The following is a 57,671-nucleotide window of genomic DNA, read 5'->3' as shown; positions in this document are numbered from 1 at the left end:
TTTGTTTCTCTTGAATTCGGTTAACAAATACACGTACTAGCATGCGGTCAAACAACGCTTCCAAACCACTGTCTTCTTCAGGCAGCTCATTGGATGCAGTAACCAATAGGCGCATTGGTACAGGAAGAACATCCTGGCCATTTTTAAATGTGCGTTCATTGACGACTGTCAGCAAGGTATTAAGAATAGCAGGACCGGCTTTCCAGATTTCATCAAGAAAAACCACCTGGGCGGTCGGTAAATAGCCGTCCACCAGCCTGACATATTTGCCGTTGTCTTTAAGCTCCTGAATCGATAGCGGGCCGAACACTTCTTCCGGAGTAGAAAAACGGGTCATAAGGTAATCAAAGAACTGGCTATTATCAAAAGCTTGAATCAAGCGCTTGGCAATAAGGCTTTTAGCTATGCCGGGAGGGCCCAGCAAAAATACACTCTCACCCGCTAAGGCTGCAAGTAAGCACAGCTTAATCGTTTCTTCACGTTCATAGACACCATTAGACAGAGCCTTAACAAGCTTTTGGATCCTTTCAGACACCAACGCCTTATTTGGCTGTGTTTGTCTTGCCATTGTTAGCATATTACGACCTCTCTAATTGTTATGTCCATGTGCCTGTAGCACAACAATTCTAGTCTTCTATAGAATAGACATAAAACACGTCATGTTACAATAATGTTAACTGAAATAATTTGTTACATTCATTGTATATCAGACACTTCGTTCTACAGCCAGAAGTGAAACTATGATTTCATTATTGAGATCTTGCTTAGTAAGTGTGATTCAGTTATATAAAACAATCAGTCTAGGAATAATCATTTAATATTCATGTAGTTAATAGTAATACCGCTTTTGCTGTTGTTTTTTTGCACGATGTCGGATAAATGATATATTTCACAGTTTTTAAATGAGCTCTCTATCAAAATAGTTATTTCATCTCCGAAACCATTGTTTGTTTTTGGACTAAGGTTTTAAGTTTGTGATCAAAATAACAAATTCGAGTCAATAGCAACTCAAATAGCAACCCCCTATTTCACCTAAAAAGATCAGCGTTGGATTTCATTTGTTCATCCAGCAAATAGCTTGTGTGTGGTTTCATACTCTGACACTATATTTAGCTCTTAACCTCATACGATTACTTCGCCTTTTCTTTGGTAATAAATGAACAGCCTATCTCAACTCCCTAAGCGGTTAGCCATTGTCGTTACCGCTGGTATCTGCCTATCTGTATTAGTTCCGTCAGGAGGTGCGCTAGACGTCATATTGTCTATTTTCTCTCTTGTATTGATTATTATTTTATTACGTGAAGACTTCGGCAACGAAATGCGTGGTTGGCTATTCCTCGCGTTAGGGACATACGGGCTTGGCGTACTGGCTGATTTACTTGATGAAATTCCTGAATTAAGGAAACATTGGCTGCTTGATAGTACCGATGACATTTTCATGCATATTGGCGTTTTCTTAATCTGTTTTTGCTTTAATAAAATGCTTCGCCAACGATTTAACCTTATCGGTAAACTCAATATTCAAATAGCCAAAGCACGTACCCTGGAGGGACAACTGAGCCGATTAGCCCTTCAAGATGACCTAACCGGACTGAATAATCGGCGCGCGTTATTTCGTCGCTTCGACAACATGGCGATTCACCTGGAACGAGGTATTCTTGCCTATATCGATCTCGACAACTTCAAGCAGGTCAACGACCGTTTAGGCCACAACCATGGCGATCAGCTACTAATTAACATCGCCTCGTATTTACTAAAAACCGTCCCGACTGGTAGCCAAATATACCGCATCGGGGGAGATGAGTTTGTCGTTTTGCTCCCTGACGAAGATCAGAAAAAATGTTATCAATGGATTGATACTTTGTATGAAGTTACGGCTGAAACTCGAGAGCATTACAATATCGATATCAGTATTGGACTGGCACCATACTATCCCGGAAACCTGAGCGAACCTGACGCTATTTTAGCGAAAGCGGATCGGGCAATGTACAAAAACAAACTCAACAAGGAGCGGACAAACCAGTCTTTATCCGTTGTTTCTTAACCCCAGCTCTTCACATTACTGTCATATACCCGTAATAAGATGTCCGGCGATATTATTCTGGTTTATTTTGGAGAAATGTAATGTTATCCAGGGCTACTACCCTATGCGCCATTTTCGCCGGCCTTGCCTTCAATGTACAAGCTAAAGAGACTGTTACGGTTACAGGCTCCACATCCGTTAGCCATGTCGTTGAGGTGCTAGCAGAAACCTACTCCCAAGCCAATAAGGAAACATTTATTGCCGTTCAGGGAGTTGGCTCATCAGCCGGGATTAACGCAGTCAAACAAGATGCTGCTGATATAGGTATGAGCTCTCGATATTTGAAGGTCGCTGAAATTAACCCTGATGTGCAGACTGTCGCCATTGCCCATGACGGTATTGCCCTAGTTGTAAACAAAAGCAATCCGGTTACAAACCTCACCAAAGAACAAGTATCCAAAATCTACCACGGTGAAATTACCAACTGGAAACAAGTGGGTGGCCCTGATCTAAAAATGGCAGTAGTGAGCCGTGAAAATGCATCAGGGTCACGATTTTCTTTCGAAGATTTCATGGGTTTGACGCAGCAAGTTGCTGGTCAAACCGTCTCTGATATCAACCCACAAGTGTTGGTTGTTAATACTAATGGCACAGTGAAAAGCCTGGTCTCGCGCAATACCCACGCGATTGGCTATATTTCCCTCGGTTCAGTTGATGACTCTGTAAAAGCACTGGCATTCGACGGTGTTGAGCCTAATTTGGCTAACCTGGAATCCGGTCAATACAAAATATCGCGTCCATTTCTGATGCTTTATAAAGAAAAGAAAATTGCTGATAACGCCAAAGCATTTATCGATTATGTTATCTCCGACAATGGCCAAACAATTATCGAGAAACGCGGTTATCTTGCAGCCAATCCGCAGTAACGCCAGTTCACAGTAACAATGACAAGGCCAACACATGCTGGCCTTTGACTCTCAACGCTTTATTGAACAACGGGATATTTCATAACCCGTCCCCATTCTGTCCATGAGCCATCATACACTGTCAACTTATTGCGACCTGCTAGTTCAGCGGCCAGAGCCAATACGCAAGCTGTTACCCCGGAGCCGCAACTAAATACCAAGCGTTGTTCTGGATCACTTACCGCATCAAAGCGCTTCACTAGCTGTTCAACACTAATAAAGTGGCCATCTTTCACCAACTGTGAAAAAGGCAGGCTTTTGGCGTTTGGCATATGCCCACTACGAACGCCTTTACGCGGCTCGGGCTGGGTGCCATAGAAACGTGCGGCTGGCCGGGCATCAATTACTACAGTATCCAATGCATCTAACTGAGTACTTAAAGTATCAGCATCAATTACCCACTCAGGCTGAAAATCACTGTTATATTCGGTCTTCGCCACTTGCTCGGGAGTGTCAGTATCAATTGGCAGTCCTGCCTCTTCCCAGGCTGGCAAACCTCCATCAAGCACAGACACAGATTGATGCCCCATCGCCCTGAACATCCACCAAACTCTCGGGGCAGAGAACAGCCCCTGACTATCGTAAACAACAATGTTATCACTCGTCTTTATCCCAAGCTCGGAGCACGCCAGAGAAAACAACGTTGATGACGGTAACATATGCGGTAATTCGGTATCCGGCGCGGCTATTTTCTTATCAAAATCAAAAAAACGGGCACCAGGTATACGCTTTTCCAACCATTCCTGTTCTGGATTGCGCTCTACTCCAGGTAAAAACCAACTGGCATCAAGTACCACGATGTCAGATCTTTCGATTTGCTCTGCCAGCCATTGGACTGACACAAGCGGGGACGGGAACATTTTTTCCGACATATTGCATTCCTTTCGCTAGGTACTTCTATCTTTATATAGCGCCAACATCTGATCGTTCTTAACTGCAAAAGCCCGATCACCTACTTATTCGATTGGCATAAACACATTTTCTTACGGTTATAACAATAATACTAATAGCTATAAGTCATTGTCGTTAGGTATGATTATTTTGTTGTTATCCAGAAAGCTTAGTTTTCTCGAGGGCTATCGATGAAACACTTTTTCACCGGGCTTATTGCCTTCTCTACGTTTTTATCACCTGATGCCGTGGCTTACAACTCAGGAAGTGTTTCTTTTACTATTGATAATGATGGTATTGTTGGCACCGATAAAAACTATACCAATGGTATTTTTCTGGCCTATCATTCAGCCTCCTCACCGTTACTGAGCAACGTAGCTCCCGGGCCGATTTACCAAATTGCAAAATATCTGCCTTTGGATAAAGAGAGCGCCAAAGGCTGGAATGTCGTCTTTGGCCAACAAATTTGGACCCCGGAAGATATAGAAAGTACCGAGCCCGTCGAAGACGAACGACCTTATGCCGGATTGCTATTTCTCGAAACAGGTGTCTATCAATACTCATCCAGCCGAACTGATCAATACAACTTTATGTTCGGCACAGTAGGACCCAACTCTCTTGCCGAGCAAGGACAAAAGTTTATCCATGACATTATCGGTTCGGATGAACCGATGGGCTGGGACTATCAGATCGAGAACCAAATCGTATTTAATCTTGGCTATCAGGGCCATCGATTAATAAGCCGGCATAATACCGAACCATCAAACAGCGGCTTGTCACAATATGACTTTAGTGGTGTTGGCCGTCTCAACGTAGGCAACTATCAAAGCGAACTGGCCATTGGCTCGGTTGCACGCTGGGGAAACAATCTTGCCCATAACTTTGGCACCACTGGATTCAGCCCGGGGAAATTTGTCGATATCGGCATGCTCTCTTCCAGCCCGACAGGTTATTTCCTGTTTACCGGCATCGAGGGCCGATATCGGATAAATGACATAACCATAGAGGGCGATCGCCCGAGTGAGGTTCCTGATAGTAATGTAGAACACTTGCAGGCAACGGCGGTCATCGGCGGCATATATTACCAGCACAAGTGGGGAGTTAGCCTAAGCTTTGCAATCACGACACCTGAATTTAAAGAAGATAAGCATTCTTCAAGTTCAATTGGCTCACTGGAAGTGTTCTGGCGCCTGTAATCACACACTAGAAACCAATAGCCAAACAAAAGTAGATAACGACGATATCGCCGCTATCTAGTATCAGTTTATGGTTGGTCAAGTATTTGCAGCTCCGGCCAGAGTGTTAACCACTGCTTTTCATCTACACGCTGCTGGAAAGTGGCAAACCTTGGGTTGTTAGGGTTCACCCGTACCTTAAGTGACCAGTTTTCCTCAAGACCAAAAGGTGCGGTAAAGGTAAAGCTTTGATCTGACTCTAGCCTCACCCCGACACAGGTCGGCACCTCTATCCACTGCGCTATCCCGTCTGTTGTACTGGAATAAGGCTGGTGCCCATGGCGAACATGCATTCGGGCCTGATTTCGAACCTCCCATTCAACATCGGGAAGCAATTTTCTGAGCCTTGCTTCGATTTCCCTCTCTGTCTCGAGGGAGGTATCCCCCGCATCAAAATAGACGACATCCACATCGTTAAGGGGTGTCATACTTTTTTTGGCATGCAGGTGATCCCAGATAGCATTTCTCAGAAAACCGGCCCCTAGATACCAGTCAGGCAAATTTAGCGTACGCGCCGCCTGTAAACAGGCCACCCGTAGCTCATCCTTAATCAATAGCTGGCTGGTCTGTTCTTCAACACTCATCTTTTCCGAACACCATTACTTTCATACACCATTCATTTCAACACGGCTAACACACCGGCGCGCAGAGAAATACGAGACTAAATGACTTTCTGCACTAGCGACGAAATACCCTCATGCGGGAATTCTGCCTTTTCAGCCATTGCCGCAATATCTCGTGATGAGTATTTCTGTCCATCATACACAACGACCATGCTTGTATCACCGGACTGCAAAAACGTGGTTTCACCGTACTCGGTATATCGGGTTGCACCAATACTGATCAATGCCTGCTCGGGATAGCTTGCGTTCGCCAGGTGTTCCGCGATGTTTTCAGTCGGACCGACATCCAGCTGGTTGTTCATACGATCGACAATCCAGTTCAACAGCTTTTCATGAAAATAGCTATACCCGATCACCGGGCTGTCTTCACCGTATCGTTCAACCTGATCAGCTCGCTGATGAAAACTTGCAATTCGGTAGCGATCAAGCTCGCCGCCCTCCGTCAACCCGTCCAGCTCGAACATCTGGCTGGCGATCCCTTTTGTACTCGCTCCCCAATTTTTCTTTTCACTGATTTTGTTGGCATTAGGTTTACGAATTGAACAATCGTTATACGCTGCAAACTTAACCGGTTTTAACCCAACCACTTTGTTGTCCTGATATTGAATATCACAAAGCAACGCAACTTCTGGCTCAATCTGTAAGTTATCCGCTTCATTCGGCGGGGTAATTGTGTCCGAGGATAATGGGTAAGTCGCCAAGAACCCAGCTTTGTCCGAAGGAACATAAAATGGAAAAATTGCTTTTGGCTGAACAGCTTCTTTCACCTCAACCGTCAAAAAGTCATTTGCTTCGCCCGCTTGCTCAAGGTGACCAGCAAAATTACCGGCAACACCGAAACCAATTACATGTCTAAATACCATAACTGCCTAATTCATAGTGAAAAAATTGGAACATAATAACGATATAACCTACTAGGTTCACCCTACATTGACTCACTCTTTGTTCCAGTTCAAGGATTGCATTTCCCTTTGAACACAAATAATACAGTTATTGATATCATCTTCCTGTCACCGATTTTATCCATGCAACAACATACAGCACATAACGAGCCAATCCATATGGACATATTCGCTTTGGCTATATATAGTTAGCTGCAATAAAAAACGACGTTCACTAGGTAACAGGATGTATAAAACAACAATTGGGGCGACAGCTATTCTTCTTGCGATAGCTTCAACACCAAGTAGTGCTGCCACCCCGGAAACCAAAGTCATCAACGGCAACGATGCCTCCTCCTACGGCAGTTTATTACTGCCTTGGCAAGCCGCTATTCAACAAAGGCTTAGTGACAATACCGGCTGTGGCGCTGTTGTTATCAGTGAAAACTGGGTCGTGACAGCTGCCCACTGTGACGTTCTCCTGATTGGTAATACTGTCATTGCCGGAACCTCGAATATTCCGCAGGGCGATTTCAGCAAACTGGATGACAAATATAAATTCAATGTCGTCAAACGTATACCGCATCCGAACTATGACGATACTAACATCAACCATGATGTGGCCCTGTTCCGTGTTGATCGCTCGCTATATAGTGTCGCCCAGCCAATTAAGATTGCTACCGCAGCCGAGCAAGTAGCAGCAGATCAGGACTTTGCCAACACCTGGGTGGCAGGAGCTGACTCAAGAGCGAATCTGATCGCTTCAGGATGGGGTGACACTGTCACAAAAGGAACTTATCCGTCAGAGCTTCAGGTAGTCAAGCTTGGCGGTATTCCAGATGACCAGTGTAATAACACGATAACGGACAACGACAGTTTTGTCTGTGCTGACACCAATATTGCAGGCTTGATCAAGGATGTATGTGCAGGGGATTCTGGCGGGCCAATCATTTGGCAGAACCCAAGTTCGATCGCAGATACTGACAAGGGCTTACGCCTTGTCGGTGTGACGAGTAATGGTGCTAAATGCAGCGACAAAAATGACAATGCAGATAATCCGGCTTTCCAGCTTAACGGGCAGTACTCGCAGTTGGCCTCGTACCGTAGCTGGATAGAAACGACGATTCAGGCAGAAGACAGCAATCCATCTTTCAGTCTTTCGGCAATTGCTACCCCAACCTTCAGCCAGGACCCATTTGCTGTTGTTGATGATCGGCCGAAAAGTTCAAGCTCTTCAGGCGGCTCATCTGGCGGCTCTATGCCACTATGGGGACTAGGAATGCTATCGCTGATTGGCTTTATGCGCCGTTATCGCTAACAACACAGCTCCCAACAAATAAAGAAAGGGCTCCGTTTGGAGCCCTTTTGCTTTATAAGTTTATAAGAAATTATGCATCTTCAAGTACAACAATTTTTGTTGAACCGCCATGGAATTTCTCTCGGCGACGCTGTACCAGCGCGAAGAAACCAGGGATCAGGAAGGTACCTGCCAGCAATACGCATAACAACCCGCCTGTTAGTGAAATACCCAAAGAGTTCTGGCTAATATGACCAGCGCCCGAAGCAAATATCAATGGTGTGATGCCGAGAATAAATGACCAGGATGTCATATTAACCGCACGGAATCGTAACTTACCTCCACGGACCGACGCCTGCTCAATGTCCAGCTCTTTTTCCTCTCGCTCGATTTTCGCAAATTCGACAATCAATATTGCATTCTTTGCGGCCAGCGCAATCAAGAGTACAAGACCAATCTGCGCATACAGATTAAGCGGTGTCCCTGTCGCTGCCAATGCGAGGAAAGAACCCAGCGTCGCAACCGGCACCACCAAGATAATCGCTAGTGGAATACTCCAGCTTTCATATTGCGCAACCATGAACAAGTAAATAAAGATCAAGGCCAACGCAAAAGCATAGATAGCCTGGTTACCGGCCTTAACTTCTTGATAGGCCATCCCCGTCCACTCGTACTGATAGCCTTGCGGCAATACTTCGGCAGCAACACGCTCCATAGCAGCAATTGCATCACCACTCGAGTAACCAGCAGCAGCACTGCCCTGTATTACAGCAGAGCGGTACATGTTATAGCGCCATGCCACATCCGGCTCAAAGACCTGTTCAATTGTCGCCAAAGTACTAAGTGGGATCATCTCGCCACTCGATGAGCGAACGTGGAAACGTTCAAGCGAATCAAGATCGTTTCGATATTCGCTATCCGCCTGAACAGTCACACGGAAGTTCTTGCCATACAGTGTGAAGTCATTGATGTACATTGAACCGAGGTTACCCTGTAGCGTCTGGAACACCTCCGTCAACGGAATACCCAGTTGCTTGGCTTTAACCCGATCAACATCCACATAGTAATGCGGCACGTTGGCGCGGAATGTACTGAAGGTAAACTGAATTTCAGGCTGGGCATTGGCTTTTTGGATTAGCTCACCCATCACATTGGCCAAATCAGTTCGATTTCGACCAAGCGTATCTTCCAGAACAAACTCAAATCCCGATGCTGCACCCATCCCCGGAACAGCTGGTGGGCCCATAGCAAATACAATCGCTTCCGGCAATTCGGCTGCTGCGCGTGCGTTGATACGGTTGGTAATGGCAAATGACGAATGATCACCTTCCATCGCATTGCGCTCGTCCCACTCTTTCAGCTTGATAAACAGTGACGCACCATTGGAGGCCGCTGCACCTGTCAGGAACGCATAACCATTGGCAACGGTGATCCCTTCGATACCTGGCTCTTGCTCGACAATCTCCTGAAGCTTAATGGTTGTTTCTTCTGTACGTGAGAGCGAAGCTGCATCTGGCAACTGGACATTTACCAGCAATATCCCTTTATCCTCCTGAGGTACAAATGCTGTCGATGTGGTCTTCGACAAGTAGCTAACGGCCAGCACAGCAACAATAAAGAAGCTAACCAGCATACCAACTTTTCGTACCAGAAAACCGGCGATGGCACCGTACTTCAATGTGATCTTGTCTAGCCCTCGGTTAAACGTCTGGAACCAGCGAGAGGTATTCTCCCCGCCTTGCTTAAGTACAAGCGAACATAATGCCGGTGATAATGTCAGTGCATTAATCGACGAAATAACAACAGAAATACAGATTGTCAGCGCGAACTGGCGATACATGATCCCGGTAATACCCGGCAACATAGCAACAGGCAGGAATACTGCCAGCAAAACCAGTGTCGAGGTGATAATCGGCCCCGTGACCTCCTTCATCGCAATAAGTGTGGCTTGACGAGGCGTCAGGCTTGGATCCCGCTTCATGTTGGTATCGACGTTTTCAATAACCAAAATCGCATCATCCACAACAATACCAATCGCCAGTATCAAGCCGAACAAGGTTACCGTATTGATGGTAAAACCTGTTGCCAGCATGATGGCAAAAGTACCAATAAGAGACACAGGAATGGCAACAACCGGGATCAAGGTCGAACGCATGCTACCCAGGAACATATACGTTACGGCAATAACCAGTATGATGGCTTCAATCAGCGTTTTAACGACCCCTTTGATGGACTCCGCAACAAATAAGGTAGTGTCATAACTGGTTTCATACGCCATACCTTCCGGCATGTTGGCTTTCAGATTGTCGAGAAGAGCCATCACCGCCTTGCCACTTTCCAGCGCGTTGGCATCAGATTGAAGTGACAACGTCACAATGGAGGCAGGTTGTCCCCTAAAGGTACCATTTCCGTCATAGAACTTTTTACCCAGTTCTACACGGGCAATATCTTTCAGGTAAACAACCGAGCCATCCGGGTTGGCACGAAGCACTACATTTTCAAACTCACTAACCGACTCCAAGCGGCCTTTAGTCACCAGGTTAAACTGTACTTCCTGGGCATTGTTGAATGGCGGTGCCCCCACCTTACCAGCTGCTACCTGAACGTTCTGTTCTGCGAGAGCAGCGTTGACATCAGAGGTCGTCAATCCCAGGTTGGCCATCTTCTCGGGGTTCAGCCAAACACGCATCGCATATTCGCCGCCGCCAAGAACATTTACCTCACTGATACCCTGTACCCGTGCAAGCTGATCTTTAACATTCAGGTTAATGTAGTTAATCAGAAACTGATCATCATATTTACCATCCGGCGAATAGAAGTTCAGTACCATCAACAGATCCGGCGAGCGTTTCTTCACCGTCACACCAACCATGCGGACTTCCGCCGGCAGCTTCGACTCAATTTGAGAAACTCGGTTCTGAACGTTAACCTGCGCCATATCCGGATCCGTTCCGACATCAAACGTCACGTTGAGGTTATAGGAACCGTCGTTGGCACTTTTGGAGGACATGTAAATCATGTTCTCAACGCCGTTTACCGACGCTTCAATGGGATCGGCAATGGCCTCTTCGACCACTTCGGCGCTTGCCCCCGAGTAATAAGCAGTCACGCTTACCGAAGGCGGGCTGATTTTTGGGTATTCAGCAATCGGCAGGTTCATCAGAGCGATGGCCCCGGCCAAGGTCAATATTATGGAAATCACCAACGCAAATTTAGGGCGTTGGATAAAAAAGCGACTAAGCATGATTATTCCTTACGCATCCGACTGTTCGAGACGAACAGACATACCATTTCGAACACGCTGAAGGCCCTTGGTCAGCACGACGTCTTTTGAGTCCAGGCCCTTGCGAATAATGACGCCCTGTTCTGTTTGCGCACCTAACACAACGTTCCGGCGCTCAGCCACATTGCCGTCTTTCAATACCATGACAAAGTCCCCCTCAAGGTCGCTCTGTACCGCGCGGCGCGGGATCACCGTCATTTTGACCGGCTCTTTTTCTCGCAGAAAGACTTGTACATGCTGCCCCGGCAACAATCGCTGATCAGGATTGTCAAACTTGGCTCGCATCGCAATTGTGCCTGTGTTCAGATCAATTCGATTGCCAATGAAGTCAACTTCACCAAGGTGCTCATAATCTTTACCGTTATTTAGCGTCAGAAGAACCTCGACGTCACCTTGCCCTTCACCACTTCCGTCAAGCCCGTCAATACCCAAATCGAGTCGCTGACGTTCGCTGATATTAAATGAAGTCTGAATGGGGTCGAGACTCACCAAAGTCGTTAATACCCCAGAGTTAGGAGAAACAAGATCGCCAATGCTGACTTTGCTATCGCTAATCCGACCGGTAAAAGGCGCAACAATCCGGGTAAATGACAAATCGACCTCAGCTGAYRTCAGCTGAGCTTTCGCGGATTTCAACTGGGCTTCGGCATTCATTTTGTCTGCGGTCGCTTTATCAAAATCAGATTGGCTAATACTGCCCTTAGGTAACAGGTTTTTACTCCTTTCCCAGTCAAGATTGGCACGTTTCAATGTCGCTTCGGCCTGCGCTATTGAAGCTTTGGCACTCGCTACCTTTGCTTCATAGGCAGCAGGTTCCACTTGAAATAGCAGCTGTCCTTTCTCAACGACTTCCCCCTCATCAAAAAATCGCTCTTTGAGGTACCCGGATACCTGTGCGGTAATTGCAACATCTTCTATTGCTTCGGTCCTGCCAACAAACTGCTTCCCTTGCTGATAATCAATAAGTGAAACAGGCTGCGCGGTTACCAAAGGGCTGACCGGTGCAGATTTGCCCGATACCTTATCGCCACACCCAGCCAACAAGCTGGCAGCTATCAGTGTTGCAATAATATGTTTTCTATTCATTTGCCGACCATATGTAATATGTATATAACAAGAAATTGCCGAAGCAATTACCGAAAAATTGATAAATTATTCAGATATTTTTGTAGTCTGATRAACTTAGCACTGTGCCTTTAATGAAAGCTGAACAATTAAAATTAGTAACGGATTTTTGCTACTTAAGTGTTTCAAAATATTTCTAGCCTTTATTTGATTAAACTATCAATAAAGGCAGAGTAATTTGTTATTTAAATACAAATGATTATAAAGAACACCAAAGCCGAGGAATATTATCTATATGGACTTTTTCCCTGTTTTTTTAAAACTAAGCAACAAGAAAGTACTGGTTATTGGCGGAGGGGAAGTTGCATGTAGAAAAGTCGATCTTTTGCTGCGAGCAGGTGCCTCGATCACATTGATCTCACCTCAGCTACACCCTTACCTTACCGGTCTTACCGATAGCAGCCAGCTAACCTGGATAGAGAAAGAATATGAATCCGATGATGTAACAGGATTTCATCAAGTATGGGCAACGACCGATATACCATCGTTAAACCATCAAATATTCAAAGATGCAGACGCGCAGCGCATTTGGACCAATGTCGTCGATGATCCCGGTCACTGCGACTTTATTACGCCATCAATGATTGACCGTACCCCGATTCAAGTCGCAGTATCCAGTGGTGGAGCCTCTCCAGTTCTGGTTCGCTTTATCAGGGAAAAGCTGGAGACCCAGCTCCCGCAAAACCTTAGCCTGCTAGCAGGCTATTCAGGCAAACAGCGCCAGCGAATCAAGCAACATTTCTCTACGGTCGACGAGCGCCGCAAGTTCTGGGAACGATACTTCCGTCTGCCTGAAGTTGAGAATGCCACCTCAGAAGAGCAACTTGAGCTAGCATTCCAACGGCTGCTAAATCAACCTGATACTTCATCAGGAAGCCTATACGTTATCGAAACCGGTGGTGATCCGGAACTCCTCACACTGAAAGCATTACGGTTGATGCAACAAGCTGAATACGTACTTTATCCCAAAGGAAACAATGATATTTTTGTTGATTTGTGCCGACGAGATGCAGAACGAGAAATGTACGAGGAATCAAGTCTTAAGCCGCAGATATCCACACTATTGGCTAAGGACTTACGAGTTTGCCTACTGGTTCCCAAACAAGCAGCCCCATGCGGTCTAGACGCTATATGTGACGAATATAACTGCTCGCTTATTCCTTGTTTAGGCTAAGCGAGTTTGAATACAAAAATGCCGCGCAATTGCGCGGCATTTTTTAAATGATATAGAATAATTTTATCAGTCAAGTTCCGCGACAGCGAAATCTTCTTTTGGTTGACTCAGCTTCTTCTGTAGCCATACACCAGACGCTTTCATGCTATAACCGAACAGTACGCCAACGATAAGTGATGGGATCACCAACTGCCAGTCACCATTTGCTGCAAACGTCGCACATGAACCGATAAACGTTCCTGGAATAAAACTCAGCCAAGACTTCTTGGCTTGTACACACATCAGAAACGCAACAACGGCTGTTACAACGTAGCCAAGAATCTCAATGCCAACCATAGTTGAGAGGTGAATAATCACCATTGCCCAAAAGACGCCGCTAAGGTTTGTCGCAATACTTAAACCCAAACCTTTAATCCCGTCTTTCGGAGAGGCAAAGTACGTTGTGCAACCTAAAAACCCTGCCCAACTTAGCAAGCCGAGCGAAACGGCAACCCATCCCCAGATACCAGAAAGAATTCCCGTTGTGATAGCAATGGCGACAAGAACTGACATGTGAAATCTCTTATTAATACGCTTAAGGAAACAGTCTAATTGAGTTCTCGCCTCATTTGAGTGACAAAGATCACACAAAGGATGAAACTTACATACACCAAAATCAACAAATAAGATCCACATCACTATAATAACGATTTCATCAACACTTTACGGCTTTCAGTTCTGTTTACGCTAGTTAGTAGCAAACCAAGAGTAAACTCACTGTTTACCACTGTAAACAAATAACATTTCGTATTAGTGATATGTCTCCAATACTATGAATCCGGTCTATTAGTCATGTTTGTCTTGAATTGACTGTGGTAACGTATCTACCCTCGCTTCCAGTCTGTTCATTGTTTTCTTCGGAGTTTTCATGGGACCTTTAATGCTTGACGTATCTGGCTACGAGCTAGATGCTGAAGAACGCGAAATCATTCAACACCCTACCGTTGGCGGAATTATCTTTTTTGCCCGAAACTATCATGACCGTCAGCAGCTCAGGGCGCTAACCGAAGATATCCGAAAAACAGCCAACCGCCCTTTACTTATCGCTGTTGACCAAGAAGGTGGAAGAGTACAGCGATTCCGTGAAGGCTTTACCTTATTACCGCCAGCCAAAGCTTTTGCAAGCCAGCAAAACGGGCTTGAGCTTGCCAAGCAAGGCGGGTGGCTCATGGCCGCCGAGTTGCTGGCTATGGATATCGATTTAAGCCTGGCACCGGTGCTGGATCTCGGCTTCGATTGCAAAGCCATTGGAGATCGTGCCTTTTCTGATGATCCCAAGCAGATTATTAAATATGCCAGTCAATTCATTCTTGGAATGAAACAAGCCGGTATGGCGACAACAGGTAAGCACTTTCCTGGTCATGGCGGCGTCATTGAAGACTCACACCTCGAAACACCAGTAGATCCACGCAGTAACATTAAACAGCATGATATGACAGTATTTAGCCAGCTAATTAATGATGGCTTGCTCGATGCTATGATGCCAGCACATGTCGTCTTTGATGCTTACGACAACCAACCTGCCAGCGGTTCTGAATATTGGTTAAAGAACGTGTTGCGTGACGATCTCAACTTCAAAGGGGTTATTTTCTCAGATGACCTGAATATGAAAGGGGCCGATGTACTTGGGAGTTATAGCGAGCGAACCATTGCCGCCCAGCAAGCCGGTTGTGATATGGTCATGCTCTGTAACAACCGAGCCGGTGCTATTCAGGCACTTGATGGTCTTCCCCAAACACAGGTTGCTTGCTTAGAAGCACTATGTAAGAAACCGACTGGTGAGTACAAAGATTTGGTCAAAACCAGGATGTGGCAGGACAATCAACAAGCAATTAGCAAGCTTGCTCAATCTTGGCGGGAACAGCAATCTTAATTCTTCTCGTCGGCGGGATAAGAACGATCCCGCCGGCAGTGGTAACTATACCCTAGCTACCTCAAGCCACACAGGCCATCTTTTGTTCCTGAGGTTGAGAAGCCATACTCTTGCAGAAGTACGCAAAATCACGAAATATCATTGGCTTACCAAAGAAGTACCCCTGCTGTAAGTAGACCCCCTGCTCTGCAAGGTACTTTGATTGCTCTTCAGTCTCGACACCTTCGGCTATCATCTCCATCCCTGCCTCCTTGCCAAAGGCAATTATCGAATCAAGCAAAGATAATTTGATATCGGCAGTGCCAATATTCTCTACAAACATCTTATCAATTTTTAAGCTTCTGATATTAAGCTGCTGGATGTAGCTAAAACCGCCATAACCGGTCCCGGCATCATCAAGTTTGACACCAATACCCCGCATTCTCAGCTGTTCAATAACATCTGAAGCCATGGTTAAGTCTGTAAACTGTTTTCTCTCGGTTACTTCAAAGGCTATTTGTTCGGGTGTTATTTCTGAGTGTTGTAGCAACTTGAGTGATTTTTCCAGCACATCCAGACTCTCTAGCTGATCAGGAACCACATTGATGCTGATAACCTGTTTCGTCATCTGCCAATTTAACTTGCTGATCTCATAGATTGCTTTTTCTATAAGCTGCTCGGTAATAGGTAAGATCTGGCCACTCTTCTCAACGTAGGGGATAAACTCCATCGGTGAAATAACATCTTGTCCTGGTCGCTGCCAGCGAGCAAGCATTTCGCAGCCATAAAGAGAATTGCTGGATACATCAACAATGGGTTGGTAATAAGGAACAAACTCTTGCTTCGCCAAGCCCTGTTCAACCAGTGAGTGGAGAGACATTTTTCTACGGATAAACATACGATATAAGGAAAGACAGATAGCCCCAAGCCCACCGCCAAACAAAAACAATGGCAACCATAGCTCTTCCTTATACTGAGTAAGTAGCTCTTGCTTAACAAACGTATTGATCATGAGCCCTTCAGAAAATTCAGAGGTAAACAGCGGCTCATTAACAAGTAATGCTGCGTCTCCACGCCAATAAGAGACGGTTGGACTATCAATAGAAGAAATCGAGCTTAATACACAGTCATCACAGTACTTGTTTCTTAGAGTCTCTGATACAAGTGGCTCCATATGAACCAATAATCTCCCCTTCTCGCCCTTCCATTCTGCTACCAGAAGATTCTGTTCACTTCTCGACTCTGATGCTACCCACAATGAAACGTCAGGCGTCATGTTGTTGAGCAAAGGAACCAAGTGTGATTCTGAGTCAGCGCCCTGAAAACTAGAGCACTGTGCGCCACTCTTCGTTTTAATAGTAATCCGCCGAATAACATAATCGTTATACGCAATGTGCTGAAGCTGATGCTGATCAAGGGGGCCGCAATCAAACTGAAAATTCCGGCTTAGCGAACTGAGCACTTCAGGGAAACGTTCCACCTTCATTGAATAGGTATTCAATAGCTCTTTTGAGTCTGAGCTAATAATGTATGACAGTTGAAGCTGTGAAAAAAAGCCACTTAGCAATGAAAAAAGAAACGATAAGCCTAGAACAAATGCAATAGATGATAAGTTATGCTTTTTTAGAACCCCACACTTGAATACACTCGCCTCTGTATTCCGAGCTCGATTATCGAATAACATAACCTGAAAAAGAACCTTTCCCTAGTAGCAGTCCATGGATTGCAACAGTATATGTCACAATAAAAACAACGATATTGAGTTACAACAATATACAACAATATTCATTAATGAGATGATTCTCAAGCATTACATTTTTATCTCTTACGACTGAGATCACGACTTGATAAAAAACGAAAAAAATGTATTACAAGATCGAGATTAAACCTGATCTTGATCAAAATTGAATGCAGAGGAAATGAGGATATAAAGAAAAGACAGCAGGAGTTTGCTTAGACAGGAATAGTCAAACAATAGTAATTACTATTCACATTGAATAGATAAATAAAACAAAAGCGCCATATGGCGCCCGAGTTTTATAGCGAGTCTCGTGAATAGTCTATACCCTTCGTGCATTTCTTCTCTTTTACGATAATGAATGCAGCGCCGAATATGAAGGCAATGACTAGCAGAGTTTCCATAATAACCTGTAAACCTTTGATTTAAGCCATGGTGCTTAATCCGAGAATAAAGACACCAAAAAAAGGGTTAAACTACGGTCTAAAGATTGCCTCTTGGCAAAAGCAATTTTTAGACTAAAAATAAGATACCTTATTTACGTTTAATTTGCACTAACTAGTTACAAAAATGTGATGAATAATCATATCCATCAGACAGGCATTATATCGTAGATTAATTTATTAACCCATAATCAATAAGCTAATCTACACAGCAGCCAGAATAGCAATCCAAATCGCTATTCCTTATAAATAATCGGTTTCTTATTTGTAGCCCGTATATTTTGCGCTCAATTGGACAAGATCGCCAGTACTTTACTGCTGAAATTTATTGGCTTTCAAAATTAGAAAAACTAATAGCAAAAGAACGACTGGTGCCGTTCTTCTGTGTTTGTTATAACCAACGCTTCTGACCAGTAAAGGTAACAGAAAGCCAGGTATCACCTAGCTCATCGGATAACTCATCCCAAAGTAACTGTCGGATATAATCTTGCCGAGTAGTTGTCCAATAGGCATCGTCTGTAACCAGAATATTTACTTCAAGATCGTACTGACGCCCTGTTTTGGCAAAGTGATGGGTGTAATCAGCAAAACGATATTGTCGCGACAACCTCGCAATCACCCGATCAACTTGCCTTTGTACATTATCTTGAGGAGCAACAAGCAGCACCTCACGGATGTTACGTCGCAATACTTTAATCGGAAGTACTGAGGCAGCAATAGCCAGTGTCGAGACCAAGATTGGGTCAACATAAGCATTCCAGCGTGAATAACCTAACTGATCCAATAAGACCACAATAATAAAGCCAACCAATATTGCGGCACTCAGAATACCGTCAACAAGCCATTCCTGGGAGTCAACGCGTACCAACTCGGACTCCACACTGCGCGCGATATACGTTTCAATACAATAAATGGCAAAACAGCACACGGTGGAAATGATCGCATAAACAATCGCATGTTCCAGAACTATATCATGTCCACCTTTGACAATGGTTTGCACACCACTGAGAAATGCAAATAAGCAAGTTATAAGGATGAGCAAGCCATTGACGACATTGATAAGAGGTTCGATGTGCGCATAACCAAACTGAAACTGCTTGTCATCAGGCTTTGAAACGAGGTAGGCGGTATAAAGGCTTAAGCCTGTCATACCCATGCTGAGAAACGAAAACATGCCGTCAAGCAAAATGGCATTGGATCCGACATACAACCCATAGCCAATCCCCAAGCCAGCCAATACGACAGTTCCAGCCAGGGATAGTTTTAATGCCAAACGTTCTTTACTGATTTTACGGCAAATAGCCATACAATCCTCCTTATTTGAAAGTTGCTACATTCACCTTAGCACTAATTATAAACCAATGAAAAGAAATATATTTTCACTCAACATGCTGCAAGGAGCAGCCATTTAACGACTGCTAAATCATTACCCGAGATTATGAATTTATTGTGTCATTGAGCCAACCAACAAACTCTTTTTTACGCAAAGCGCTATTCAACACAGATTGCTGTTTGCCTTTTTTGAAAACCATTAAGGTTGGAACACCACGTATACGATACCTGCTCGCCAGAGCTTTATTCCGTTGGACATTTACACGCAAGAAGCGAAGCTGCTTTTTTTTCTCAGAGGCCACCTTTTCAAATATCGGCTTGAAAGAGTTGCATGGCGAGCAATTAGCTCCCCAAAAAGTCACAACGACAGGCTTAGGGCCTTTGATTAACATATCAAAGTTACCGGCATCAGCCTCTATCGGTTTGCCATCTAATACGGGTTTATTGCAATGTTCACACAGGACCGTATTCGACAAGGACTGGAGAGAAATGGACACCGACTTTTGACAATGAGGACATAAAACACTGATTAACTTCATGGGGCTTCCGGATGACTTATAGCACAGACTTTATGTGCACAAGGATACCAGAACCCCAATCATAGGATCACCTGTAAGACCGGAAATCATTACTGCTGAGCCGAACGCTGTAATTGCAACCGCTCTATATCATTGAAAAAATGAATCATTTTGGCACGGCTAACATTGTACTCGAAGTCTGTACCGTCACAGAATTCTCGGTTGTAAGCCTGCAAATCATAGTTTTTCAGCCTGATAAATTCACAGGTCGCATGCTCTTCACAAGCCTGATCACGCTCCTGCCTGAGTTGCGTCCAGTAAGTTGTAAAATGCCTCAGAGCATAATCCAACTGTTCATAGTTTTCCGCGGTGAGTTCCGGGCGCAAGATTTTCAGTTCTTGCTGTCGCTCATCGATGAACTCATCAAACGTTTCAGTCAGGCTATAGGTTGAGGAGTCATAGCACTCCCCTTGTATGTAGGTTGTTTTCTGTCCGGCCACATCTGTCACTGCTTCCTGCGACGTACAGGCGGAAACAAAGAATGTAAAGAATAAACTACTGTATAACTTCATAGCGCACCACAAGGAGTCAAGAACAGCATCAAAGTCCACACCTAATTATGAGCGAATTCTCTCAAAGCAAACGGCAGATCCCCAGTTAGTCTCAACACTGAGACTTTCTGGCCTGTACAAGTAAAACATAAACGAGATGAAATACCACACTAAAACCAAACACCCATATTTTTTTCTAACTTCTGGAAACGCACTTACGGAAAATCGACATTTTAGTCTGTATTGTATTCTTTACTGACTAATAACTCATTGATGGAGGCGGTATTTTAACATTTTGCTTACACTTATATTTATCTGGTTATACCAAGACTTATCTTGAGATAAGCCATTGTTTAGGTAAAGCAGCGCAACACCCATTTGTCGGTATAGCCATTTTTTGATTTGCTGTCCGCCTCTTCCGAGGCAGCAACAGAAGGAGCTTGAGATGAATGTTCAGGCCTTACCAATGCATCGCTTCATTGACCATCATGGTAATCTCGTCGATCAACTTCCCGCATGGGCCGATCAACCTACGTTGAAAGGGTTTTACTGCGATATGGTACTAACCCGCATCTATGATAACAAAGCAATTGCGCTACAACGTACCGGCAAGCTCGGTACCTACCCTTCACATTTGGGCTCCGAGGCCATCGGCATTGCCATCGGTCGGGCACTGAAAGCTGAAGATGTGTTTATTCCATACTATCGTGACATGCCTGCTATGTGGGCCCGTGGGATCAGTATGGAGAAAAACCTCCAATACTGGGGCGGTGACGAACGAGGCAGCGATTTTTCACCCGACGACAGTCATTGTCGTGATTTACCATTTTGTGTCCCAATTGCCACCCAGTGTACTCACGCTGTCGGTGTCGCTGCTGCATTAAAAATCCAGGGCAATCATCAGGCAGCACTGGTTACTTGCGGTGACGGCGCCACCTCCAAAGGCGACTTCCTCGAATCGTTAAACTGTGCCGGGGCCTGGAACATTCCGTTAGTCTTTGTGATCAACAACAACCAGTGGGCAATATCCGTCCCAAGATCAATTCAATGTGGGGCCGAGTTCCTCTCGGACAAAGCCAAAGGCGCCGGTCTTGAAGGACTAACGGTGGACGGTAACGATATTGTTGCTATGTACGACGCCGCCATTTCCAGCCTGGATAAAGCCAGAAAAGGCAAAGGCGCGACACTCATTGAGGCAATCAGCTATCGACTGAGCGATCATACAACCGCGGATGATGCCAGCCGCTACCGAAGCGAAGACGAATTGCAACAAGCCTGGGAGTTTGAACCCATCATTCGTTTGAAAAAATTCCTAATAAGCCAGAATTGGTGGTCTGAAGCGGATGACAAGCAATGGCAGGAACACTGCCGGGAACTGGTCGAAAAAGCGGTTGAGAAATACCGGTCATTAACGCCTCAGCCACCAGAATCTGCTTTTGACTTCCTCTATGAGTCTTTAGACAGCGATCTTCATAAGCAACGTGACTTAATTATCAACAAAGCTATGCGAATGCAGGGAGGTGATCGTGGCTGAATTATCACTACTAGAATCGGTCAATCTTGCCCTTCACCATGAGATGACCGAAGACTCCAATGTCATCGTATTAGGCGAAGATGTCGGTGACAACGGTGGCGTTTTCCGAGCAACCGTCGGATTAAAAGAGAAATTTGGTTGTAAACGCGTTATTGATTCTCCGTTGGCCGAGGCCCTGATTGGCGGTGTTACTGTCGGTATGGCCAGTCAGGGATTACGTCCAGTCGCCGAGTTCCAGTTCCAGGGCTTTGTTTTTCCGGCCATGGAACATCTCGTCTGCCATGCTGCCCGTATGCGCAATCGCACCAGGGGACGGCTCACCTGCCCTGCCGTTTTCAGGGCGCCATTTGGCGGTGGTATTCATGCGCCAGAGCATCACTCTGAAAGTGTAGAAGCGCTATTTGCCCATATACCTGGGCTAAAGGTTGTCATTCCGTCATCACCGCAACGCGCCTATGGTTTATTGCTAGCTTCCATTAGAAGCAATGACCCTGTGATGTTCTTTGAGCCTAAACGAATATACCGAACTGTAAAATCCGAAGTTACTGACGATGGCAAGGCATTACCTCTGGACACTTGCTTCACCCTAAGAAAAGGACGGGACATAACTTTGGTCACATGGGGAGCCTGCGTGGTTGAATCACTTCAGGCTGCCACAGAACTGTCACATCAGGGTATCGAAGTGGAAGTCATCGATGTCGCCTCAATCAAGCCTTTAGATATGGCAACCATCTATTCCTCCTTAGAAAAAACCGGCCGCTTGTTGGTTGTCCATGAAGCCGCCCAAACCTGTGGCGTCGGTGCCGAAATACTTGCCAGAACCGCCGAACATGCCATGTGTTTGCTTAAAGCGCCACCCAGACGTATTACCGGTATGGATACTGTGATGCCCTATTACCGCAACGAAGAGTACTTCATGGTTCAGGAAGAAGACATCATCAGGGCAGCGAAAGAGCTTACGGAGGGATGGAAATGAAGTCATTTACCTTGCCAGATCTGGGGGAAGGCCTCGCTGAGTCAGAAATCATTGAGTGGCATGTCGAGATAGGCGACACCGTTGAGCTTGATCAGGTTGTTCTGACAGTTGAAACAGCCAAAGCAACCGTGGAGGTACCGGCCCCATATAGCGGAACAATAATTAAACGGTTCGGCAATCCGGGAGATGTCGTCAGTATAGGTAGCCTGTTATTGGAAATAGAGGAATCATCCACTACAGCTCCTAAACCAAAGGAAACGAATCAAACAGAAGCCAAGCAAAAGAATGTCTCAACGAATGATGCCGCAACCGTTGTAGGTACAGTATCCAACCATGATCATGATGTGAATGTCGACGAATTTTGGATCGGCCAACACCAGCCAATCAAGCCAGCTGATAGCCTAACCGCCATGCCGTCAGCACGCTTACTGGCTAAAAAACTAGGAGTTGATTTGAATGATGTTACCGGCAGCGGACCTAGCGGTGTTATTCTCGACACCGATGTCTACAATGCCTGTGACAAGCAACTCCCCGGTACAGAGGTGCTAAAGGGAGCTCGAAGAACCATGGTACGTACCATGGCAGAATCACACCACAACGTTGCCTCAGTGACGATCACTGAAGAGGCCATGCTTGAAAATTGGAGCCCTGGTGAAGACATCACCAGCCGCTTGGTCTTGGCAATCATAGAAGCTTGCCATCAGGAACCCGCTCTCAATGCTTGGTTTGATGCCGAGACAATGACCCGTTGTGTTCACAGTACCGTGAACATCGGTATCGCCGTTGATAGCCCCCATGGCCTGTATGTCCCCGTTCTTCGCAATGCCGATGAATACAGCGCGCGTGGGATCCGGCAATGGGTCGATCGAACCGTTACGGGAATTAAGGAGAGAAAGATTGGCCGTGAACAGCTTCAGCATGCCACTATCACATTGACTAATTTCGGGGCGATCGCCGGTATTTTTGCCACTCCTGTTGTTTCCCCTCCTCAAGTAGCTATCGTCGGGGCCGGCCGTATTATCGAAAAACTCATTCTACGTGATGATCAGCCCGTTTCAATAAAGATAATGCCACTTTCAATGACCTTCGATCACCGGGCCTGTACCGGTGGCGAAGCTGCTCGATTTATGAAGATCCTTGTCAACCACTTACAGCAAGGGAGCAGTTAACCTAATCAATGGTAGCTTCTCCAATAACAAAAGTGCCAGCTCGAAAGCTGGCACTTTTTGACTAACCGTTATAACAGTACAGAGGTCGATTAATCTTCCTTCGCTGGGTCAACCGGCTTTTTCTTTTTAGGAACGAATACGTTATCACCCACCGCCATGTTATCGTAGAAGCGTTTATCCATTTTCTTCTTCGGTTTGGCAGAATCTGTTTTCTTCGCAACAGGTTTCTTGCTGGTAGGCTTCTTCTTAACAAACTTTTTCTTCGGTGCCGGTTTCAAACCTTTAAATTTACCTTCCAGGCCTTCGATGGTACTGAAGCTGATCTCTTGCTTGAGGAAAGCTTCAACATTCTTAAAGCTCTTCCAGTCTTTAGGACCGACCAGTGAAATCGCATCACCTTTGTTACCCGCACGACCAGTACGGCCAATACGGTGAACATATTCCTCGGCATGCTTTGGCATATCAAAGTTAATTACATGGGATACTTTGTCGATATCGAGGCCACGAGAGGCAACATCTGTCGTCACAAGGATCTTATGGCAGTCACGCTCAAACTGACTCATGATGCTGTTTCGCTGAGTCTGATTCAGGTTACCGCTCAATGCGACAGCTTTCATCTTGCGTTCATTCAGCTCTTTGGTCAGGCGATCAGTGTCCGCACGTGTTGCGGTAAAGATAATCACCTGATTGTAGTCTTCTGTTTCCAGCACTTTATCAAGCAACGCCTGCTTGTGATCTAAATGATCGCACAAGATAAAGCGCTGAGTAATATCTGTATGCTCTTCAGCTGAGTGACCAATAGAAATGCGCTTCGGAGCATTCAGCATATCCGAGGCAATATCAATAACATCAGCGTGATCCAGTGTAGCCGAGAACATCAAAGTTTGACGGCGGCGATGGCTGGCAGCTTCATGAATTCGGCGTAGCTGCGCTTCAAAACCCAGGTCCAGCATACGATCCGCTTCATCAAGGATCAGCATTTCAAGTCCATCAAGATGAGTACTGCGGTGTTCCAGATGATCAGCCAATCGACCGGGAGTCGCGATCACAAACATTGGGTCATTACGAAGTGCTTTTACCTGATCGTTGAAGTTCTCACCGCCTACAATCAGCGTACCATCATAGGGTGTACCCGCATTCAGTGTACGTAATTGAGCAAATACCTGCTTGGCAAGCTCACGCGTCGGGGTCAGTACCAAAACGCGCGGATCGCGTCTTGTGAAAGGCTTGCTGCGGTACATACGCTGCATAGCCGGAAGCAAGAAAGCCAGTGTTTTACCGGAGCCCGTCTTCGACGAAGCCAACACATCCTTACCCAGGATGCCAACAGGAATAGCCGTTTGTTGAATTTCAGTTGGTTTATTGAACGCCAGGTGATTCAGTTTCTTAAGTAGGCGCTGGTCTAATCCAAGGTCTTTAAAATGCAAAATGGTGCTCCGGTAAAATGCTCAGTGCTGAGCAGATAATTATTACAGCTCTACTTTACGTGAGCCAACTCACACTAAGGTAGAAAATGTTAGCCGAGGATTATATCACAATTATTGATGCTGACATCTACTTAAAACGCTGTATTTTTTGTTATTCAAGAACGGGATACTGATACTAAGACTTCCTTGGATATTGCTGCTCGTAACGGGTGCCGACAAATGATAAAGCAACATACTCATCAATATCCGGACGCTGGAGGAACTCTTCAAACTGAAGACGGGCAACTGGACAATCTATAAGCGCAGCATAACCTGATGATGAATTATAAAAACACAACGGAGAGTTATTTCGCATGTGGATAAAGCCTACACTCTCCTCGCCGTATGAGTGATAATCTTCAAACTGTTCAAGGTATTTCGTGAAGCCTGCTATCAACCGCTGTTGGTGTAATGCTGTTACACCTTCATCTAACGCCACTGTGTGCATATCTTATCCTTGTATAACTCGTCCGTAAGTACTTAAATATTATCGCCTTCAACTCCACCAGCATAGTACTTGGTTAACGTATTATGAAATTTGATGGGACTAATCTATCAATATCTCATTAATTACACACTGTTGTTTCCGAAAACAATAAAACAGTGTATTATTTGATTGTTACCTCTCTCCGGATAAGGGATTACCCTCAATGACAGTAAACAAAGACAAGACATTGCCATTAATCCTTGCCATTGTCATAAGCTCGACAATCGTTTGGTCTGGAATTAATCCGGCTTTTCCTGAAGTATGGATCGCAGAGATTGTTCCGATCATCTTAATTTTCTTACCATTACTGATTACCTACAAACACTTCAGGTTCTCAAACGCAGCATACCTGTTTATGTCTTGCTGGCTGATACTGCACACAGTTGGCGCGCATTATACTTTCGCCAATGTACCCTTTGAGTGGTTTAGCGAACTGATTGGCTCCGAGAGAAATCACTTCGATCGCTTTGCCCATTTCTCTATTGGATTCTACGCCTACCCGATAGCTGAATATCTCTCACGCAAAGGCCACTGTTCTCCGTTTCTTGCCGGATTATTTGGCCTATGCGCAATAATGGCTATTGCTGCCGGTTACGAGATCATCGAGTGGTGGTACGCTGTACTGGCAGGTGGAGAGGCTGGCATCGAGTTTTTGGGTTCACAAGGCGATATCTGGGATGCTCAGCAAGATATGCTCGCTGATACCCTTGGCGCTGTCACAAGCCTGGCTTTTTTCTTCTACAACAAGCCATACCAAGTCAATAGAAACTCCTGAACAGCAAAAGGCCGCTGAATCTCTTCAGCGGCCTAATCTAGATCATAACAAGATTGCTCTATATCGATTATGCATCTGGGTAACCTGTTGGGTTATTAGATTGCCAGCGCCAGAGATCCGCTGTCATATCTTCAATCGTCCGGCTTGCCTCCCAGTGAAGCTCAATCTTCGCTTTACTCGGATCCGCCCAACATTCAGCAATATCACCCGCCCTGCGAGGTGCTACTTGATAGGCAACATCTACCCCTGCCGCTTTAGAGAAAGCATCAACCATCTGCAAAACACTAAGCCCATTGCCTGTACCTAAGTTATAGATATGCAGACCTGCCTTTTTTCCTCTATAGTTCAGCGCAGCCAAATGCCCATCAGCCAAGTCAAGAACATGAATATAATCACGAACGCCGGTACCATCAACTGTCGGATAATCATTCCCAAACACGGATAAATACTCACGACGACCCACCGCAACCTGGGCGATAAACGGCATCAGGTTATTTGGAATGCCTTGTGGGTCTTCACCCATTTCACCAGATTGATGGGAACCAACAGGATTAAAATAGCGCAACAAGGTGACACTCATTTCCGGATGGGCTTTTTGAATGTCAGCCAAGCATTCTTCTACCATCAGCTTACTACGCCCATACGGATTTGTTGCGCTCGTCGGGAAATCTTCAGTAATAGGCACTGTTGCCGGATCACCATAAACCGTTGCCGAAGAACTGAAAATCAAGCTATTTACACCAGCCGTTCTCATTGCCTCAACAAGAACCAGGGTGCCATGAACATTGTTATCATAGTATTCCAGCGGCTTTTCAACAGACTCACCAACCGCTTTCAAGCCGGCAAAATGAATCACTGACTCGACATTTTCTTTTGCCAGGACACTGTCCAAGAAGGCACGGTCACGAATGTCACCTTCATAAAAAGCAGGCTGAACTCCTGTCAGTTTTTCTATCCTGGCTAATACCGTTTTCTTACTGTTATAGAGATTATCAACAATAATCGGTGACACACCTGCTTCAATCATCTGTACGCAGGTATGGCTACCTATATAACCCATTCCGCCAGTTACTAAAACACGCATGGTGTCTCCCTGTGATAAATCACATTAGTAAATTCTTAACTGTTCTATTTAGCTATAGTACATTTTTCAGGCATAACAACAATGTGTATACTAATAATTACATTTATATAGCTCTGATATTGAAGACAAATCACCTAGTTCATTCCTAATTTCTAGCAATTTAAACTCAATGGCAGAAGGAATAATTTGAAGAAGACTCTTTAAATAAAACAATGTAAAATTAACTTTTCTCAGCATGGCATTCACTAATGACTAAATTCACAAGCTCCACAGTTCTTCGCCAGCTTGTAGCCCTTAGCTTCCTGCTATTTACGTTAACAGGCTGTGAGATAGTTGGTTGGAAAGCAGAACAGGATAAACTTTCCCTTCAGGAAGCGGGCTACACGGAACACTTTCTCACTCTTGCCGACGGCGGCAAAATGAAATATTGGGTCGGAGGGAACGGAAAGCCTTTGCTGCTTCTCCATGGCTTTGGCGGCACGGCCATATCAACATGGAAAAAGGAGATGCTAGAGCTAAACAAAGACTACATGGTAATTGCGCCTGATCTTGCTTGGTTCGGCGACTCGCACAGTAACGGTACACCTAACCTCACGACCCAAACCGATGCCGTATGGCAGATCATTGATTCGTTGAACGTTGAAAAAATCAATGTTGCTGGTATCTCCTATGGTGGCTTTGTTACTTACAATATGATGCTGTCACCAGAGCGAATTGATAAATCAGTCATCATCGCCAGCCCCGGGCCTCTTTTCAATGATGATGATTTAAGTCAGCTCTGTATGCGTGCAAATGTCGAGAAACCGGAGGACTTGTTTGTACCGCAAAATAGCAATGAAGTTCGCCGTTTATTTGACTATGTGTTTGTTGATAAAAAACGTATGCCAGACTTTGTTGCCGACCAGATTTACCTCAGCTATTTCGCACCATGGCGAAGTGAGAAAAAACAGCTAATTCAGAGCCTTGTTAGTGACAGAGAACGGATCAGCAAATACCCAGCAAATAAACTGCCACAAAGCATGTTAATTTGGGGCGACAGTGACCAGATTTTCCCCCTTGATAACGGAATTAAACTCAGCGAGTACATGAATTCATCGCTGGTTGTGATCCCCAATACCGGTCACGGTGTTACTAACGAGCAACCAGAACTGGTAACTAAACTGTTGAAATCATTCTTATCCTAAATCAAGTCGCAGTGGGATAGTAAACTATCAAGATGAGTATTATGAAAACTAGAACGTTATGCCAGTGGAAATGTTTCTCTGTTGAACAGGCGACACACAGCTTACCAGATGGCCGACAGATTAACTTTACAACGGTTAAGCACCCCGGAGCTGTAGTGATTGTACCGGTAACAAATAACGGCAAGCTTGTTATGGTTCGCCAGTACCGGCCGGCAATTCAAAAATGGATTCTGGAGTTTCCTGCTGGGACTCTCGAAAGTCAGGAAGACATCCTTTCCTGTGCAAAACGAGAACTGGCCGAAGAAGTTCAGCTTAAAGCAGAGCAGTGGCAAGACCTGGGTGAGTTGCTGCCTGTCCCCGGCTTCTGTGATGAAGTCCAATACCTCTTCTTTGCCAAAGGACTAACAGAGTGCACTGGCGAACTAGATGATGATGAAATCATTGAAGTTATCACCCTCTCCGTTAATGATTTTGAAATGAAAGTAGCCAGTGGCGAAATACAAGACGCCAAAACACTCTCAACCTTTTTCAAGGCACGTATGCTGAAATTACTCTAAGTGCTGGAGTGACTCTTCGTAACGGCAGGATTTCAGAGCATGGAATACTTTGTTACTAATTCGGTATTTCCTGGTAACACAAACACTCGAAATTGAATGTAAGTTATGGCATCTTGCCCATCAACTAACGAGGACAACTCTGATGGACAAACTCTTTTCGGTACTCAATAAAGCGGCAGCCCTGCTCGCGATGCTAATGTTTGTTGCTGGCGGCGGTATGGCGCTATTTGTCATGTTCTATGGCAATTAATACAGCCTACGCCACACAGCCACCAAGCAAACAGGCAAGCTCTTTAGCAAACGGTAACGCCTGACATTGTGTCAGGCGTTACCGTGATACATCGCGCCTAAGGTCTTCTTAGGAATTGACTACATTCGCATACCGCCATCAACTTCAAGTATCCGACCGGTGTAATAATCATTTTCCAGAATGTATTTCACCGCATGCGCAATCTCACTTGCTTCTCCCATCCTGCCGACCGGGACCATTTTCTTCAGTCGCTCGATGGCCTCCGGCTTTAACTGATCTGCCATCGCTGTCTGCACAATCCCGGGAGCAACTGCTGCTGCACGAATACCATACCTTCCAAGCTCTTTCGCCCAGCACACTGCCATGGTTGCGACAGCGGCTTTTGAGGCCGAATAATTAGTCTGACCGATATTACCGGCTCGGGAGACACTTGAGATGTTAATGATTGCTCCTTGGCTATCGGAAGCAATCATCTGTAATGCAGCCTCTCGACCACACAAGAAAGTCCCCGTCACGTTCACATCCATCACAGTCTTGAATTGCTCCAGTGACATCTTGCTGATCTCACCTTCTTTTTGCTTAACCAGTAAGCCATCGCGTAACACCCCGGCGTTATTGACCAACCCATTTAGCTGACCAAAATCATCAATTACACTCAAGAAAACGTCTTCAACATCCTTCTCGCTGGTGACATCGGCTGTATATATCAACGCTTTGGTACTGAGCATCTGGCACTGCGACTGGGTTTGCTTCAAGCCATCTTCATTGACATCAATAAGAGCCAGTTCCGCACCAGCCTGTGCCAAAGTAACCGCCATCATTTGGCCAAGCCCCTGCCCGGCCCCTGTAATTGCAATGACACTCTGCTTCAAATCCATATGTCTGCCTCCCCGAATAGAATTTAGGCTCAATCGTTACTTTTCTTGTCACGGTAGAACTCAAACATGCTTGAGAAATCCAGTAACTCATTACCTTTTGCGATATGAAGTGCATAAAGGTTTCTGGCCAAAGCCCCCATCGGAATAGCCGACTGACTATGCAGGGCAGCATCCATCCCTAAACCAAGATCTTTCAGCATTAACTTACTCATAAAGCCCGGTTGATAAGCGTTGCTAGCAGGCACCTTATCCATCACCCCCGGGCAAGGGTTGTACAACTCCAGTGCCCAATTTCGCCCAGAGCTCTGTAGCATTATCTCTGACAGAACTTTGGGATCGAGGCCGTTATCAATGCCCAGGCTTAATGCTTCACACGTCCCCGACATCAAAATACCTAACATCAGGTTATTGCATATTTTGGCCATTTGTCCGTCACCGGCCTTACCCGCATGGAAGATGTTCTTTCCGACATGTTTAAGAGTCTCTTGCGCTTTCTCAAATCCGCTGTCAGTACCGCCAACAATAAACGTCAGTGTTGCAGCTTGTGCTCCGGCGACACCACCGGAAACAGGGGCATCAACAAACTCGAATCCCTTCTTTGCAGCCTCTGCGGCCACGATACGAGCCGACTCAGGATCGATTGTCGAAGAGTCAATCAGGAAAGTATCATCATCAACAAGGTTGAGCAGCCCGACGCCTCCATGATGATCGCCAAGATAGACAGCCCTAACATGTTCACCGGCAGGAAGCATCGTAATAACAATGTTTACTCCCTTTACCACCTCTTCAGGAGACGAAGCAACAAAGGCACCGTGGCTTTCAAGCTTTTTTGCCGCCTCGGTATTCAAATCATAAACTCTTACGTTACAACCAGCTTTCAATAGATTTTGAGCCATTGGGTTGCCCATGTTACCCAACCCGATAAACGCGATGGTGCTCATGATAAACCTCCTGCGTAATAGAGATAATGTTGGTTAGTTCATTGTTAATGATTGACCTAATGTGGCCAGAGGATTCTCAGATTCATCCCAAAGCGGGGTAAACAAGGAGTCAATGACACTTTGGTCGACTTCACTCAAAGTTGTATAAAGCCAATCTGGTTGACCGCATTTATCTATCAACCTTGCCCTGACTCCCTCTTGAAACTCACCAAGTAAACCGCAATGCACAGATAGACTTAATTCAAGCCGAAAACACTCTTCAAGCGACAAGTGGTGATATTGAGTCAACTGACGAAAGCAAATATTGGCCGTAATTGGACTGCCTTCCTCAAGCGTTCTTTTTGCTCTTTCCAGCCAACGGTTATCTCCTTCAATCGACATGATATGGCGGGAGATATCAACCAAATCATCCGCTTTACAGGCGAGCTGAATCTGAGAAAAATAAGGACAGAGATGACTAACCGGACGGTGTGGTTCTGCGGTATCGGCAAAGCCAGTCAACATCTCTGTGACCAACTCCTTGTTGAACGTCAAATCACCATCTGCATCTTTGTTACCTTTGACCCAATTGCTACCCTGTAACTTCTCAAGCACTGACTGCTTCTGTTCGGGTATTAGCATATGATCCGACATCCCTAATTCAAGCGCATCAGTAGCGTTGATTTGGGCGCCGGTAAGCCCAAGAAACATACCAATACCGTCAGGAAGTTTGTTCAGAAACCAGGTTCCGCCAACATCCGGATATAGCCCGATACTTATCTCTGGCATGGCCAACCTGGAGGTGGGCGTCGTGACTCTATGGCTAGCCCCCATATAGAGGCCCATACCGCCACCCATTATTATTCCCTCACCCCACACTATCACCGGTTTGCTATAACGATGGATTAAATAATCGCAGCCGTATTCAACCGTAAAGTACTCTGTCAGAAATTGCTTTGTCGCTTCGGCCTGATCTTCTCTCTCTGACGCAGCACGCATCATGTTATACATGGTGCGAACATCACCTCCGGCGCAAAACGCCTTCTCACCAACACCATGCAGAAAGACGCACACAATACGTTCGTCGTCTTCCCATTCATCCAGCTTTGCTTTCAGTTGCTTGAGCATGTCCAGTGTCAGCGCATTGAGCGAGGCTGGGTTGTCTAGTTCCACTACCCCAATCTTGTTCCCATCAACACAATCAAGCTCACTGCAGTTCACTTTGCCAACCATTATCTACCTCATTATTTTGATTACTTATTCTTCCATTGGGGCGAACGCTTTTCCAAAAAAGCCTTCACACCTTCGGCTTGATCTTCGGTATCAAACAACTGAACAAACAATTCACGCTCTTTCATCAGGCCATGTTGCAATGGCGCTATCCGACAGTTCTGAATCAGCTTCTTACAAGCCGCCACAGATGAAGGAGACTGATTAGCTACAGAATTAGCCAGCTTCATGGCATTCTCGAGCCCCTGCCCCGACGCCACGACTTCTTCAACCAAGCCAATTTCAAACCCCCGAGAGGCGCTAACCCGCTCCCCGCACAAGATCATTCGTTTCGCCCAACCGTCTCCCACCAGCCAGGTCAGATTCTGAGTACCTCCGGCACATGGCAGCAAACCTACCTTAGCTTCAGGCAATGCCATTTCGACATGGGCCTCGGCAATTCGAATATCGCAAGCCAGTGCAACTTCTAATCCGCCTCCCATGGCAAAGCCATTGATTGCCGCGATGGATACCCCTCGAAAAGCTGACAAAGTCTCAAAAGCTATCCCAAAGCACTGAGCCATTTCAACTGCGACGGCTTTATCACCATCGGCGAATAATTTCAGATCAGCGCCGGCAGAAAAGAACTTCTCGCCCTGCCCGGTTATCACCAAGGCATAGATATGTTTATCTTTGTTCAATATCTCGATTATCTTTCTGAGCTGAACAAGACTCTCTGCCGTCCAGGTGTTCGCCGGAGGGTTATTCATGGTAAGCACGGCGACATGGCCGTCAATGTCGACTAATATCGCGTTGTTGTCTGACATAATGGCTTCCTTTATCTCTGTTGGCTTGGTCTATCCAAGTTCAAATTAAAGTAGCTCGGTTCCTTCTTTCAGTACCCGCCGTGAAATAATGAGCCTCATGATCTCATTGGTTCCTTCTAGGATTTGATGGACTCTCACATCACGGAAATGGCGTTCCAGCGAATACTCTTTGATGTAGCCATATCCACCGTAAAGTTGCAGTGCCTGATCGCAAACCTTGAAACCAATATCTGTCGCAAACCGCTTCGCCATCGCGCAGTATGCTGTCGCTTCGGGATCTTTTCGGTCTAGCTTGGTTGAGGCATAACGAACCAACTGCCTGGCTGCGACCAATTCTGTAGCCATATCTGCAAGCTTGAACTGAACCGACTGAAATTGAGACAGTGACTGGCCAAATTGCTGCCGCTCGATCACATATTGCTTTGCCTGATTAAGGGCATGCTGGGCCGTACCTAGCGAGCAAGATGCAATGTTTATCCGTCCGCCATCTAACCCCTTCATCGCAAATTTGAAGCCTCCTCCCTCACTACCGAGCAAGTTAATTGCAGGGACTTCAACATTTTCGAATGTCACAGCGCGGGTTGGCTGGCTGTTCCAACCCATTTTGGGCTCTTTTCTTCCGTAGCTGATCCCGGAAGCCTCCGCCGATACAATAAAGGCCGAAATGCCACTTGCTCCAGTCGCTTTCGAACTATCACCGCCAGTTCTTGCCATTACGACAAGCACATCTGTTTCACCTGCGCCGGAGATAAAAGCCTTGGCTCCGTTAAGCACATAACTATCACCTTTCTTAACAGCCGTTGTGGTTAGTGATGCTGCATCAGATCCGGCATTGGCCTCGGTCAGACAATAAGAAGCCAACCATTCTCCCGTCAGTAATTTCGGACAAAACGCCGCCTTTGCCTGCTCGGTAGCAAACGAGGCAATCATCCAGCTAACCATGTTATGAATGGTCATAAAGGCCGTGGTTGAGGTGCAGCCCATCGAAAGCTGCTCGAAGATAATAGAGGCATCCAGACGACTTAGCCCTAACCCTCCCTGCTCTTCCGGCACRTATAGACTCAGAAAGCCTAGTTCACCCGCTTCTCTTAGCACCTCTTTGGGAAATATCTGCTTTTCATCCCATTCAGCCGCCTGTGGCGCCAAACGTTCATTGGCAAACTGACGGGTAGTTTCAGCAAAAGCACGTTGTTCTTCATTGAGTTCAAAATCCATCTTCGTCTCCCTTAGCGTTGGTAAATCAACGTAGGTGGATCGTCAAATTTGGTCCGGTTGGAATATCATCATCAAACCACCGAGAGGTGACTGTTTTTGTCTCAGTGTAAAAACGAACAGCCTGCTTGCCATACGCATGCAGATCACCGTAAAAACTCCCTCGCCAACCGGTAAAAGAGAAGAAAGGTAACGGCACCGGAATAGGTACATTAATACCGACCTGACCGACTTCAATTTCATGCTGATACTTGCGAGCTGCAGCCCCGCAAGCGGTAAAGATTGATGTGCCGTTGCCATACGGATTGGCATTGACAAGATCAATAGCCTCTTCCAACGTATCGACTTCAACACAGAGCAATACCGGACCAAAAATCTCTTCCTGATAGACAGACATTGACGTTTGAACACTACTGAATAGTGTCGGTGCAACCCAATTGCCATCGGGATAGCCTTCAACCTCACAGTGGCTACCGTCCAGCTCACAGACAGCACCTTGATCTTTACCCTCGCGGATCAGACGTAAAACACGATCTTTGGCTTTTTGGCTGATCAAAGGGCCATAGCCGGCATTTTCGTCATCCCAAGCCCCGGGCCGGATCTTTGCCATAGCCTGTTTTAACTCTGGTATCCATTCCTTGGTACCATCAACCAGTACCGCAACAGAAATTGCCATACATCGCTGGCCGGCAGCACCAACCGATGAACCCACCAGGTTATTAATTACCTGCTCTTTGTTGGCATCCGGCATCACAACCATATGGTTTTTTGCCCCGGCAAACGCTTGAACACGTTTGAGGTGATGAGTCCCTGTCTGGTAGATATGACGGGCAACTGGCACCGAGCCAACAAAAGAGATCGTTCTAATCTGAGGATGTACCAGCAAATAGTCCACCTGCTCCCGTTGGCCATGAACAATTTGCAACACGCCTTTAGGTGCACCGGCTTGCTCAAACAGCTCTGCTAAGCGAATGGAAGTCAGCGGCACCTGATCGGAAGGTTTCAGTACAAAAGTATTACCTGCGGCTATGGCCATCGGGAACATCCATAACGGTATCATCGCCGGAAAGTTAAATGGGGTTACCCCGCAACACACGCCCAATGGTTGCATGATCGAATAAGTATCGATCTCTTTGGCGACGTTCTCGACCGTTTCCCCCATCATGAGGCTGGCGATATTGGCAGCCTGCTCAACCACTTCAATCCCACGCCAGACATCCCCTTTGGCATCGGCAAATATCTTTCCTGTTTCACTGGAAAGCAACGTGGCTATTTCATCATGATGGGTTTTCAGCAATTGCTGATAGTTCAGCATTAACCGGGCACGTTCCGGTACCGGCACCTCTTTCCAGGATTTGAAAGTCTCGTAAGCGCTGGATATGGCCTCTTCAATTTCATCTTCTGTCGCACAAGGTAGCTTGGCTATAACACTGTTATCTGCCGGGTTGGTAACGTCTACCCATTGCAGTGATTGCGACTGACGGAACTCACCATCAATATATAAAGGAACATGTTGGGTCATAATTGCTCCTCAGGGTTTATCACCCTGTATAAATAGAAGGGAAAATTCGTGAATAATATTTTTCATACACAAAGTGTACTAACCAGAGTTCGCTGGAACTTCAATAGCTATGGCCGTCGCTTCACCTCCCCCTATACATAGCGAAGCAATGCCTTTCAATGTCTGCTTTTTCGGCTTGGCTTGTTGCTTGTTGTTCAGAGCATGAATTAAGGTAACGAGAATTCTCGCACCACTTGCTCCTATTGGATGACCAAGTGCGCAAGCTCCTCCGTGAACATTAACCTTTACCGGATCTAGCTCCAGCTCACGAACGGCTATCTGGGTAACAACAGCAAAGGCCTCATTAATTTCCCACAAATCGACATCATCGACGAACCATTCAAGTTCGGAAAGTAATTTGCGGATGGCATAAACAGGTGCTGTTGTAAAATCAGCTGGCCGCTGTGCATATGTCGCGTGCCCTTTGATGATGGCAAGCGGCGCAAGCCCTTGCTGGCTGGCCTGCTCGGCATCCATCACCAACAGAGCTGCCGCGCCATCAGAAATTGAGCTGGAATTGGCTGCGGTAACACTTCCGTCTTTGGCAAAAGCCGGCTTGAGTACAGGGAACTTCTTGATGTCTATTTCGCCAGGATGCTCATCTAGAGAAACCAAGGTGACTCCGTGTTTACTTTCTTTCTTAACGGATACTATTTCTTGGTCAAACATCTGCTGTTGCTGCGCAGCAACAGCCCGTTCAACAGACATAGCTGCCCATTGGTCCATCTCTTCGCGGGAAAACTCAAATTTATCTGCTACCTGCTGAGCATAAACACCCATTAAGTGTCCGTCATAGGCATCTTGCAGGCCATCAAGAAACATATGGTCGTAAACAGTGTGATGACCTAATCGCATTCCGCTGCGAGCTTCTTTTTGCAAATACGGTGCATTGGTCATGCTTTCCATTCCACCCGCGATAATGGCTTTGGCGCTGCCAGCACGGATTAAGTCATTCGCGAGCATGACAGATTTCATCCCGGACCCGCAGACCTTATTTATGGTGGTACAGCCAACCGAATGTGGCAGCCCGGCGCCGAGAGCGGCCTGCCTTGCCGGAGCCTGACCGCATCCGGCAGGTAACACACACCCCATGTAAACTTCATCAATCTCTGACGGAGTGATTGCTGCCTCTTCGAGCACAGCTTGAATAGCAAACTGCCCCAATTCCGGTGCCGAGAATGAAGAAAATTGCCCCTGAAAGCTTCCGAGAGCGGTACGGCGTGCTGCGACAATCCAAACGTTTTTTTCCATTACTTCGCCCTCTTTGAAGACAGCAATAACAGTGAAAACTGAAACCCTTTGATAATAGTCAGAGCCGGCTCAATTTCTTGACGTTTACGTAAGCATAGCACTAACATTTACGTAAACGTTAAGAAACAAACTGATCACACTTGTAATTCTGTTGGCAACCCGATGTACAGCATAATTGCCAAATGTAGTCGCAGGCTGAGTTCAACATGTCAGTCCAGACTGTTGCCGGACCTCACCATATTGTGAGTCCGCGCCTTGAGGAGGCTGTAAAGTGGAGACTTTTAAAATCAGTGACTTAGCGAAAGAGTTCGACATCACAACCCGAAGTATTCGGTTTTATGAAGATGTCGGCCTGCTACACCCATCCAGAAACGGCAATACCCGGGTCTACAAACGCCGGGACAAAATCAGGCTCAAGCTGATTTTACGAGGAAAGCGGCTAGGTTTTTCATTGGCTGAAATTCGCGAACTGTTCGAACTCTATGACACCAACCAGAGCCACACCCAGCTCAATGAGATGCTAAGGATCATTGACGATAAGCAGGCCATTTTGAAGCGCCAGCTTGATGACATCAATGTCGTGCTAAATGAGCTCCAGATTGCCAAAGCCCGTTGCCATCAGGCCCTGAACAACTCGGACACACACTGAATACGACCATTTCGATATCGAAATTACAGCTGTTCATCACAACTTGGTTAACCGGAGATGTTATGAAAGATCTGTTCACGCCCCTCAATTTTGGCCTTGACGACACCCTCGACATGCTCCGCGAGCAGGTAAACAATTTTGCCAACGAGGCCATTGCTCCTCTGGCAGCACAAGCGGATCAGGACAATCAATTTCCCAACCAGCTTTGGCCTCTGATGGGCGAAATGGGGCTACTCGGTGTCACCGTGAGTGAAGAGTATGGCGGTGCGAACATGGGCTATCTCGCCCATGTTATTGCCATGGAAGAAATTAGCCGGGCATCTGCTTCTGTGGGTTTGAGCTATGGAGCGCACTCGAATCTCTGTGTCAATCAAATCTATCGCAACGGAAACTCTGAACAAAGAGCCAAATACCTGCCGCCGCTAATTACGGGCGAACATGTGGGAGCCCTGGCGATGAGTGAACCCAATGCGGGCTCAGATGTTGTCAGCATGCAGTTGAAGGCCGAGCGACACGGGGACAGTTTCGTCCTCAATGGCAGTAAAATGTGGATCACCAACGGCCCTGATGCAGAGACCTTTGTCGTCTACGCCAAAACAGAGCCAGAGTCCGGTTCACATGGGATTTCAGCATTCATTATTGAACGTGATTTTGCAGGTTTTAGTCATGCACAAAAGCTCGACAAACTTGGGATGCGTGGCTCCAACACCTGTGAACTGGTGTTCCATGACTGTGTCGTGCCGGCCGAGAACCTCCTTGGCGAACTCAACAAAGGAGTTAACGTCTTAATGAGCGGGCTGGACTATGAACGCGTCGTTCTTGCCGCCGGCCCCTTGGGGATCATGCGGGCCTGTCTCGATCTTGTCATACCCTACATCCATGACCGCAAGCAGTTTGGCCAGTCTATTGGGGAGTTCCAGTTGGTTCAGGCCAAAGTTGCAGATATGTACACCCGTACCAATGCGGCACGTGCCTATGTTTATGCCGTTGCTGCGGCCTGTGATCGGGGCGAAAGCACACGAAAAGATGCTGCAGGCGCCATTTTGTACAGTGCCGAACTGGCCACCCAGTTGGCATTGGACGCCATTCAACTACTCGGCGGAAACGGGTATATCAATGAGTTCCCCGCCGGGCGCCTTCTCAGGGATGCCAAATTATATGAAATCGGTGCCGGCACCTCTGAAATTCGCCGCATGCTGATCGGCAGAGAACTGTTCGAGGAATCTAATTAAGGACACGGCTTAATGGCAATTATTCAGACACATATTCATGCCAATGAACCCCAGTTCAAGCAAAACAAGCAGAGTATGGCCGAGCTGGTTGACGAGCTTCATAGCCATGTCCACCTCTTGCTGCAAGGCGGTGGCGAGCAGGCAAAAGCTCGACAAAAGGCGAAAGGRAAACTTCCGGTACGGGAGCGGATTGACGCGGTACTCGATCCCGGTAGCCCTTTCCTTGAAATCGGACAATTTGCAGCCTGGCAGGTCTATGACGAAGAAATCCCTTGTGCAGGTGTCGTGGCAGGCATTGGCAGGGTGGAAGGTGTTGAGTGCATGATTATCGGCAATGATCCCACCGTCAAAGGCGGCACCTATTACCCACTCACCGTTAAGAAACACCTGCGAGCACAAGAAATTGCCGAACGCTGCCATCTTCCCTGCATTTACCTGGTGGACTCCGGTGGGGCCAACCTGCCTCATCAGGCTGAAGTTTTTCCAGATCGGGACCACTTTGGCCGAATCTTTTTCAATCAGGCTCGGATGTCTGCCAAGGGGATCCCGCAAATTGCTGTGGTACTGGGCTTATGTACTGCAGGTGGAGCCTATGTACCGGCCATGGCCGATGTTTCAATTATCGTTAAAGAGCAAGGCACAATTTTTCTGGCAGGCCCCCCACTGGTAAAAGCCGCTACAGGTGAAATTGTCTCGGCCGAAGAACTTGGTGGTGCAGATGTTCACTGCAAAACATCAGGTGTTGCCGATTATTTTGCCCAAAATGAGCATCATGCTTTTGATCTGACCCGGCAAGCAATAGCAAGCTGTCACATTGAAGCTCAACCCAAAGCCGAATGTTCAATAGAAAATCAGCCGTTGCCGCCACGTTACCCTGCCGATGAGCTTTTTGGTATTGTCGGCACTGATCTGAGAAAACCCATCGACATCAAGGAAGTGATCGCACGCATCGTTGATGACTCTGCCTTTGATGAGTTCAAAGCCTTATATGGAGACACTCTGGTCTGCGGTTTCGCGAGGCTATTTGGCCACCCTATCGGCATCGTTGCCAACAACGGGATCTTGTTTTCGGAATCGGCCCAGAAAGGCGCCCACTTCATCGAACTTTGTGCCAAAAGAAAAATCCCCCTGCTATTTCTCCAGAATATAACTGGCTTTATGGTCGGCAAGAAATATGAATCTGAAGGGATAGCCAAACATGGGGCCAAGATGGTGATGGCTGTGGCTTGCGCCGACGTACCCAAATTTACCGTGATCATTGGCGGCTCTTACGGGGCCGGTAACTACGGCATGTGCGGCAGAGCCTATAACCCAACTATGATGTGGATGTGGCCCAATGCCCGTATATCCGTCATGGGGGGTGATCAAGCAGCAGGTGTTATGGCCCAGGTCACTCGCGATATCAAAGAGCGCAAAGGCCAACCTTGGACAGACGAAGAAGAAGCCGCTTTTAAAAAGCCTATTCGCGACCAGTATGAAAAAGAAGGCTCCCCGTATTATGCCAGTGCCCGGCTGTGGGATGACGGCATTATCGATCCAAGACAGACAAGGGAGATTGTCGGCATTGCCCTGTCAGCATCATTAAGGGCACCGATACCTGAAAGCCAATTTGGTATTTTCAGAATGTAAAGGTACACATCGCTAAGAATACTTCTGAATAGGGCTTCAAAGGAGATGAGCATGGGTCAGTCCCCGAATAGAAACAATAGCCTCAACCACAGTAACAGCTTTAAAGCTGAAAACCTGCACACCGAGCCCGATGCAGATGTATTATGCACGATTGACGAAACTGGGATTGCGACAATTACCCTCAACCGGGTCAACAAACATAATGCGTTTGATAACAATATCATTCGTACCCTACTGGATTACCTTTATCAGTTAAAAGCCCACCCTGCACTTAGGGCACTTAACCTAAAAGCCAATGGTAAGCATTTTTCGGCTGGTGCCGATCTGCAATGGATGAAATCCATGGTCGATAAACCTCTTGAAGAAAATCAGGCTGATGCGCTCCAACTAGCCGAACTGTTATATGAACTGGATAACTTTCCGACCCCCAGCATTGTCTATGTTCAGGGAAGTGCTTTTGGCGGCGCTTTAGGGCTAATTTGCTGCTGCGACATTGCAATTGCTGATAAGACAGCTCAGTTCTGCCTAAGTGAAGTCAAACTCGGTTTGCTCCCCGCGACAATCGGACCTTATGTCTGTCGCGCTATCGGGCAACGCCAGGCACGACGTTATATGCTGACAGCAGAAAGCTTCAATGTCGAAACCGCCCATCAGCTCAACGTAATCCATGAAATAACCAGCACCCAAGAAGAAGCCAGTGAGCTCGTTACTAAACTGAGTTCTCATATCCTGGGCAATAGTCCTAATGCGATGGTTCAAGTGAAGAAGTTATGCCAACTGTGTGACAGCCACAGTATTGATGAGGAACTAATAAACACTACCAGCGAACTCATTGCTGAAATCCGTATCTCACCTGAGGGACAAGAAGGACTGAAAGCCTTCTTCGCCAAGCGCCCACCAGCATGGAGCATTGATAATGAGTAAACTTACGGATGAGAAAGTCATTTCCCTGGCTAATAACACCGGAGACTCTCTGACAGCACTCAACGAGCCAAGAGATATTCGCAGGATACTTATTGCCAACCGTGGTGAAATCGCATGTAGGGTTATTGAGACCGCCCAAAAAATGGGCATTGAAACCATCGCTATTTATTCTGAAGCAGACAGGATGGCCAAGCATGTCAGCATGGCCGATCACGCCATTTTGGTAGGTGAAGCGCCAGCCGTTAATTCCTACCTCAATATTGCACGAATTATACAGGCCGCTAAGACACTCGAGGCTGATGCCGTTCATCCGGGTTACGGTTTTCTWTCTGAAAATGCATCGTTTGCCGAAGCTTGCCTTGAAAACGATTTAATTTTCATCGGTCCACCGTCTTCAGCAATGAAAGCAATGAGCTCAAAGTCAGATGCTAAATCCATTATGGAACAGGCACATGTCCCTTTAATACCGGGATACCACGGTGACGATAATAGCGTTGAAACACTAACTGCGACAGCCAGCCAAATCGGCTACCCTGTCCTGCTCAAAGCAGCACTCGGCGGGGGCGGTAAAGGCATGCGGATTGTCGAATCCGCACATGAAATGGCCGATGCCATTGCCAGCGCCAAGCGTGAATCAACGGCAGCGTTTGGTGATGATTTACTGCTCATCGAAAAATATCTGGTCGAGCCGAGACATATTGAAGTTCAGGTGTTTGCCGACCAATACGGTAATGCGGTCTACCTTTCTGATCGTGATTGCTCAATTCAACGACGTCATCAAAAAATCATCGAAGAGGCACCGGCCCCCAACCTGTCGGAATCGCTACGTCATGCAATGGGTAAGGCTGCTGTCGATGCTGCCAAAGCGATTGGTTATATCGGTGCCGGTACTGTCGAATTTTTGCTTGACGCTTCCGGTCAGTTTTACTTCATGGAAATGAATACCCGACTCCAGGTCGAGCATCCGGTTACAGAGCTCATAACCGGGCAAGATTTGGTTGAATGGCAAATCAATATCGCCAGAGGTAACCCGCTCCCAATCAGCCAAAACGAGATAGTCCATCAGGGGCACGCGATGGAAGTAAGGATTTATGCAGAGGATCCAAATCAAGACTTCTTGCCTTCATCGGGTCATATTCATCATCTTAGTGAGCCAGAAAAAAACAGCAAGCAATCAATTGTCAGGGTAGATTCCGGGATCCAACAAGGTGACACCGTCACCTCTCATTATGACCCAATGCTGTCAAAGCTCATCGTCTGGGCCTCAACCAGAAAAACAGCAATAACAGCACTTTCTCAGGCACTTGCAGGTTATAGGCTGATTGGTCCTGCAACCAATATTGATTATCTACAGCGGGTCATTAACCACCCAGCTTTCAACAATGCCGAGCTCACAACTCATTTTATAGAGCATCATCAAGCTGAACTTAATAACGAGCAAGCACCTAGCGTCAAGCTAAGAGACACAGGCAACGCTGATACTGACAAGACCAGCAACCACTCAGGCTTGCTAACTATTTCCAAACTAACACTATTCGCTGCAATATCAGCTATCCACCGGGAAGGTCAGTTTGTACATTGGCGCTTAAATCAATCAGCGAGCCAAACAATAGCAGTAAATCACACCCGTGATGGACATTGTCACTTTCTCTTTCAGTTCCCGGATCTATCAACATCAGTATCAAAAGCGCTTGCACCTAATGGTCTAGAAATCCAACTGGTACAAATAGAAACGAATAACCAGCAATATTACCTGGCCGCTCAGAATATCCACCTGTTATCTATTACCAATATCAACGGTGGGCATCGCTACCAGATAGAAATTAATGGTCAGAAAGAACACTTTACGCATATTGAATCAAATGAAGAGCAGCATATTTATTATCAAACCTGGCATGATAATTATTTCATCGGTAATAACACTGATCACGTCCATTTACAAAATGAAGAAGAAAATCAAGCCATTGCACCTCTAAATGGCATCGTCACCGCCCTGCTTTGCCAGCCAGGCGGTAGCGTTGAAAAAGACCAGCCACTACTGGTTATTGAAGCCATGAAAATGGAGTATACCGTCAGAGCGCCTTACAAAGGCACAATTTCTAAAATGCTGTTCGCATTGGGTGATCAAGTAAATCATGGTGAACTACTCGTGCGTATTGACCCGGATAAATAACAGACGGAGAGCCCTGATGTCGATTTTACCCAAGCATGTTTCTATTGTTGAAGTCGGCGCACGAGACGGCCTGCAAAATGAAAATCTAGTCACGACCGCTGACAAGGTTAACTTTATCAACCAACTATCACAAACAGGCCTAAAGCATATAGAAGCTGGTGCATTTGTCTCCCACAAGTGGGTACCACAAATGGCCGATTCACTCTCTGTAATGAATCAGATTAACCGTATTTCTGGCATCACCTACTCAGCACTGACACCAAATGTAAAAGGCTTCGAACTCGCTTTGCAGGCTGGCGCAGATCAAGTCGCTATATTTGGTTCAGCCTCGGAAGGTTTCAGTCAACACAACATCAACTGTTCGGTTAGTGAAAGCCTTAAACGGTTCGAACCTGTGATGGAACTGGCCGAGCAATACAAGATACCGGTGCGGGGATATCTTTCATGTGTTGCTGACTGCCCCTACGACGGTACAACACCACCAGCCAAAGTAGCCGAAGTGGCCAACGAGCTGATCAACCTTGGTTGTTATGAAATCTCACTTGGCGACACAATCGGAACCGCCACCCCGCTACGTATTGCCAAAATGCTTGAATCAGTTAACCAACATATTCCCATTAACCAACTCGCCGTTCATTTTCACGATACTTGGGGACAAGCACTGGCCAATATTTATCAAGCTTTAACCATGGGGATCAGTGTCATCGATAGTAGCACTTCAGGCCTTGGCGGTTGCCCCTATGCCGACGGGGCGAGCGGTAACGTGGCAACCGAGGATGTTATCTACCTCTGCCACGGATTAGGCATCGACACTGGTATCGACTTAGACAAGGTTGCTGACGCAGGCTGGAATATATGCCAACAACTTGGCAAGTTACCATCATCAAAGGCCTCTCTTGCTATTCGAGCCAGAAAGATCAGAGACGAACAAAAAAGACGATAGTTACTTCGATCAGTGTAACCATCGTCAAAGACAAACGGGGCATTGCATTTATTGCTCAGACCTTAAGAAACGTTGCTCGGCTTCAAGTTCGTTCACTGCCCGCCATATTTTCTGCTCCCTGGATTGATGCTTTTCAAAGTTATTAGTGATCCCTTCAACACTAAGCTCATCCATTGGGCCAATATATTGATCCGCATATCCAGAAAACAGTTTCCTAAACTCTTCCATCGTCGGCAAGCAGTTGTTGTCTTGCTCAAAGTCTTCGAAAATATCATTTACCGTTAGTGAAATATCTCTTTTAATTCCATCAAAGTCCGAACTATCCATCGTGTTATTACTCCGCAAATAATCCTGTACTCCAATGTACAGATTTTCAAATCAAATAAAGTGTAGTTGATAATTTATTACTTATAAGATTTTTGACTTTTTTTAACATTCAATCTGTAATTAACTGTAAGACTCTGTTTCTATTCCAATTAACTATCTGAATATCAAGACACAATGAAAATAAACAACGCAAAAAAGTTAATATTTTAGAAAAACATCTCATTTTTCAGGCGCAGGGTTTCAGCACCATAAACTAACAGCGGATTAAGCTACACTTATATTATCTTTATTTCAAAAGCTTATAGGTTTGTTCGAGGTGAGACAGTGATAGCCCCGTTTCATTATCACCCCAGAAAGCCAGTGTGGCTTCAGGCTACTGCGCTCACAGATTCTATTAAATACTCATCTCTGGTAATAAGTATTTTGCTCTCACCGTCTTCTAATGGAGAGGAATCATCAGAACAAATATCCAATGACTACAACAATGAACAAGCAAAAGAAGCTGAACAAGACGATACATTCCAATCCTGGATTGACGACACACAGCTCTCCATATCCGATACTATCCAAGAATACGGTGCCTCAGTTGACCACTTTGTCGGTAAAGCAGAAGATGAAGAACCCATAAGCAACCGAAGTTATTTACGCCTTCGGTTCAAAACCCGTTACACACACCGTGAACATTTCGATCCTGATGCCAGTGTCTATTTAAAACTCGACCTTCCACATACCAAGAAAAACTGGAAACTGATATTCGAAACCGATCCGGACGATTTCGATCGGTTAGAAGATAAAGAGCGAAGCATTAGCAGTAACAGCGACAACAGCCTTAACAGCGCAATCGGCGGTGTGCGCCTCCAGGGGAGAAAACTGGGAGAATGGAAAACCAATATAGACCTTGGGGTAAAACTCAAATGGCCCTTGGATCCCTTCACTCGTGCCGATCTCCGCCGAGTTGACCAACTCAGTCACAATTGGACAAGCCGGTTCAAGCAAGAAATTTTCTATTACCATTCAAAGGGGCCGGGCAGCCTGTCCTCACTTGACCTCTATTACGCTCGCCGAGATGACCCCTCGACAATATTAAAACTCAGTTCAAACTTACAGTATCTTGATACAGACAATAATTGGGAATTTGTACAACAAACAGAAATCCTTGATCGTATTGATGATAATAACTTACTTCAATACTCACTCGGTATCAGCGCAGACTCAAGACCCTCATACTCTATTACAAACTCATGGATATCCGCAGGGTGGAAACATCGGTTATACAAGCAGTGGTTATACCTGACTGTTACGCCCGAAATCGATTTTCAAGACAAATTTAACTACAAACTAAATCCGGGAATTATGGTAGAGCTCGAGCTATTCTTCAGCTCAGAGCGCGGTATCGACAGGTTAAAAAGAACCATACCAACACCTTAATATGGTTTATCTCAAGCAGATAACCATTAGTTCAGTGAGATACTTACCCCAACAGTAAATGAAGACGCTGACAGTTCATCAAGCCCGATAAGCGTACTGGCTTCAGCATAACCGTGCCAATCTTCATTAAAAGCACCAGAAAGCCCGAAATGCATCCGTCCATATATAGCATCATCAGACTCAACAATAAGCGGCAATACACTGCCAGAGTGATCAGCTTTAAGTTGGCTGATGATCCGTTCTGATCCGCTATCAATATCATAGTGAACATAACCGCGGACATAGGGCTGGAATATCCCCAAACTTGAACGGAACGGGTGGGATATGCTGACTCCTGTGATCACCATCGTTGATTCCAGATTGTTAATATTATCAACCTTAGATATCAGATAATTTGCATTACCTTTAGAAAGCCGTTCGGCATAGCGATCGGTGTCAGAAAGAGTATATTGGAGGCTACTTTCAAAGGCGATATTCAAATAATTGAAATCAATAACATAGCCGCCACCAAGCGAAAAAACCCAAATGTCTGAATCAGCTTCACTCGTGTCATTGATAACACTGTCACTGTAATGCGTGATACGCCTTTCTATATCAGTGTCCATTAATGCGTAGCTTGCAGTAAAATCAACATACCAATCATCTTGGAAATAACTGAAGTAACCGGAGGCGACCAATCCGTCGACATCACTTTCAGTATTTTCCTCCGCACCATCGTAAAACGGCAAACCAAGCGCCAGACCAAATAGATAATGGTCATTCAGTAAGTAATCCCCTCCGAGAGTTAATGAGTAACCTTCTTGCTCCTGGCTTCTCGAGCCAGTAAACATCGAGTTATCATTATTGACGGCATTTGAGTTCACTCTGAAATAGGCGCCAAGCCGAGAATAGTTTTGGTCTCCCAGCAAACCATCCTGATATAGTGTTAGCTCAGAGTATTGGCCACCATAAGTCGTTGGCTGGGCATTCGATTTCATAGCGGTGCGTAAATTACTTGCCCGTTGGCCCATTTCACTGTTATTGCTAGCAAAATATGGCATCGAAGAAACTTGCCCAGGAGGAGCAGAAGCTGAGTCCGGTTTATCGCCTCGAAAATCACTAGCCAGCGCCATCAAATCAGAAATTGCCTTATACACTTCAGAAGATAATTGGCTTGTAACCGACTCTTGCTGCTCGGCACCTGTGGCACTTACGACGGGATGACTCAACATGGTTCCTGCAACCAAGGCTGGTGTAATTAGTCTAATTAGCTTCGCAGACATACAACTTCTCCCAGAAATTATTGCCCTTCATCACAATTAAATTGTTAAAATAGTCAGTAGCAATGAAGTCACTAATTAGTATAGGAAGCGAGCAATTTTGCCCCTGTCGCAAAAATGACCATATCGATAATTTTTCAAACAAAAAAATCTAAGCTGGAAAATTAATGCTAACAAGCCGTAAATGTTCATCTACTTAATTGATATACAGCTCTTTTCTACTAAGACTCAAACTAGCTTCTATATATATTCTGTGGCAGTATTTAACTTTCATGTCATAGGATTTTGCATGAAATCAATGGATTGTTTTGTGTCGAAATCGTAAAGCTAAAGTCACCTTCTATTGAGCAATACTAGCATGCCTGATAACCACGAAAAAACAGATAAAGTTATAATCGGCAAAGCCCTCGTTTTTGATTGCTCGACTAAGCAACTCTTAAACAAACAACAAATCATTAAGTTAAACCGTGCTGAACGAGAGGTACTCTATACTCTGATAGCCAATGCACCCCGAATGGTGACAAAGGCCGAGCTGCTGAAGGCAGGCTGGGTAAGAAAAGAAGTCACCCCAACTTCTCTGTTTCAGACCATCCGTAACCTCAGGATAAAGCTCAAAGAAGAAGAGAAAGGGCAAATCATTGAGCTAGTGCCTAAGCTTGGTTACAAAATAAACATCATGCAGCCCAGCAAGCCTGCCCCTTCGGATGATAAGCCTCATAAAACAATCAATAAATCACGACGCGCATCCAAGATCGCGCTTTGTTTTGTATTGACTCTATTCGTAGGCCTCTCCATATTGCTATACAACCATCTGCAAAAAGTCCAGTTTTATCACCGGACTATCACTGATGATGATAACAATACTGTGGTACTGCTATCTAAACTCGAAAGTGACCTTATTCCACTACATGGTTATAGCAATCAGTACATTACCCCTAAAAGCATTCATGATAAGCTATTTTTTATTTCAAAATCAGATGAATACTATTCAATAGCTTTCTGTAATAAAACTAAGCAAAATTACTGCGATCCAGATTCTGCCCGTGCAGTAACCTTTAAGCATTTTGACATTGATACGTTTTGGCCGCTCTTAACCGAGGAGTCAATGACGATAGGTGCGATGTCAGTTTATGAAAATAAGACCAATATGCAGGCTTCTGCAAAGTCATATAATTTATACCTCGAGAACGGCAACATCTACCCTAATCTATCTCAATACTTCGTACGCAAAAAAGGCAAAGACACATGGAAGTTTACCGGCATTAGCTTTCGTATGAATAAAGATAAATCTGAGTTTGTCGCTATTTCATTTAAAGGGGGGCAATTCTCGTTGATTGAATCTAACATTTCGCCTTTCATTGCCACCAGCAAGATAACCCCCGGATACTTCTATTGGATCAATTCTCAGGAAGAACTCAAGAAAATGGGCGTAAAACTCCCTGGCGAAGTAAAGAACTATGAAAATAGCCTGTATACCAAGGCTGTGGGCTATGACACTTACATGTTATACCGTCAAAAAGGGCTCTTCCTTTGGTATTCACCGGATGTAGGCTTTTACTGGTATGCCCAGCAAGGAGAAACAGACTCAAACTTCGACGAATATTTCCAGTTTGCCAAATGCCATGGGGATCTTCAGCTCAATCCTGATCCAGAATGTGAATAGATAACTCCGGTACAACCTTGATTCCGGCAGCCCCCTGCCGGAACCACAGCTTAAATTGATTCAGCTATACTATCCATGACATCAGATCCTCCATTCAAATTCATAACGAAACGTGAGTATCCAATGAATCGGTATATCTTCCCTGCTACAGTACTGGCGCTAGCTCTCTCACCACACCTCTTTGCGGCAAACCTCGAAGCGGCTGCTGATGATGTCTGTGTTTGCCTTGAAGGGCCTTACCAACATGCGGAAGAGACATTAGCACTCGTAAACGAGGCGCTGCAATCCGGCGACATGTCCAAGATATTAGCTTCACAAGATGAGATGATGAAAATAATGAACACCTCTGAGCTGTGTATTGAAGACCTAAGTAAAAAATACCCAGATATCAGTGCTGACGAGTCACTCCAGAAAGAGGTGATGCGTATAGCAGACGAAAAATGCCCGAACCCTTTAGATAAATTAGAAAGCGCCTCAGTCCCTTCAAGTTAAGTACACAGCGAATACCTGAAAGTGCTTAATACAGCTATTGCCATCTCCGTATTATTTATTAAATTATTGTAACGGCGCGTTGATGGGAGATTTGGCATGGTAACGTTGAAACGGCTACTGTTTAGCACATTCATAAACTTACAGCCCTTTTTTAACCTGGCTTATCCGCTTATGTTTGGCTTAAGTGTTCTAGGTACTACATTAGGGCTCATACTTATGGCGACACCATCCAACGTGCACGACTCCAGCCAACTGATATGTTTGGGCTTTGTGTTGACTGGAGTGTATCTGATGTTATTGAAAAAGCACTACGCGTTTATCTTGGCCTGGGCTGATACTCGTGAGAGCCAAGTCATCCCGCTTAGAACAGATAACAGCCGATATTTGTGAGCAACAACTAGAAGCCTGGTGTAATATCTGCCAAACAAGCAAGTTGATGTCACTCAGTTATTTTTTCGCTTCGCGACGTTCCAATAGCGCTTCAATATTTGCTGTCAATTGATCGATTTTGTCATCAATACTGTCTAGCCGCTCGTTATCCATACCAACCATTTTTTGAACCAATTGGTGCGCACGTTCTTCAGCAGAAACAGACTTGTGGATACGAGTTGTATGAATACGCTCTTTCAGCTCAGATTCAACGCCTCGACCTTGCTCGATAAGGTCATTGTACATAGCCTTACCTTTGCCCGAGAGCTGATTCAATTCATCCCCACCTTTCGCGTATACACCTAGCCCAGCAAGCCAAACCTTATTATGGAGCTTTTCTTCACGGGCTGAATCTTCTATTTTTCGTTCTTGGTCTTTCATGATCTTGTCCTCATACACTAGCTTACAACTGCCAGCCAATGATAAAGCTGACTTCTTAGTATCAGGATAATGCTTTCAATTAGAGTGATCTCACTAATTTAGCGAATCATTCAGGGAAATATGTACAGGATGACGTAAACAAAAGCGGGAGAACATCTCCCGCTTTCGGCTTAGTTAGATATTAATACTAGGCGGGATTTTACTTGGTAACAGGAAGCTGTATTCTTCACGCGTTTCATTTCGGTCGTTTATGATTTTTTCAATCTCTTTCAAAGAGGCATTAAAGTCACAAAGCGGACCGCCTTCTTTTGTTATCTTGTCATCTTCAAACCACTCAAGGTATGGAAAGTTGTTCGTACGGTATTCACCTAGCCTACGATAATAAACACCGCCAAGAATCTGCAATAATGACAACTGCTCAAGCGACTGCTTCATAGGCGGGAAGTTTTTCAGCCAACCCTCTTCTGTGTGTACGTTCGACGGATCTTTGCCCCATACCGCCCCGGTTACTGCAGGTGCAAAGCTCATTAATGAACTTTGCGGAAAGTTAACAGCGGCATGTTGTGCGCTGGCAGTAAATATAATCATCGTGAGCACTTCGGACAACTGCTCACGAGTTGTAATCGGCTTGAACCCTTTTATCGAACCTTCTTTCATCAAAGATTCTGTCCAAGCTGTTACCTCATAATCTTCAGTTACAGCGGCATCATCAGAGTAATACACATTGATATAGGACGTCGTCCATTCCTGAATCGCATCCCAGACCAAAATAGCGTCATCACGGTATGGGTAATCCAAAACATCTTTATTATCTACACAGCGCGTCGCTAAATCGGCTGGCAGCATATACCCATAAAAGTCCAGATTTAGCCTGTCTGTACCAGCTGCCTGTTGGGTAGATTCAATCTTGGCACCAAAGATACTATCAATAGGCCCACCTTCTGCGATTAGCGAACCTGCGGCACTATTGTTGATAAACAAGGTCCCTTCGAAATGAGGTAGCAGCAACACATTAATCGGGTGAGATTCAGCAAGATAGCGATTAGTCGCTATGGTGAAGGCTTCAATGATCAAGTGAGTTCGGCCTAAATGTACAAAGAGCTCATGGTAGTTACCATCCGCAACCTGAACCAAGGTCATCGCGGCCTGCCACTGCCAGTATTCCGCAGAGTTATCATTATTCTCGACCGCATAGGTTAAGATGGATGTGTCCTTATCCTGACCACTTTGTATTGCAACGGGCGTTAGTGATTTTTGGCCCTTGGGAATAGCAAACAGTGCTATTGGTGCAAAGACTTGCTTTTCTGGCCCCTGAGGGTTGTCGGCAAGCATCTCTAGCTCATGGTAATCAAGCAGGTAGATACGATTATTTGCCAGCGCCTCGGCTAATGAATCATCAGCCCCCATCACTTTTTGAAATCCTGCTTCACTAACGGGGAAATTATCCGGAATACTGGAAACCCCTTTGATTAACATTGGATTTTGACCCGCAACCCGGAATCTGGCAAAAATCTCATTTTGCTGGAACACTTCGGCGACTGCTGGCAGAGGGATCTTTTTGAACAGATCTTTGTAAGCATCAAGGCCGGCCTCATTACGGTATTCCTTCACCTCCGATTGCACCAGCCTCAAATACATCTCGACCAGTGACTTCAGCATTTCAGATGTATTTCTGATCAACGCCCATTCTTGCCCGGGCTTCAAGGTCAAAGCAGCCTCGGAAACTTCTTTCAAACCATCTTTTATATCAACCAGATCTGCAGCATCTTTGGCATTGGCGATAAGATTCTCAACTATAGGTACTAAGGTTTGTAGAACGGTGATCTTCCAACTTAAGGTCGGATCCGCTTCTTTCGGCACTTCTTTTACCATAGGAACAGGCGCAACATTTGGATGCTTGAGATCCCAGACATATTGTTCTTGTGTTGTCTCAAGTTGCTTCCGGCGCTTTTCTTGTTCTCGTTTACTGTCATTTTGCGGCAGCGTTGGGTGTAAACGCGGAAATAAGTTAAACATGGTGAGTCCTTTCTTCTTAATAGTAGGGATATATAAGAATGACCGTTACATGCAAAATCTAAAAAATGGTCATTGGCATCACTCATCGAGCCACTGTATTACTACAGGTCAAACCACTATTCGATAAGATTGATAAAGAAGATAGTTCAGGAACTTTAATTAACCAGCCAAAAACAAACAAGTTGCATATCATGAATCTAAACTGTTAATTCACTCACCTATCGTGAAGTTTTTATTTCCACAATCCAACAACTTAAATGAAGAAAGATCACATTATGTAGCCTATTAATAGCGATAGATCACCCTAAGATAACTTCTTACATTTTATAAAGATGAAGTTTGGATTGTTAGATAAGTACTCATAATGCTGCAATGAAAGCTCTTTGATTTTCTCCGATACAATACCTTCAGACAACTGAGAAACAACCAGACCACTATCTGTAATGGCAGTCATGATCTCCGTTAATGATCGCCGGTAAAAAGTAACTTCAACAGGTGTGCCCACAGTGTCCCAGACATCCTTCACAAGCTCGCGCTCAAAGTAGTTTCCGCTAGTTGAACACTCAAAATCAGCAAACGGATGATGCGTCGAGAAAACCATATACCCACCCGGTTTTAAAACTCTGCTAATGTCATTAAACAAGGTTGAAAGATCCTGTAAATAATGAAGAGCAAGCGGACAAATAATCACATCAACACTATTCGAGTTTTCTTTAGGAAGGCCGATAGACAAATCCTGAGCATAAGAAACGACTCTCTCGCCAAACTTATTTCTTACTAACTTAATCATCTCTTCAGAAGCATCAATACAGGTTATATTGGATGCGCGTTGCTGAATAAGAAACTCAGCATAAACACCTGAACCACATCCTAAATCAAGCACATCCATTCCCGACAAATCGTCCAGCATTGCTTGCAGAGACGGCCTTTCAAAATGGGCATTGTAAATATTGTCTTTCACCGCTGAATCGTACTTTTCAGCGTGCTTTGAATACATATCTGATGTCATAGGGCTTCCTAAATATACAAAACAAGGTATTTATTGCGCTGGTTGGGAGAGATTACAACATTAAAACAAGCAGGAACTTACCAGCCAACAGGCATCCAAGCAACCAAAAATAGAAATATCTTCAGATTAGATTCAGGCAGGTAAAGGTATATAAAAGAGCAATAAACCAAAGCTATAAGTTTCAACAGTTACACATAGTTTTCAGTAGTGTGCAGAATTGGATTCTGTTGGTTAAAGGGGTTCATGCCCCCTTAATATATTCGGCACTCACACAAAGTTGCTGCACTTTCATGCTAGAAAGTGTCTGATCATGTATATACTCTAATTTTGTATGACACCATTACTCACTGCTGGTGGCCAACTGTCCGCTAGTTTAAGCTTGGCATCGAAAAATGCTCTCAGGTTGGCATCAATCGATTGACCAACCGGATAGCCTTTAACTGTACCTTTCTCATCAACCATGGTGTAAGTAAGATCAGTAAAGCTCATATGACTGGCGTTGTTAAAGCTTAAAGAACACATAGGAACAGAGTCATTAAACAAGGCATCATTGAGACCTGGAAATGATTCACCGTAGTTGGAATAAAAGAAACATGCAGGTACCTGGAGTTTTTCATCCATAGTCCAATTAAACATTGCCCCATCAAGATTGATGCCAGCCTTAATTTCAGGGTTCTTATTAGCTAGGATTACCGAAACATTCCCTCCAAAAGAATGACCAAAACTGCCGATTGCCTCTAGATCCATATGTTGTTGTAATGGCGTAGGAACCGTTCCTGATTCAATTCCAGGTAATGCGTCTAGCAAAATCATGTTATTTGCATACCAAGTATCAAATCGGTCAATGAAACCATTTGCAAATTTCGCTGTTACTGCTTTACTAAGCGCCTCTTGCCACTCTAGTTGAGATTCAGCTTTAGACATACGTTTTAAGCTTGCTATCAAGATAGCCAGATCATCCTTTTCAATATTTCCATTAGTGTTTTCATTTAGCTGATAAACCACTTCCCCTGTCTCTCTTTCTATCGCCATCGTATCTTCAGGATGGCTGACCGCGAGTACTATGTAACCATGACTGGCTAGGTACTCAAACCGAGTCATGTTCTGACGCGGAAAGGTATTAAAGCCATGGTTATAGATTAATACAGGGTGTTTCCCCGAGGCCGCAGGCAGATCAACAAACGACCACGACGCTGGAAACCCTTTATATTCAGACTCAGGGAAACCATTATCCTTGAGTACCTTGGCAATCGCCGGGATCACATAGGTTGCTCGTTCACCAACTGCTTTTGATTCACTTGGGTACCATGCAGAAACTTGAATCCACCTTTCCTCTTCAGTGACCTCAAATTGATGAAACCCGATTTGATACTTGCCATCCGGCTGCGGAAATACAGCCGTAGGCTGATCAACAGTCTCTGCATGTACAACTGCCGGATATTGATAAATGCCGATTAAGCTGGCTAATACTAACCTCCCCACCCCTAATTTCCATTTCATATTAAAGATTCCTACTTCTCTCTGTTTATCGATATTCATACCAAAAAAGGCGATTACAACAGCTTGCAAAGACAAGACAATCACCAAAAAGCAAATATTTAATTAAACATATGCAACAGCATGCAATGTATATCAATTATATTAGACTAATCAATGAAAGAGAGTATTCTCATTTGTTATACGTGCCGAAGTGTGACAACGGTAATAACTCAAACGTAGGCAACTTAGATTCAGAATATGGAGTATTAATGATTCAATATCGAGAAATGGAGATCTCAGATTATCAAGGGGTAATTAACCTTTGGACAGCATCGGATGGCATGACTCTTCGTGACGCAGATTCACAAGAGAACATAGATATGTACCTTCAGCGAAACCAAGGGCTGAGCTTTGTCGCAATCCACAACAGCCAGATAATTGGTGCCGTTCTGGCTGGTACAGATGGACGTAGAGGGTACCTGCAACACCTGTCAGTATCATCAGCCTACCAATCACGAGGCATTGGTCTGAAGCTGATAGATCATGTCATATCAGCTCTCGGTAATATTGGGATATCTAAGACTCATCTGTTTGTTCACAATGCAAACGAAAGAGCCCAGCATTTTTATCAAAAAATGGGCTGGTTCCCCAGAGACGAAGTACGTATGTTTTCCTACAACTCATCGACAAACTCTGACATATAACTCGGTTGTTATGTAAAAGCATTAAGGTAATTTGAAATCTATATCCCTATCATAGAAAAATAGACATCAAAACGCCTTTAAAGCAACGCAATGTTATCTTTAACATTGCGTTGCTGGCAGAGCTAAATCCGCCCCCTTCCACAAAAGTGTGATGCACATCTAATTTACGGGTGAATAAATTATTATACAATTCGCGAAGCAGCACCAAAGAACAGCATTCAAAAGTCCACACCGTTTTTTGGTAAGATAAATGATATGGAAACCTTGTGCGTTGAACACAATGTAAGGTTATAAAGGAAAAATGAAGCCTACAGTTTTTTTTAGTTTGATACTATTAAGCGGATGTACTTCTTCTCAAGTTTCATCATTCGAAATACTCAGCCATGAAGTAAGCGATAACAGATATACTTTGATTGCCATTAGTGATAAAGAGTCTGTAATCTCAAATAATGAAGTCGATAATGTTTTCAAGAATAAAGCTAGCGAACTTTGCCCACATGGCTATTTATTTTCTGAGTCAGCAAAAGCTAAAGGCTCGAATGACGCATGGAAAAAGAGAAGCATGGAGCAATATATCAAAACCCACAAAGTGAAAGGTGCACATAGCTACTTTAAAGACATAATTTGCACAATTTAGTACTTAATTGACAAAACACCCAAGCTGAAGCTGTGACTCATCTTTTAATATCAATCACAGCACGTTGATTGAGTCATCGTGGCGCAACTTATGTTTAGCGATAGATTAAAGGAGATTAGGTATGAACAAAGCCAGTCATGAAGCAACTTGTCTCTGTGGCAAAGTAAGCCTGAAAATACAAAAGATCACGAATGAGTTCATCGTCTGCCATTGTGATACATGTAAAAAGTGGAATGGCGGACCGCAATTTGCGATGCCATGCGGAACAGATGTTGAAATTCAAGGAAATGAACATCTTTCAGAGTTCACGTCTTCACCTTGGGCAAAAAGAGGCTTTTGTCGCAATTGCGGAACGCATTTGTATTTCAAAATGAATCACTCAGGAAGCTACAACATCTTATTAGGTGCACTGAATCTTGATAAGAAAGAAAAACTACATATGTCAATGCAGTACTTCATTGATTTAAAACCAGACTATTACAGCTTTGACTGTGATAGCCCAGCGATGACTGAAGCTGAAGTTATTGAAAATTCAGCTAATAAGAACACACAGAGGCATCAAGTTGGCAATTCAAACAAAGAGGGAGATTTTGTTTGCTAGAAAAGTTAAATTCACTGATCTATAGCGCGTTGGGATTAAGGACTAAGCCCTTTATATTTCGTGTTTACGGGTTAGCTATAGTGTGGGCGTTAACCCTGGTTATTTTGAATCACTTAATATCTAATGATATTGCTGAAGTTTTTCCTACTCCAACTGAAGACGAAACTTCGGCAGCTTTGTTTTTCCTCTTAATTGATGCTCCTATTACTGAGACTCTAATATTTCAATGGTTTATACAAGGCGCTATTCGCCGAATAACCGGTAGCCCAAGCTTTTCTATTACATGTTCAGCGATTGTGTTCTCTCTGGTTCACCTGAATAATTCAGTATTGAATGCAACAGTAGTTATAGCCCTTGGGTTAGCACTGGCTTTAACTTATGAATAT

At 45.2% G+C, this 57,671-nt stretch carries 53 protein-coding genes (2 of these 53 only partly in view); 26 read left to right on the top strand and 27 right to left on the bottom strand.

Annotated features, from left to right (window positions below; genetic code table 11):
- Positions 1 to 577, bottom strand: partial view of an ATPase RavA domain-containing protein gene (locus L4D19_RS07720; RefSeq protein ID WP_428451963.1) — the 5' end (the start) only. The gene continues 1,079 nt to the left of window position 1, outside the view; 577 of the gene's 1,656 nt are visible here — the first part of the coding sequence; the start codon lies at positions 575 to 577; the stop codon falls past the left edge of the window.
- A 579-nt stretch (positions 578 to 1,156) separates the two neighbouring features.
- Here L4D19_RS07720 and L4D19_RS07715 point away from each other — a divergent pair.
- On the top strand, positions 1,157 to 2,044 hold the full coding sequence (locus tag L4D19_RS07715; RefSeq protein ID WP_428451962.1) for a GGDEF domain-containing protein: 888 nt from the start codon (positions 1,157 to 1,159) through the stop codon (positions 2,042 to 2,044).
- Positions 2,045 to 2,124: 80 nt separating this feature from the next.
- Positions 2,125 to 2,949 (top strand): phosphate ABC transporter substrate-binding protein, encoded by an 825-nt coding sequence (locus L4D19_RS07710; protein ID WP_428451961.1) that lies wholly within the window; start codon positions 2,125 to 2,127, stop codon positions 2,947 to 2,949.
- Between the two features lie 59 nt (positions 2,950 to 3,008).
- Here L4D19_RS07710 and L4D19_RS07705 read toward each other — a convergent pair whose 3' ends face one another.
- Entirely contained in the window at positions 3,009 to 3,860 is an 852-nt protein-coding gene (locus L4D19_RS07705; RefSeq protein WP_428451960.1) for a sulfurtransferase, read from the bottom strand.
- 210 nt (positions 3,861 to 4,070) lie between these two features.
- Here L4D19_RS07705 and L4D19_RS07700 point away from each other — a divergent pair, with 210 nt between their 5' ends.
- The gene (locus tag L4D19_RS07700; protein ID WP_428451959.1) at positions 4,071 to 5,075 is read left to right on the top strand and encodes a lipid A deacylase LpxR family protein; all 1,005 of its coding nucleotides are present in this window, start codon (positions 4,071 to 4,073) and stop codon (positions 5,073 to 5,075) included.
- A 68-nt stretch (positions 5,076 to 5,143) separates the two neighbouring features.
- On the opposite strand, the gene L4D19_RS07695 is transcribed toward L4D19_RS07700, so the two are convergent.
- Positions 5,144 to 5,698, bottom strand: a complete 555-nt coding sequence (locus L4D19_RS07695) for a nucleotidyltransferase family protein (protein ID WP_428451958.1) — start codon at positions 5,696 to 5,698, stop codon at positions 5,144 to 5,146.
- A 77-nt stretch (positions 5,699 to 5,775) separates the two neighbouring features.
- Positions 5,776 to 6,600: a DUF5718 family protein gene (locus L4D19_RS07690; RefSeq protein WP_428451957.1), complete on the bottom strand. Its 825-nt coding sequence runs from the start codon at positions 6,598 to 6,600 to the stop codon at positions 5,776 to 5,778.
- A gap of 265 nt (positions 6,601 to 6,865) precedes the next feature.
- Between L4D19_RS07690 and L4D19_RS07685 the strand changes: the two genes are divergently transcribed.
- The gene (locus L4D19_RS07685; protein WP_428451956.1) at positions 6,866 to 7,936 is read left to right on the top strand and encodes a S1 family peptidase; all 1,071 of its coding nucleotides are present in this window, start codon (positions 6,866 to 6,868) and stop codon (positions 7,934 to 7,936) included.
- Positions 7,937 to 8,006: 70 nt separating this feature from the next.
- Here the strand turns inward: L4D19_RS07685 and L4D19_RS07680 are convergent, their stop codons facing one another.
- Together L4D19_RS07680 and L4D19_RS07675 are read right to left on the bottom strand one after the other, a co-directional pair.
- Positions 8,007 to 11,159, bottom strand: coding sequence for an efflux RND transporter permease subunit (locus tag L4D19_RS07680; RefSeq protein ID WP_428451955.1), 3,153 nt, complete (start codon positions 11,157 to 11,159; stop codon positions 8,007 to 8,009).
- Between the two features lie 9 nt (positions 11,160 to 11,168).
- Positions 11,169 to 12,284, bottom strand: coding sequence for an efflux RND transporter periplasmic adaptor subunit (locus L4D19_RS07675; protein ID WP_428451954.1), 1,116 nt, complete (start codon positions 12,282 to 12,284; stop codon positions 11,169 to 11,171).
- A gap of 274 nt (positions 12,285 to 12,558) precedes the next feature.
- On the opposite strand from L4D19_RS07675, the gene L4D19_RS07670 reads away from it, so the two are divergent.
- Positions 12,559 to 13,497: a precorrin-2 dehydrogenase/sirohydrochlorin ferrochelatase family protein gene (locus L4D19_RS07670; protein ID WP_428451953.1), complete on the top strand. Its 939-nt coding sequence runs from the start codon at positions 12,559 to 12,561 to the stop codon at positions 13,495 to 13,497.
- Positions 13,498 to 13,563: 66 nt separating this feature from the next.
- Here the strand turns inward: L4D19_RS07670 and L4D19_RS07665 are convergent, their stop codons facing one another.
- Positions 13,564 to 14,049 (bottom strand): DUF1097 domain-containing protein, encoded by a 486-nt coding sequence (locus L4D19_RS07665; protein ID WP_075767566.1) that lies wholly within the window; start codon positions 14,047 to 14,049, stop codon positions 13,564 to 13,566.
- Positions 14,050 to 14,404: 355 nt separating this feature from the next.
- On the opposite strand from L4D19_RS07665, the gene nagZ reads away from it, so the two are divergent.
- Positions 14,405 to 15,409 (top strand): beta-N-acetylhexosaminidase, encoded by a 1,005-nt coding sequence (gene nagZ / locus L4D19_RS07660; RefSeq protein ID WP_428451952.1) that lies wholly within the window; start codon positions 14,405 to 14,407, stop codon positions 15,407 to 15,409.
- A 61-nt stretch (positions 15,410 to 15,470) separates the two neighbouring features.
- On the opposite strand, the gene L4D19_RS07655 is transcribed toward nagZ, so the two are convergent.
- The 4 genes from L4D19_RS07655 to L4D19_RS07640 all read right to left on the bottom strand — a co-directional run bounded on the left by L4D19_RS07655 (position 15,471) and on the right by L4D19_RS07640 (position 19,991).
- Entirely contained in the window at positions 15,471 to 16,991 is a 1,521-nt protein-coding gene (locus L4D19_RS07655; protein ID WP_489685913.1) for an EAL domain-containing protein, read from the bottom strand.
- 969 nt (positions 16,992 to 17,960) lie between these two features.
- Complete coding sequence (locus L4D19_RS07650; protein ID WP_428451950.1) at positions 17,961 to 18,875, bottom strand: cation diffusion facilitator family transporter; 915 nt, start codon at positions 18,873 to 18,875, stop codon at positions 17,961 to 17,963.
- A gap of 130 nt (positions 18,876 to 19,005) precedes the next feature.
- Positions 19,006 to 19,440, bottom strand: coding sequence for a thioredoxin TrxC (gene trxC / locus L4D19_RS07645; RefSeq protein WP_428451949.1), 435 nt, complete (start codon positions 19,438 to 19,440; stop codon positions 19,006 to 19,008).
- Positions 19,441 to 19,529: 89 nt separating this feature from the next.
- Complete coding sequence (locus tag L4D19_RS07640; protein ID WP_428451948.1) at positions 19,530 to 19,991, bottom strand: hypothetical protein; 462 nt, start codon at positions 19,989 to 19,991, stop codon at positions 19,530 to 19,532.
- Between the two features lie 424 nt (positions 19,992 to 20,415).
- On the opposite strand from L4D19_RS07640, the gene pdhA reads away from it, so the two are divergent.
- Genes pdhA through L4D19_RS07625 form a run of 3 tightly spaced genes read left to right on the top strand, consistent with a single transcriptional unit; the run spans position 20,416 to position 23,649 of the window.
- On the top strand, positions 20,416 to 21,504 hold the full coding sequence (gene pdhA, locus L4D19_RS07635) for a pyruvate dehydrogenase (acetyl-transferring) E1 component subunit alpha (protein ID WP_428451947.1): 1,089 nt from the start codon (positions 20,416 to 20,418) through the stop codon (positions 21,502 to 21,504).
- A complete protein-coding gene (locus tag L4D19_RS07630; RefSeq protein ID WP_428451946.1) occupies positions 21,497 to 22,480 on the top strand; it encodes an alpha-ketoacid dehydrogenase subunit beta in 984 nt (327 codons plus the stop codon). Before pdhA ends, L4D19_RS07630 begins: the two co-directional genes overlap by 8 nt.
- Entirely contained in the window at positions 22,477 to 23,649 is a 1,173-nt protein-coding gene (locus tag L4D19_RS07625) for a dihydrolipoamide acetyltransferase family protein (protein WP_428451945.1), read from the top strand. Before L4D19_RS07630 ends, L4D19_RS07625 begins: the two co-directional genes overlap by 4 nt.
- 89 nt (positions 23,650 to 23,738) lie before the next feature.
- Here the strand turns inward: L4D19_RS07625 and L4D19_RS07620 are convergent, their stop codons facing one another.
- Both L4D19_RS07620 and L4D19_RS07615 read right to left on the bottom strand, forming a co-directional pair.
- Positions 23,739 to 25,076 (bottom strand): DEAD/DEAH box helicase, encoded by a 1,338-nt coding sequence (locus L4D19_RS07620; protein WP_160649360.1) that lies wholly within the window; start codon positions 25,074 to 25,076, stop codon positions 23,739 to 23,741.
- 175 nt (positions 25,077 to 25,251) lie between these two features.
- Positions 25,252 to 25,563 carry a hypothetical protein gene (locus L4D19_RS07615; protein WP_428451944.1) on the bottom strand — a complete coding sequence of 104 codons (312 nt, stop codon included), beginning with the start codon at positions 25,561 to 25,563 and terminating at the stop codon, positions 25,252 to 25,254.
- Positions 25,564 to 25,765: 202 nt separating this feature from the next.
- On the opposite strand from L4D19_RS07615, the gene L4D19_RS07610 reads away from it, so the two are divergent.
- Complete coding sequence (locus L4D19_RS07610; RefSeq protein WP_428451943.1) at positions 25,766 to 26,377, top strand: DUF2238 domain-containing protein; 612 nt, start codon at positions 25,766 to 25,768, stop codon at positions 26,375 to 26,377.
- A gap of 67 nt (positions 26,378 to 26,444) precedes the next feature.
- Here L4D19_RS07610 and galE read toward each other — a convergent pair whose 3' ends face one another.
- Positions 26,445 to 27,461 carry a UDP-glucose 4-epimerase GalE gene (gene galE / locus L4D19_RS07605; protein WP_428451942.1) on the bottom strand — a complete coding sequence of 339 codons (1,017 nt, stop codon included), beginning with the start codon at positions 27,459 to 27,461 and terminating at the stop codon, positions 26,445 to 26,447.
- 248 nt (positions 27,462 to 27,709) lie between these two features.
- Here galE and L4D19_RS07600 point away from each other — a divergent pair, with 248 nt between their 5' ends.
- The 3 genes from L4D19_RS07600 to L4D19_RS07590 all read left to right on the top strand — a co-directional run bounded on the left by L4D19_RS07600 (position 27,710) and on the right by L4D19_RS07590 (position 29,452).
- The gene (locus L4D19_RS07600; RefSeq protein ID WP_428451941.1) at positions 27,710 to 28,645 is read left to right on the top strand and encodes an alpha/beta fold hydrolase; all 936 of its coding nucleotides are present in this window, start codon (positions 27,710 to 27,712) and stop codon (positions 28,643 to 28,645) included.
- 41 nt (positions 28,646 to 28,686) lie between these two features.
- Complete coding sequence (locus tag L4D19_RS07595) at positions 28,687 to 29,202, top strand: NUDIX hydrolase (RefSeq protein WP_428451940.1); 516 nt, start codon at positions 28,687 to 28,689, stop codon at positions 29,200 to 29,202.
- Between the two features lie 142 nt (positions 29,203 to 29,344).
- Positions 29,345 to 29,452 carry a 3-ketoacyl-ACP reductase gene (locus tag L4D19_RS07590; protein WP_428451939.1) on the top strand — a complete coding sequence of 36 codons (108 nt, stop codon included), beginning with the start codon at positions 29,345 to 29,347 and terminating at the stop codon, positions 29,450 to 29,452.
- A gap of 119 nt (positions 29,453 to 29,571) precedes the next feature.
- On the opposite strand, the gene L4D19_RS07585 is transcribed toward L4D19_RS07590, so the two are convergent.
- The 7 genes from L4D19_RS07585 to L4D19_RS07555 form a co-directional block, all read right to left on the bottom strand.
- A complete protein-coding gene (locus L4D19_RS07585) occupies positions 29,572 to 30,330 on the bottom strand; it encodes an SDR family oxidoreductase (protein ID WP_428451938.1) in 759 nt (252 codons plus the stop codon).
- A gap of 29 nt (positions 30,331 to 30,359) precedes the next feature.
- Positions 30,360 to 31,271, bottom strand: a complete 912-nt coding sequence (mmsB, locus tag L4D19_RS07580) for a 3-hydroxyisobutyrate dehydrogenase (protein ID WP_428451937.1) — start codon at positions 31,269 to 31,271, stop codon at positions 30,360 to 30,362.
- A gap of 33 nt (positions 31,272 to 31,304) precedes the next feature.
- Complete coding sequence (locus tag L4D19_RS07575) at positions 31,305 to 32,483, bottom strand: enoyl-CoA hydratase/isomerase family protein (RefSeq protein WP_428451936.1); 1,179 nt, start codon at positions 32,481 to 32,483, stop codon at positions 31,305 to 31,307.
- 20 nt (positions 32,484 to 32,503) lie between these two features.
- A complete protein-coding gene (locus L4D19_RS07570; protein WP_428451935.1) occupies positions 32,504 to 33,286 on the bottom strand; it encodes an enoyl-CoA hydratase in 783 nt (260 codons plus the stop codon).
- Positions 33,287 to 33,331: 45 nt separating this feature from the next.
- A complete protein-coding gene (locus L4D19_RS07565) occupies positions 33,332 to 34,501 on the bottom strand; it encodes an acyl-CoA dehydrogenase family protein (RefSeq protein ID WP_428451934.1) in 1,170 nt (389 codons plus the stop codon).
- 25 nt (positions 34,502 to 34,526) lie between these two features.
- A complete protein-coding gene (locus tag L4D19_RS07560) occupies positions 34,527 to 36,020 on the bottom strand; it encodes a CoA-acylating methylmalonate-semialdehyde dehydrogenase (RefSeq protein WP_428451933.1) in 1,494 nt (497 codons plus the stop codon).
- Between the two features lie 78 nt (positions 36,021 to 36,098).
- Positions 36,099 to 37,310, bottom strand: coding sequence for a thiolase family protein (locus L4D19_RS07555; protein ID WP_428451932.1), 1,212 nt, complete (start codon positions 37,308 to 37,310; stop codon positions 36,099 to 36,101).
- A gap of 271 nt (positions 37,311 to 37,581) precedes the next feature.
- On the opposite strand from L4D19_RS07555, the gene L4D19_RS07550 reads away from it, so the two are divergent.
- The 6 genes from L4D19_RS07550 to L4D19_RS07525 all read left to right on the top strand — a co-directional run bounded on the left by L4D19_RS07550 (position 37,582) and on the right by L4D19_RS07525 (position 44,860).
- A complete protein-coding gene (locus L4D19_RS07550) occupies positions 37,582 to 37,959 on the top strand; it encodes a MerR family transcriptional regulator (RefSeq protein WP_428451931.1) in 378 nt (125 codons plus the stop codon).
- Between the two features lie 62 nt (positions 37,960 to 38,021).
- Positions 38,022 to 39,191, top strand: coding sequence for an isovaleryl-CoA dehydrogenase (locus L4D19_RS07545; RefSeq protein WP_428451988.1), 1,170 nt, complete (start codon positions 38,022 to 38,024; stop codon positions 39,189 to 39,191).
- A 12-nt stretch (positions 39,192 to 39,203) separates the two neighbouring features.
- Complete coding sequence (locus tag L4D19_RS07540; protein ID WP_428451930.1) at positions 39,204 to 40,820, top strand: carboxyl transferase domain-containing protein; 1,617 nt, start codon at positions 39,204 to 39,206, stop codon at positions 40,818 to 40,820.
- A gap of 51 nt (positions 40,821 to 40,871) precedes the next feature.
- Positions 40,872 to 41,744 carry an enoyl-CoA hydratase-related protein gene (locus L4D19_RS07535; protein ID WP_428451929.1) on the top strand — a complete coding sequence of 291 codons (873 nt, stop codon included), beginning with the start codon at positions 40,872 to 40,874 and terminating at the stop codon, positions 41,742 to 41,744.
- The gene (locus tag L4D19_RS07530) at positions 41,737 to 43,917 is read left to right on the top strand and encodes an acetyl/propionyl/methylcrotonyl-CoA carboxylase subunit alpha (RefSeq protein WP_428451928.1); all 2,181 of its coding nucleotides are present in this window, start codon (positions 41,737 to 41,739) and stop codon (positions 43,915 to 43,917) included. Before L4D19_RS07535 ends, L4D19_RS07530 begins: the two co-directional genes overlap by 8 nt.
- A gap of 16 nt (positions 43,918 to 43,933) precedes the next feature.
- Positions 43,934 to 44,860 carry a hydroxymethylglutaryl-CoA lyase gene (locus tag L4D19_RS07525; RefSeq protein ID WP_428451927.1) on the top strand — a complete coding sequence of 309 codons (927 nt, stop codon included), beginning with the start codon at positions 43,934 to 43,936 and terminating at the stop codon, positions 44,858 to 44,860.
- A 48-nt stretch (positions 44,861 to 44,908) separates the two neighbouring features.
- On the opposite strand, the gene L4D19_RS07520 is transcribed toward L4D19_RS07525, so the two are convergent.
- Positions 44,909 to 45,187, bottom strand: a complete 279-nt coding sequence (locus L4D19_RS07520; protein ID WP_160649395.1) for a hypothetical protein — start codon at positions 45,185 to 45,187, stop codon at positions 44,909 to 44,911.
- A gap of 324 nt (positions 45,188 to 45,511) precedes the next feature.
- Between L4D19_RS07520 and L4D19_RS07515 the strand changes: the two genes are divergently transcribed.
- Positions 45,512 to 46,615 carry a hypothetical protein gene (locus L4D19_RS07515; protein ID WP_428451926.1) on the top strand — a complete coding sequence of 368 codons (1,104 nt, stop codon included), beginning with the start codon at positions 45,512 to 45,514 and terminating at the stop codon, positions 46,613 to 46,615.
- Between the two features lie 26 nt (positions 46,616 to 46,641).
- Here the strand turns inward: L4D19_RS07515 and L4D19_RS07510 are convergent, their stop codons facing one another.
- A complete protein-coding gene (locus tag L4D19_RS07510) occupies positions 46,642 to 47,877 on the bottom strand; it encodes an autotransporter domain-containing protein (RefSeq protein WP_428451925.1) in 1,236 nt (411 codons plus the stop codon).
- A gap of 355 nt (positions 47,878 to 48,232) precedes the next feature.
- On the opposite strand from L4D19_RS07510, the gene L4D19_RS07505 reads away from it, so the two are divergent.
- Complete coding sequence (locus L4D19_RS07505; protein ID WP_428451924.1) at positions 48,233 to 49,537, top strand: winged helix-turn-helix domain-containing protein; 1,305 nt, start codon at positions 48,233 to 48,235, stop codon at positions 49,535 to 49,537.
- Between the two features lie 123 nt (positions 49,538 to 49,660).
- Positions 49,661 to 50,029 (top strand): hypothetical protein, encoded by a 369-nt coding sequence (locus tag L4D19_RS07500; protein WP_428451923.1) that lies wholly within the window; start codon positions 49,661 to 49,663, stop codon positions 50,027 to 50,029.
- Between the two features lie 447 nt (positions 50,030 to 50,476).
- Here the strand turns inward: L4D19_RS07500 and L4D19_RS07495 are convergent, their stop codons facing one another.
- The 4 genes from L4D19_RS07495 to L4D19_RS07480 all read right to left on the bottom strand — a co-directional run bounded on the left by L4D19_RS07495 (position 50,477) and on the right by L4D19_RS07480 (position 55,439).
- Entirely contained in the window at positions 50,477 to 50,839 is a 363-nt protein-coding gene (locus L4D19_RS07495) for a phasin-related domain-containing protein (RefSeq protein ID WP_160649401.1), read from the bottom strand.
- Between the two features lie 174 nt (positions 50,840 to 51,013).
- The gene (locus tag L4D19_RS07490) at positions 51,014 to 52,855 is read right to left on the bottom strand and encodes a lipoxygenase family protein (RefSeq protein WP_428451922.1); all 1,842 of its coding nucleotides are present in this window, start codon (positions 52,853 to 52,855) and stop codon (positions 51,014 to 51,016) included.
- Between the two features lie 304 nt (positions 52,856 to 53,159).
- Positions 53,160 to 53,864, bottom strand: coding sequence for a class I SAM-dependent methyltransferase (locus tag L4D19_RS07485; RefSeq protein ID WP_428451921.1), 705 nt, complete (start codon positions 53,862 to 53,864; stop codon positions 53,160 to 53,162).
- 321 nt (positions 53,865 to 54,185) lie between these two features.
- Positions 54,186 to 55,439 carry an alpha/beta hydrolase gene (locus L4D19_RS07480; protein ID WP_428451920.1) on the bottom strand — a complete coding sequence of 418 codons (1,254 nt, stop codon included), beginning with the start codon at positions 55,437 to 55,439 and terminating at the stop codon, positions 54,186 to 54,188.
- A 173-nt stretch (positions 55,440 to 55,612) separates the two neighbouring features.
- Here L4D19_RS07480 and L4D19_RS07475 point away from each other — a divergent pair, with 173 nt between their 5' ends.
- The 4 genes from L4D19_RS07475 to L4D19_RS07460 form a co-directional block, all read left to right on the top strand.
- Complete coding sequence (locus L4D19_RS07475; RefSeq protein ID WP_428451919.1) at positions 55,613 to 56,047, top strand: GNAT family N-acetyltransferase; 435 nt, start codon at positions 55,613 to 55,615, stop codon at positions 56,045 to 56,047.
- A gap of 301 nt (positions 56,048 to 56,348) precedes the next feature.
- A complete protein-coding gene (locus tag L4D19_RS07470) occupies positions 56,349 to 56,684 on the top strand; it encodes a hypothetical protein (protein WP_428451918.1) in 336 nt (111 codons plus the stop codon).
- 121 nt (positions 56,685 to 56,805) lie between these two features.
- On the top strand, positions 56,806 to 57,285 hold the full coding sequence (locus tag L4D19_RS07465) for a GFA family protein (protein ID WP_428451917.1): 480 nt from the start codon (positions 56,806 to 56,808) through the stop codon (positions 57,283 to 57,285).
- Positions 57,279 to 57,671, top strand: partial view of a CPBP family intramembrane glutamic endopeptidase gene (locus tag L4D19_RS07460; RefSeq protein WP_428451916.1) — the 5' portion only. The gene runs 120 nt beyond the window's last position; the window shows 393 of its 513 coding nt (coding positions 1–393); its start codon is at positions 57,279 to 57,281; the stop codon falls past the right edge of the window. Before L4D19_RS07465 ends, L4D19_RS07460 begins: the two co-directional genes overlap by 7 nt.

Origin of the sequence: Photobacterium kasasachensis, assembly GCF_050336885.1 — a bacterium.
In the GTDB taxonomy this organism is placed as follows: domain Bacteria; phylum Pseudomonadota; class Gammaproteobacteria; order Enterobacterales; family Vibrionaceae; genus Photobacterium; species Photobacterium kasasachensis.
This window is presented reverse-complemented; position numbering and strand designations above follow the sequence as displayed.

Excerpts from the sequence above, each read along its gene's own strand:
- L4D19_RS07690 (WP_428451957.1), bottom strand. The coding sequence starts at position 6,600 with ATGGTATTTAGACATGTAATTGGTTTCGGTGTTGCCGGTAATTTTGCT.
- mmsB (WP_428451937.1), bottom strand. The coding sequence starts at position 31,271 with ATGAGCACCATCGCGTTTATCGGGTTGGGTAACATGGGCAACCCAATG.
- L4D19_RS07610 (WP_428451943.1), top strand. The coding sequence starts at position 25,766 with ATGACAGTAAACAAAGACAAGACATTGCCATTAATCCTTGCCATTGTC.
- L4D19_RS07670 (WP_428451953.1), top strand. The coding sequence starts at position 12,559 with ATGGACTTTTTCCCTGTTTTTTTAAAACTAAGCAACAAGAAAGTACTG.
- L4D19_RS07625 (WP_428451945.1), top strand. The coding sequence starts at position 22,477 with ATGAAGTCATTTACCTTGCCAGATCTGGGGGAAGGCCTCGCTGAGTCA.
- L4D19_RS07560 (WP_428451933.1), bottom strand. The coding sequence starts at position 36,020 with ATGACCCAACATGTTCCTTTATATATTGATGGTGAGTTCCGTCAGTCG.
- L4D19_RS07600 (WP_428451941.1), top strand. The coding sequence starts at position 27,710 with ATGACTAAATTCACAAGCTCCACAGTTCTTCGCCAGCTTGTAGCCCTT.
- L4D19_RS07700 (WP_428451959.1), top strand. The coding sequence starts at position 4,071 with ATGAAACACTTTTTCACCGGGCTTATTGCCTTCTCTACGTTTTTATCA.
- L4D19_RS07695 (WP_428451958.1), bottom strand. The coding sequence starts at position 5,698 with ATGAGTGTTGAAGAACAGACCAGCCAGCTATTGATTAAGGATGAGCTA.
- L4D19_RS07650 (WP_428451950.1), bottom strand. The coding sequence starts at position 18,875 with ATGGCTATTTGCCGTAAAATCAGTAAAGAACGTTTGGCATTAAAACTA.
- L4D19_RS07510 (WP_428451925.1), bottom strand. The coding sequence starts at position 47,877 with ATGTCTGCGAAGCTAATTAGACTAATTACACCAGCCTTGGTTGCAGGA.
- L4D19_RS07545 (WP_428451988.1), top strand. The coding sequence starts at position 38,022 with ATGAAAGATCTGTTCACGCCCCTCAATTTTGGCCTTGACGACACCCTC.
- L4D19_RS07705 (WP_428451960.1), bottom strand. The coding sequence starts at position 3,860 with ATGTCGGAAAAAATGTTCCCGTCCCCGCTTGTGTCAGTCCAATGGCTG.
- L4D19_RS07715 (WP_428451962.1), top strand. The coding sequence starts at position 1,157 with ATGAACAGCCTATCTCAACTCCCTAAGCGGTTAGCCATTGTCGTTACC.
- L4D19_RS07490 (WP_428451922.1), bottom strand. The coding sequence starts at position 52,855 with ATGTTTAACTTATTTCCGCGTTTACACCCAACGCTGCCGCAAAATGAC.
- galE (WP_428451942.1), bottom strand. The coding sequence starts at position 27,461 with ATGCGTGTTTTAGTAACTGGCGGAATGGGTTATATAGGTAGCCATACC.
- L4D19_RS07595 (WP_428451940.1), top strand. The coding sequence starts at position 28,687 with ATGAAAACTAGAACGTTATGCCAGTGGAAATGTTTCTCTGTTGAACAG.
- pdhA (WP_428451947.1), top strand. The coding sequence starts at position 20,416 with ATGAATGTTCAGGCCTTACCAATGCATCGCTTCATTGACCATCATGGT.
- L4D19_RS07685 (WP_428451956.1), top strand. The coding sequence starts at position 6,866 with ATGTATAAAACAACAATTGGGGCGACAGCTATTCTTCTTGCGATAGCT.
- L4D19_RS07535 (WP_428451929.1), top strand. The coding sequence starts at position 40,872 with ATGGGTCAGTCCCCGAATAGAAACAATAGCCTCAACCACAGTAACAGC.
- trxC (WP_428451949.1), bottom strand. The coding sequence starts at position 19,440 with ATGAAGTTAATCAGTGTTTTATGTCCTCATTGTCAAAAGTCGGTGTCC.
- L4D19_RS07500 (WP_428451923.1), top strand. The coding sequence starts at position 49,661 with ATGAATCGGTATATCTTCCCTGCTACAGTACTGGCGCTAGCTCTCTCA.
- L4D19_RS07495 (WP_160649401.1), bottom strand. The coding sequence starts at position 50,839 with ATGAAAGACCAAGAACGAAAAATAGAAGATTCAGCCCGTGAAGAAAAG.
- L4D19_RS07525 (WP_428451927.1), top strand. The coding sequence starts at position 43,934 with ATGTCGATTTTACCCAAGCATGTTTCTATTGTTGAAGTCGGCGCACGA.
- L4D19_RS07680 (WP_428451955.1), bottom strand. The coding sequence starts at position 11,159 with ATGCTTAGTCGCTTTTTTATCCAACGCCCTAAATTTGCGTTGGTGATT.
- L4D19_RS07570 (WP_428451935.1), bottom strand. The coding sequence starts at position 33,286 with ATGTCAGACAACAACGCGATATTAGTCGACATTGACGGCCATGTCGCC.
- L4D19_RS07465 (WP_428451917.1), top strand. The coding sequence starts at position 56,806 with ATGAACAAAGCCAGTCATGAAGCAACTTGTCTCTGTGGCAAAGTAAGC.
- nagZ (WP_428451952.1), top strand. The coding sequence starts at position 14,405 with ATGGGACCTTTAATGCTTGACGTATCTGGCTACGAGCTAGATGCTGAA.
- L4D19_RS07665 (WP_075767566.1), bottom strand. The coding sequence starts at position 14,049 with ATGTCAGTTCTTGTCGCCATTGCTATCACAACGGGAATTCTTTCTGGT.
- L4D19_RS07710 (WP_428451961.1), top strand. The coding sequence starts at position 2,125 with ATGTTATCCAGGGCTACTACCCTATGCGCCATTTTCGCCGGCCTTGCC.
- L4D19_RS07555 (WP_428451932.1), bottom strand. The coding sequence starts at position 37,310 with ATGGAAAAAAACGTTTGGATTGTCGCAGCACGCCGTACCGCTCTCGGA.
- L4D19_RS07505 (WP_428451924.1), top strand. The coding sequence starts at position 48,233 with ATGCCTGATAACCACGAAAAAACAGATAAAGTTATAATCGGCAAAGCC.
- L4D19_RS07475 (WP_428451919.1), top strand. The coding sequence starts at position 55,613 with ATGATTCAATATCGAGAAATGGAGATCTCAGATTATCAAGGGGTAATT.
- L4D19_RS07590 (WP_428451939.1), top strand. The coding sequence starts at position 29,345 with ATGGACAAACTCTTTTCGGTACTCAATAAAGCGGCAGCCCTGCTCGCG.
- L4D19_RS07470 (WP_428451918.1), top strand. The coding sequence starts at position 56,349 with ATGAAGCCTACAGTTTTTTTTAGTTTGATACTATTAAGCGGATGTACT.
- L4D19_RS07575 (WP_428451936.1), bottom strand. The coding sequence starts at position 32,483 with ATGGTTGGCAAAGTGAACTGCAGTGAGCTTGATTGTGTTGATGGGAAC.
- L4D19_RS07615 (WP_428451944.1), bottom strand. The coding sequence starts at position 25,563 with ATGCACACAGTGGCGTTAGATGAAGGTGTAACAGCATTACACCAACAG.
- L4D19_RS07585 (WP_428451938.1), bottom strand. The coding sequence starts at position 30,330 with ATGGATTTGAAGCAGAGTGTCATTGCAATTACAGGGGCCGGGCAGGGG.
- L4D19_RS07640 (WP_428451948.1), bottom strand. The coding sequence starts at position 19,991 with ATGAAGTTATACAGTAGTTTATTCTTTACATTCTTTGTTTCCGCCTGT.
- L4D19_RS07520 (WP_160649395.1), bottom strand. The coding sequence starts at position 45,187 with ATGGATAGTTCGGACTTTGATGGAATTAAAAGAGATATTTCACTAACG.
- L4D19_RS07485 (WP_428451921.1), bottom strand. The coding sequence starts at position 53,864 with ATGACATCAGATATGTATTCAAAGCACGCTGAAAAGTACGATTCAGCG.